The sequence below is a fragment of the Mangrovimonas sp. DI 80 genome, assembly GCF_001975575.1.
Lineage (GTDB): Bacteria > Bacteroidota > Bacteroidia > Flavobacteriales > Flavobacteriaceae > Mangrovimonas_A > Mangrovimonas_A xylaniphaga.
The window spans coordinates 1-57,671 of record NZ_MSDT01000010.1 but is presented as its reverse complement, the minus strand read 5'-3'; the positions used below and the strand labels follow the sequence as shown (position 1 = coordinate 57,671).

Genomic DNA, 57,671 nt, shown 5'->3' with positions numbered 1-57,671 from the left:
TCTCCTTGTCCTAAACGCAGGGTAGGGATGACAATATCTTTAGAGCTTCGGTTGTATACTTTAAGGTTATAGGTGCTTGAACCAATATTTGTGAAAACGGTATCAAGATATACGGTGTCTTTGGAGAATTGTAATTGTCCTGTACTTGGTTCGAAATCAAAATCGTTTCTGCAGGAACTCCAGGTCATTAAAATTGATAGCGCAAAAATAAAGTAGCCTAGTTTCTTCATAGATAAAATACTGTGGTGCTTTTGAGCGATAAAAGTATGATTTTTTGCACGAATGCATAGTATCAACGAAAGTATTTTAAAGTTGTTGTTTTTTAAGTTAAGGTTTGGTTTCCTGTAATAGTTTGGAAAAGCTGTCGCCATGTTTTAATAGGGCATCCAAAAGGAGAAAATTATTGTTGCTTTTAAGTAAGTATTTAGGAATGCTTTGAACCGATAGATATTCCAGAAACAGATATTTCTTCTCCAAGGGAATCTGTAATTCTTTCATTAGAAAGTTGTCATTGAAATAGGTGCTCGTGGAAAATAGTCTGTAGAAATCCTCATACGAAGCATATCGAATAATAGGAATGTCCTTTTTTCTTTTATTTAGCTTTCCAAATAGTTTTCCTAAAGCAATAAAATCCATAGAAGGGTTATAAGAGTTACTATATTTAAAAGGATTATTCTTTCTGTCTGTCTCTAATTGTTTTATGAAGTTAGATTGAAATTTTGTTGAGTCAAAGAGCTTTTCCCTTTCATCAATTATGATAATTTCGTCTAAGGTGTTGGTGAATTTTTTGAGTTCAATGACTATGGTTTCTTTAAAGTGATTGGGTTTTAAAACCAGTTGCTGACTTTCATGGAATAAGGAATGGAATGTTAAAGTGTCGCCTGGAGTAGCTTCTACATTGAAGTCGCCATTGTCATCGGTATAGGTAAAGTGATTTTTATTGATGTTAATGATTTTGGCTCCTTTTACGGTGGTTTCAGCATCGTATACTTTGCCTTTTAAGGTTTGGGAAGAAGCAAGATTGGAGGAAAGAATGCAAATAAGCATAAAGATTCTAAACATATTTTGATTGGTTGGTTTTCAATCAAAATAAGAGAATAGTTAAGAGGGAAAATGGCTTCTTAAGAAACTTTAACAGCGGTTTTAACCTTTGTTTAAGTAAAGAGGTTTTCAATTTCAGCAGTTATTCTGCAAGGGCGATTGGTACTTTTGGAAATCAAACACCAATTGGCTTCCGAAGTCACTAGTAGCTTGGACGTTGTATGGTTATAAATTTCGACAATTCTTGTAGAGATGACACCTTCTGATTTCGCGATATATGTTTTTAACCTGATGGATTCTCCTAAAAAGGCAGGTAATTTATATTCTATAGTGTGTTTTATCAATACCCAAAAATACTGATCTTTTATTTCTTGAGTAGCTCCCGCATCCCAATGTTGGGCGGCAACATCTTGAACCCATTGTACATACCTCACATTGTTGACATGGTTTAGTTGGTCCAGATCATCTTCTGTTACGGTAATTATGGTTTCAAAGGTTTTCATTGCTCAATTCGTTAGAGCGCAAAAGTAGCCTTTATTGCTTGCTTCTAAAAATATATAAGGGTTTATCGATGAAATGTCAAAAGCGGAACTTGCTATTATTTTTCAATGATTTCAACCTCAAATAATTTGTTCCAACGTTTTCCTGTTACAAAAAGTGTTTTGGTCTCAGGATTGTAGGCTATCCCATTTAGGACATCAAGACCTGGGTGTTGTTTCACTTTATTATGAAGAGGGGAGAAGTCAATAACGCCTTCTACAGCGCCATTTTCAGGATTGATGATGGTAACGCCGTTATATTGGTAGTTGTTGGCGTAGATTTTTCCATCAATCCATTCCAGTTCGTTAAGGTTGATAATTTTTCCTTTATCTCTATACACTTGAATGTGGTCTTTTTCCTGAAGTGTATTCGGGTCCAATATCCAGATGTTTTCGGTACCGTCACTTTTATAAATTACCTTACTATCATTACATAATCCCCAACCTTCTTTGCTCTGGCCATAGGTGAAGGTGCTTATTTTTTCAAAAGAGTCTAATTGATATACAAAACCGGTATTTTCACGCCAGGTCAATTGAAAGATTTTATCATTCATAATGGTCATGCCTTCACCGAAGTACTGTCTTTCCAAATCGGTGTTTTGCAATACTTCCCCCGTTTTATAGTCTACTTTTCGCAATTTAGATTCGTTGTATTGCCCAGTACTTTCATAAAGGTAGCCATCATGAAATTCGAGACCTTGGGTGTAGGAGGTAATATCGTGAGGATATTCGTTGATGATATTAAAGGTATATAATTTGGGTTTTTGGTTGTTCAAAATGGTGATACGGGTAGAAACTTCATCAGTACCATCTTCCGTTACGATGGAAGCCAATATTTTGTGTACACCAAGTTTTACGTCTTCCACTTTAAATTCGTTTGGGATGGTTTGGTCTCCCAATTTGTAGCTCACAGAGGTTACTTCGACGTTTTTTGGATTTTTCAACGACAGTTTTAATGTCTCTCCAAGGGTAATTATGTTCTTTTTGGCACTAGTTTCAATAGAAAAACTATTTTTTTTGGTTTCAGAATTGCTTCCGCAAGACCATAAAACAAACGCTAAAAAGGTGATTGATAAAAGTTTATATGTGGCTGTCATTTCAATATGTTTTTAAGGCAATTTATCTAATAAAATTCAGTTTAAAAAATCATTGCAGAACAATTAAAAGATTGTATCTTTGCAGCGGCAAGTCCTACACAACCAGCTCCTGCTGAACCCTCCAGGGCGGGAACGCAGCAAAGGTACGCGGTCGTAGCGGTGTGATGTAGGTAGCTTGCCTTTTTTTATGGCATAAACTGAACCTTTTTACTTAAAAAAAGGTAATCTAAATACAAGGATTTGTTACTGGTTTGTAACAAATCCTTTTTGTTTTGTGCACTTCCCAAATTCATTCTTATTTTTACGGCTTAAGTTTTTATACCATTATAATGTCTAAAGTTGTGCTCATTACCGGAGGGTCTTCCGGAATAGGGAAATCCATAGGGGAATTTTTAATGTCAAAGGGATACCAGGTGTACGGTACCAGTAGAAATCCAGATCGCTATGCCAACAGTAAGTTTCCGCTTATTGCTTTGGATGTTTCCAATTTGGAAACCATTTCAAGGGCTGTTGCCCATGTTATAGAGAAAGAAGGAAAGTTGGACGTATTGGTAAATAATGCGGGAGCTGGAATTACGGGACCTATCGAAGAAATCCCGGATACAGAAATCAAACGTAATTTTGAAACCAATTTTTTTGGACCTATTAATGTGATCAAGGCCGTGTTGCCACAGATGCGCAAACAAAATTCAGGATTGATTGTAAATGTAACCTCTATTGCGGGCTATATGGGATTGCCTTACCGAGGCATTTACAGTGCCAGTAAAGGTGCTTTGGAATTGGTGACAGAGGCTTTTAGAATGGAGCTTAAAGATTTCAATATTAAAATGACCAATGTGGCTCCAGGTGATTTTGCCACCAATATTGCCGCAGGAAGGTTTCATGCACCTGTTTTGGAAGAATCTCCATACAAGGAACCTTACGGAAATACCTTAAAATTGATGGATGCCCATGTAGATGAAGGAAAAGACCCGATGCTTATGGCTAAAGCCATCCAGAAAATCATAGAAAATCCTAATCCTAAAATCCATTATAAAGTGGGGGAGTTCATGCAGAAATTTTCTATTGTTTTAAAGCGAATTTTGCCTGATAAAGTTTACGAAAAACTACTGCTAAATCATTATAAATTGTAATTTTGCGAGAGATTTAATAATCAACTTTAAATAAACAATAAACATGAAATTTTTTATAGACACAGCTAATTTAGATCAAATTAGAGAGGCACAGGAATTAGGTATTTTAGATGGTGTAACAACCAACCCTTCATTAATGGCCAAAGAAGGTATTACAGGTGTTGACAACATTATGAAGCACTATGTGGATATCTGCAATATTGTTGATGGGGATGTAAGTGCCGAAGTAATTTCTACAGATTTTGAAGGAATGGTAAGAGAAGGTGAGGCTTTAGCTGAGTTACACGACCAAATCGTAATCAAATTGCCAATGATTAAAGACGGAATCAAGGCTTGTAAATATTTTAGCGATAAAGGAATTAAAACAAACGTAACTTTGGTGTTCTCTCCAGGGCAAGCGTTATTGGCTGCTAAAGCGGGAGCAACCTATGTGTCTCCGTTTATTGGTCGTTTGGACGATATTTCTACAGATGGTTTGAACCTTATTGCTGAAATCCGTCAGATTTTTGATAACTATGGTTTCGAAACTGAAATTTTAGCGGCTTCTGTGCGTCACACAATGCACGTGATTGACTGTGCTAAACTTGGTGCAGACGTAATGACTGGTCCATTAAGCGCTATTACAGGTTTGTTGAGCCATCCATTGACTGATATAGGTCTTGAGAAGTTTTTAGCTGACTATAAAAAAGGAAACTAAGAATACTCCATAGATAAATAAAAAAGCTCCTAAAGAAATTTAGGAGCTTTTTTTTATGCTATAATTGAACCTTTTCTCTTTTATTTTTGGGCAACTAACTTTTCAAAATTGCTCTGAAATTCTTCACTGTATAAACTGTTCTTGGATGAGATGATTTGGCCTGAGCCATCAACCAAGAAAATGGTGTATACAGAGTTTGTAATTAAAGTTTTGATTCCTTCATTTAAGTTCTCAAAACGATATTCATTTTGTGGAGTAAACTTAGTACGTTTCAAAGTATTTTTCCAGTACATATTGTTTTCATCGTTAATATTTATAGCGATAATGTTTAGGTCTGGATATTTGTCCTGTAACTTCTTGGTTCTATAATAAAGGTTTTTGTGATTTAGATCGAAGTTGGAAGACCAAAAGTAAATGATGGTAGGCTTGTCTATTAAAGATTTCAAGCTATGTGGTTCGTCATTGAAATTGATCAAAGTAAGATCTGGAATTGGCTGCCCAGGTTTCAATCGGTTCAATTTGTCTACCACAGTCTTAATATCCTTTTTATCAATGTCACTGGTGGTTTTTTGTAAATAGGAGGCTAACAACTGATTGGTTTCAGAGGGTGTGTCCGTCATATAAAGGGATTCCCTAACATTCATTTTCAATAAATAGTTTTTGATGGGATCCACGTTTACCAAACTATCGATTAGTTCCAATTTTTTCAGATTGTAGTTTAAGGATTGTCTATCAAAATACTTATGCTGATCAGTGTTTTTGTAATAGGAGCTAAGGGCTAAATTGTTAAAATGTGCCAACAGAAAACGATTGTAAGTGGCACATTCCCTTAAGTCTTTAAAATTATAGTTAATATCCTTTCTAAAATCGTAGAAGTGTTCTGGTAAATCTTTGTAATGCACCAATTTGCTGTCGCCAAAATAACCAAAAGGATAGGCTTCTTTATAGAAGTAAGTATTGTAGTTAATGTTGGCCTCTGCTATATTTTTAAAGAAATCGGAGGAGGGATGCTTTTCCAAAAACTCATTGAGGTGAGCCAATTTTTCTTCCTTTTTGGTATTTAAATAGCTTTCAAATTCTTCTGGAGGCATCTGGAAGAACTCTTTTTTGTGCATATCCTCATTTTCATCTTCCAAAAATGATTTAATAAGGTAGTTGTTCTTTTTTGAACCAATTCCTGTAAATACCAATGACTCGTCAAAATCCAAGGTGTTTAGCCTAAGCATGATGCTGTCCTGAGGTTCCAAAAGTACCAATTGATATTCACCTCCATGCAAAAAGGCATATAGACCAGATTCTACATGGTCTATTTTTTTGAAGAACCTGTTTTCTTCATCCAAATACATGGTATCTACTTGACCTTCTTCTAAGTGGAGGGTTACATAATTTTTCTTAGGATTGATAATTTCCCCTCCAAAATATGCATAGTCTTCGGGAGCCAATGTGGTATCCATACATCCCGTAAAAAACACTGATACTATAAGGGGTATTATGTAAAACTTCATAGCGGTAACTTAATGTAGGCTGGTTATGGTCATAAACAAAAATAGACTAACAATTCTATTTCTCTTGTTAAGGCGCTGTTAAAAGTTATGTAGTCCTAGGCTTTCAAAGGCTTTGTGCCGTCAAAAAAGGAATAGATGTTTCATCTTGTGGATTCATTTGTCTACTTTTGCAAAAAATTAAAACAAATTATTATGCTATCAGTTTCTAATCTTTCAGTTCAGTTTGGTAAACGAATTCTATTCGACGAGGTAAATACAACCTTCGCCCAAGGGAACTGTTACGGTATTATTGGAGCAAACGGAGCAGGAAAGTCTACGTTTTTAAGGATATTATCTGGGAAAATGGATCCAACTTCTGGACATGTGCATTTGGAACCAGGAAAACGTATGAGTGTGTTGGAACAAAACCACAACTTGTATGATGAGCATACCGTGTTGGAAACCATCATCATGGGGAACAAACCTTTATATAATTTAAAGACCCAAATTGATGCTTTGTATGCCGATTATACCGATGAGAATGCCGAGAAAATTGGAGAGCTTCAGGTGCAGTTTGAAGAAATGAATGGTTGGAATGCCGATAGTGATGCCGCTGCCATGCTTTCAAACTTAGGGATCAAGGAAGATTTGCATTATATGTTGATGAAGGATTTGGATGGTAAGCAAAAGGTACGTGTGCTTTTGGCACAGGCCCTTTTTGGAAATCCAGATGTATTGATCATGGATGAGCCTACCAACGACCTGGATTATGAAACTATTTCTTGGTTGGAAAACTTCTTGGCAGATTATAACAACTGTGTCATTGTGGTATCTCACGACCGTCACTTCTTGGATGCGGTTTGTACTCATATTTCTGATATCGATTTTGGAAAAATCACTCACTATTCAGGAAACTATACGTTCTGGTATGAGTCTTCTCAGCTAGCAGCTAGACAAAGAGCGCAACAAAACAAGAAGGCTGAGGAAAAGAAAAAGGAATTGGAAGAGTTTATCCGTCGTTTTTCTGCCAACGTTGCCAAATCCAAACAGGCAACCAGTAGAAAGAAAATGATTGACAAGTTGAATATTTCTGAAATCAAGCCTTCAAGCCGACGTTATCCTGCCATTATTTTTGAGCGTGATAGAGAAGCTGGAGATCAAATTTTGAATATTGAAAACCTATCGGCTTCCCAAGATGGCGATTTGTTGTTCCAAAATGTGGATATCAATTTGGCAAAAGGCGATAAAGTTGTGGTATATTCTAAAGATTCCAGAGCAACCACTGCGTTCTACCAAATCCTCAATGGGAAAATGGAAGCGGATTCTGGAAGCTATGCTTGGGGGGTAACCACTTCCCAGTCTTATTTGCCGTTGGATAACAGCGAATATTTTGAGAATAAATTGAGTCTTGTGGATTGGTTACGTCAATGGGCAACAACCGAAGAGGAGAGAGAAGAGGTATACATTAGAGGTTTCCTTGGAAAGATGATTTTCAGTGGGGAAGAAGCTCTGAAGACTGCAGATGTTTTATCTGGAGGAGAAAAAGTACGTTGTATGCTAAGTAGAATGATGATGATGAGAGCCAACGTATTAATGCTTGATGAGCCAACAAACCACTTGGATTTGGAAAGTATTACTGCTTTCAACAATTCACTTAAAAACTTTAAAGGAACTGTATTGTTCACTACTCATGACCACGAGTTCGCCCAAACAGTAGCAAACCGAGTGATTGAGTTGACTCCAAATGGAATTATTGATAGATACTTAACGTTTGATGAGTACATGAGCGATAAAAAAATAAAGGAGCAAAGAGAAAAAATGTATGCTATTGAAGCCTAGTTTTTCAATTTGAACACATAAAAAAAAGCCTGAGATTTTCTCAGGCTTTTTTTTATGCTTCCATTTCAGACCTAACCAATTCCACTACAGGAACTGCTTTGTCCAATTCGTCCTTATGGACGTAAAGTTCCTGGAACCCTTGTATGGAAGAACCAAAGCCCGCCAGCCTGCCTGATTCCGATTCATCCTTGATAATGGGTTCAATGCCTATTTCTTCCAACCTGGTCATCATGAGCTGTACCATAATGAAATTACCGGAGAAAATTTTTATGTAGTTGTCTTCGCTCATTGTAAGTGAATTTTATGTACTTAAGATACGAAAAATTGAGTTATTGAGAGGAGAATTTTTTAAGATTTGTAGGAAGTATAAATGCCTATAAAAAATGAAAAAGCCTTTGAAAACAAGTGTTTCAAAGGCTTTTGCTATGCTGTTTATCGACAGTGTTACTTGTCAATAGATCCTAGTACACGTTTCATAAAGCCGTTTAGGGCTTCTTTTTTAGGAGTACCTTCCTTAATCAATTTGTGGACTTCAACGGCTCCATACATATTGGAGATCAACTCGCCAATAACGTCCAATTCTTCATCCTTAAGAGAAGGAACCTCTGTAAGGGCTTCAAGGGTTTCGATGGCTTCAATTACGAAGTCCTCGTCGTTTTCCTCTATAAATTCTGTTAAATGCTTAATTACAGGTAATTTCATTGCTTATAGATTTTTTGCAAATAATGCTTTAAACGACTTCCGATACTAGGCCTTGTAAAACCTCAAACTTGTTGGTTTGCACTTGGTTTACAAACGCTCCATTTTTAAACGTTGCAAAAGTAGGTAAGTTGTCTACGTTTGCCAACTTTCTAGATTCTGGAAATTTTTCGGCATCTGCCACAACAAATGCAGTGTTTTCGTTTTCTGAAGCCAATTTCTTGAATTTTGGTTTCATGATTCGGCAGTTACCACACCACGTTGCTGAATATTGTACTACAACAGTGTCGTTTGAGTTGATGATGTCCTGTAAGTTATCTTGATTTAATTCTTGTACCATAATGAAAAGTTTATGATTGTGAGTAGGATATCAAAGCAGGCCAATGGCCTTGACCCACTTTGATTTAAATTTTGTTGTTGCTCTTATTAGTGAGAAGCCAAGTAGCTAGCAACACCATCTCTGTTGGCGTTCATAGCATCTTTACCTTCTTCCCAGTTTGCTGGACAAACTTCACCTTTTTCTTGAACGTGAGTTAAGGCATCGATTAAACGTAAGTATTCACCAACGTTTCTTCCTAATGGCATGTTGTTGATGCTCTCGTGTTGTACAGTTCCTTCTTCGTCGATAATGTATGTAGCTCTGTAGGTTACGTTGTCACCTTCAACAGTTACAACACCAGTTTCTTCGTTGTAAGTTTCGTTAGTGATGTCTAAGATTCCAAGAGTAGAAGCAAGGTTTCTGTTAGAATCAGCCAAGATTGGGTAAGTTACTCCTTCAATACCTCCGTTGTCTTTTGCAGTGTTCAACCATGCAAAGTGAACTTCTGGAGTGTCGCAAGAAGCTCCAATTACAATAGTGTTGCGCTTTTCAAATTCAGCCATAGCAGCTTGGAATGCGTGCAACTCAGTAGGGCATACAAAAGTAAAGTCTTTTGGGTACCAAAATAAAACTACTTTTTTCTTGTTGTTTACCGCTTCTTCAAGAACGTTGATTTTATAGGTATCACCCATTTCGTTCATTGCGTCTACGTTTAAATTTGGAAATTTTTTTCCTACAAATGCCATAATAGTATATTTAATTGTTAGTAATTTTCTGGATGCAAATATACTACTTCATGTAGGTTTATAGAGGTTGCATGATTTTAAATATTTATTAAATAATAGCTTTATTCAATGGGAATAATTTAGAAGTATAGTTTTTGATTATTTGTTAAAAATTGTCCTTCGAAATTTGCTTAATCTTAATTTTAAAGGCTGCGTAGAACAAGGTCATAAACGGACTTAAATAATTGAAGAAGGCATAGCCTGCATACGATAAAGTGTCTACGCCCAACACGCCACTTTGGTAGGCACCACAAGTATTCCAAGGAACCAATACCGAAGTTACTGTTCCTGAGTCCTCAAGGGTACGGCTAAGGTTTTCCGGGGCCAATCCTTTGTCTTCAAACGCTTTTTTATACATTCTTCCCGGGATTACCAAAGCCAAATATTGATCGCTGGCAAGGGCGTTCAATCCAATACAACTGATAACGGTACTTGCAAAAAGCCCAAATACGGAATCAAACAAATTTAATACTGCTTTACTGATTCTAGACAAGGCGCCAATAGCATCCATCACACCTCCAAAAACCATGGCGCATAAAATCAGCCAAATAGTGCCCAACATACCGTACATTCCTCCGGAGGAGAACAAATCATTCAGTTCGGCACTGTTAGTAGTTACCGAAGTATCTACGGTAATGGCGGTCATGATACCTTTATAGGCAGAAAGAAAGTCTAAATCGGAAGCGCCAGTTATTTGTTTTACAATTTCAGGTTGAAAAATAAGGGCAAACACACCGCCTAGTAAGGTTCCAGCCAAAAGTGCAGGTAAGGGAGGCGTCTTTTTTACAATCATAAAGATGACTAATGCAGGCACCAAAAATAGCCAAGGCGAAATATGAAAGGCACTGTCTATAGCACTTAACATTTCTGTGGTATCGGTATCTCCTTTTACATCGAGAGAAAGACTAATAATTACAAACAATACCAAAGTAATGATCAGGGTTGGAATGGTGGTGTACATCATATATTTGATGTGTGAGAATAATTCGCCTCCAGCCATAGCTGGTGCTAAATTGGTGGTGTCGCTCAAAGGTGACATTTTATCTCCAAAATAAGCACCTGAAATGACGGCTCCTGCGGTCATTCCCGGATTGATGCCCAAAGCATTTCCAATGCCTATAAGTGCAATCCCGACGGTTGCAGAGGTAGTCCAGCTACTTCCCGTAGCTACCGATATAATGGCACAAATGATGACACAGGCAGGAAGAAAAATAGTGGGGCTTAAAATTTGCAGCCCGTAGTAAACCATGGATGGAATAATACCACTAATAAGCCATGTACCCGCTAAAGAGCCAACCAGAAGCAGGATTAAAATGGCACCAGAAGTAGACTTAATGTTTTCGGCAACTTCCTCCATCATTTGATTGAAAGATACTTTATTGAAATAACCTACAATGGCCGCAACCGCCGCCCCCATTAGCAGAATGAATTGGTTACTTCCGCTAAGCGCATCGTCACCAAAAGCTTCAGCCACATTGTACCCCAGCATTAACACCAGTGCCAATACAGGGATTAGGGCTTCCCATATACTTAATTCTTTATTTTCTACAATGTGTTCGTCTTGGGGTTGTGTGGGTTTTATTTCCTGGCTTTGCATGCAATGGTTGCTTTTAATATTGGAGATGTAATGTTACGATTTTGAAAGGTATTCTGCAAATAGAAACAGTTGTGTACATTTGTCTTGAGTTGAAAAAAATATATGGATTCTGTAACCCAAATTGTATTAGGTGCTGCCTGCGGAGAATTGGCGCACGGTAAAAAAATAGGAAACAAGGCTTTGTTATTCGGAGCCATTAGTGGTACCATTCCAGATTTGGATGTGTATGTTGGCCGACTTTTCTATTCCAATGAAATTGATATCATGATGTTCCATCGTGGATTTATGCATTCATTTTTGTTTTGCCTTATTGGTACTTTTGCTTTTGGATGGCTGGTCTACAAACTTTATGACAAAGGAAAACGGAAGGATACCACTTCCTTAAAAGATTGGTTTTGGTTGTTTGGACTGTCGCTTTTTACACATCCCATGTTAGATTGTTTTACGCCTTACGGAACCCAATTATTTACGCCATTTTCAAACTACAGGGTTGCGTTTAACAATATTTCGGTGGTAGATTTAGGCTATACACTCCCGTTTTTGATATGTATGCTTGTGGTAATGTTTTACAAAAGATCTAATGTAAAACGCTTATTTTGGACCAAGTTGGGCTTGGGGCTCAGTTCTTTTTATATGGTACTGACTTTAATTAATAAGGTGTATATGAATTCCATTTTTGAAAAATCCTTCAAGGAAAGCAACATCACGTTTTCAAGGTTTAGAACCCAACCTACATTTTTTAATAATATCCTTTGGTATGGCATTGCCGAAGGAGCAAATAACTATTATGTGGGCTATTATTCTCTATTGGATTCCGAAGCAAAAGTTGATAACATCATGGAATTGCCGAAACACCATGATTTGATAGATATGCAGCATTCGGACATCAAGCAATTGTTATTGTTCAGTGATGGCTATTTTAATTTGAAGGAGATGGACAACAATGAAATAAGGTATAATGACCTGCGTTATCCTTTTTTCAATCCCAATGATAGAAATTCTTCTATTTTTAAATTTATGTTGATAGAAGAAGGAGAGCGTTGGAATATCAAATCGGTGGAGCATGAAAGTCCCAAAAGAGAAGATTTTGAAGCCTTTTTGAAGCGACTAAAAGGTGTTTAAAAAAAAAGCCTCTCAGAGAATTACTGAGAGGCTTTTTTATTGAAAGAAGTTTTATACGTTTACTTCTGCTAGCTTGTTTAAAATGCCAAGTTCTTCCATACAGGTTCTCATCATTTCGTAGGTACGCTCAATATCGGCATCCAATCCAATAGAAAAACGGATTAGGCCATCGGTAAGTCCCATTTCAGCTTGTTCATCTTCTGGAATTTCAGATGACGTAGAGCTTCCCGGCGCACTAAAAAGTGTTTTGTAGAATCCTAAGCTCACTGCCAAATACCCTAAGTTTCGCTCTTGCATAAGTTCCATTAATTCATTGGCTTTGTCTAATGAGCCAACATCAATAGTCAACATACCTCCAAAACCATATTTTTCATTCATCATGCTTTTAAACAATTCGTGGGATGGATGCGATGCCAATCCAGGATATACAGTTTTCAAACCATCAGCTTCAAATTTTTCCGCTAAATAAGTGGCGTTATGGCTGTGTTGCATCATACGAATGTGAAGCGTTCTCAAGTTTTTCAACACTGAAGACGCTCTAAGACTATCCATAGTAGGTCCTAATAGCATAGAAGCACCATCATTTACATTGCGCAGTGCGTCAATGAATTCTTGGCTACCACATACTACACCTCCAACAGTATCACTGGAACCATTGATGAATTTTGTAAGACTGTGGATTACCACATCAGCTCCCAATTTTATAGGGCTAATGGACAATGGAGAAAAGGTGTTGTCTACCACTAAAGTCAAATTATGACGTTTTGCAATTTCAGATAGCCCTTTAATATCGGCTACTTCCAAAAGTGGGTTGCTTACGGTTTCGCAGTAAAGTACTTTGGTGTTTTCGGTAATGGCCGCTTCAACGACATCTAATTTAGTAATGTCTACAAAAGACGTGGATACATTAAAACGAGGCATAAAATTCTTCAAGAAGGCATAAGTTCCTCCGTAAATGGTTCTACTGGAAACAATATGTTCTCCTGCGCCACACAATTGCATCAATACTGGGGTAATGGCACCCATTCCAGAGGCGGATACGTTTGCTGTTTCCGTACCTTCCATAGCTGCTAAAGCTTCTCCTAAATATAGGTTGGAAGGAGAGGAGTGACGTGAATAAAGGTAGCATCCATCTGCATTCCCTTCGAAGGTGTCGAACATGGTCTTTGCAGATAAAAAGGTATAAGTTGAAGAATCTGAAATGGATGGGTTGACACCTCCAAATTCTCCAAAATATTGTAAGTCTTGTATGTTGTTTGCGGGTTTAAATTCCATGGCTAAAGTTTTTGTTTACTCTTCAAAATTGAATAATTATAGAATTATTATCAATAGTATTGTAATTATTAGGAAAATAAAACTGTAATACTTGGTTTTTATGGTTAAATTTACATTGAAATAGGTGAATTCGCTTTTCCTTTAGAAATTTTTTCAACCATGACTTTGGATAAAACAGATTTAAAACTCCTCAAATTACTGCAGGCAGACAGCAAGCAGACCAATAAAGAACTTTCCAATAAATTGAACCTGTCCGTGACTGCAGTTTATGAACGCATCAAGAAATTGGAGCGGGAAGGGGTTATCCAAAAATATGTGGCGCTTTTGAATAAAGAATCGGTGGATAGAGGGTTTGTGGCCTTTTGCCATATCAAGCTCATTCAGCATTCACATGATTATGTGGTGAAGTTTGAAGAGGAAGTTGCCAATTTAAACGAAGTCGTAGAATGCTACCATATTAGTGGCGATTATGATTATTTATTGAAAGTTATGGTGCGAGATATGGAAGATTTTCGGAAATTTATGGTAAACAAACTCACTTCCATTAATCATATAGGAAGTACGCACAGTATGTTTGTAATCAATGAAGTAAAGCATACTACGGCTATTACAGTGTAACATGGAATCCAAAACTTACAGGTGGCTTGAATTTTTAATCATTTTTGTGATTTTGCCGGTAAGTTTTGCATTGAAGTACCCTCCCGTAATTAAATTGTTTTTGGGAAGTGTGGGATTTTTGTATGTAATCTACCTTTTGCTGAAAGTAGAAGACGTGAGATTTCAATTGTCCCCAACCATCAATTGGAAAACATTTTGGAAACTCACCTCTGCTAAATTTCTCATCATAGCAATTCTCACCACCTCCTTTGTGTATTTTACCGATAAGGGAAATTTGTTCTGTGTTCTACTTTCCAAACCCAAAATGTGGGTGTTGATTTTGTTTTTGTATGCGCTTTTTTCTGTTTATCCACAAGAACTTATTTATAGGACGCTGTACTTTAATAGATATCAAAATTTAATGAAAAGCAAGTGGATATCTATAATCCTAAATGCAGTGGTGTTTTCAATGGCGCATTTAATGTTTAAGAATACATTGGTACTCATCATGACCTTTTTGGGGGGCTTATTGTTTGCCCTTACTTTTTTAAAGACAAAATCTACCACTTTGGTATCAATAGAACATGCCATTTATGGGAGTTGGCTGTTTACCGTGGGCATGGGCGATATGCTTGGATTTCCATCGTAAAAGCTTTAATGTTAAATAGAAAAGAATAATTGAGAAATCTACTGGATAAGAGATTGTTTTTTCATGGTTGTGACCCAAAACATTTGTACTTTTGTAATCGTTTTAACAAAATCGAATAAACAAAACCTTATGAATTCATACGATGTAGCCGTTATTGGCTCTGGTCCTGGAGGGTATGTGGCGGCCATTCGCTGCGCCCAATTGGGAATGAAAACAGCAATCATAGAAAAATATTCTACACTTGGAGGAACTTGTCTTAACGTAGGATGTATTCCAAGTAAAGCCCTTTTAGATTCTTCTCACCACTACGAAGATGCCGTAAAGCATTTTGAAGAGCACGGAATTGAAATTCCAGGTGACATTAAAGTGAACTTGGAAAAAATGATTGCCCGTAAACAAGCCGTGGTAGACCAAACTACAGGTGGTATCGATTTCTTGATGAAGAAAAACAACATCGATGTTTACGAAGGTTTAGGGGCGTTTAAAGATGCTACTCATATAACGATTACAGGTAAGGAAACTATTGAAATTGAAGCGAAGAACACCATCATTGCTACAGGTTCCAAACCTTCAAGTTTGCCATTTATTAAAATTGACAAAGAGCGAATCATTACTTCTACTGAAGCTTTAAAATTGAAAGAAATTCCAAAGCACCTAATCGTTATTGGTGGTGGTGTAATTGGTTTAGAGCTTGGGCAAGTGTACAAGCGTTTAGGAGCTGAAGTAAGCGTTGTGGAGTATATGGACCGTATCATCCCAACTATGGATAGTGGTTTGTCTAAAGAATTGAACAAGGTATTAAAGAAGCAAAAATTCAAAATCAATACCTCTCACAAAGTAAAATCTGTTGAGCGTGCTGGTGATGAAGTAGTGGTTAAAGCTGACAATAAAAAAGGAGAAGAAGTAGAGTTTAGAGGAGATTATTGTTTGGTGTCTGTTGGACGTCGTCCTTATACCGATGGATTAAATGCAGAAGCTGCTGGTGTGAAGTTGAATGACAGAGGACAAGTTGAAGTCAATGACCATTTACAAACTTCGGCTTCCAACATTTACGCTATTGGAGATGTTGTAAAAGGAGCGATGTTGGCGCACAAAGCTGAGGAAGAAGGCGTATTTGTTGCTGAAACTTTGGCAGGCCAAAAGCCGCATATCGATTATAATTTAATTCCAGGGGTTGTGTATACATGGCCAGAGGTTGCTGCAGTAGGAAAATCCGAAGAGCAATTGAAAGAAGCTGGTGTAGCTTATAAAGTTGGACAATTCCCGATGCGTGCTTTGGGAAGAAGTAGAGCCAGTATGGATTTGGACGGATTTGTAAAAATCTTGGCAGATAAAAATACTGACGAAATTTTAGGAGTACATATGGTAGGAGCCCGTGCAGCCGATATGATTGCCGAAGCAGTGGTTGCTATGGAATATAGAGCATCTGCTGAGGATGTTTCACGTATGTCTCACGCTCACCCAACATTTACCGAAGCTATTAAAGAAGCGGCTTTGGCTGCTACAGGAGATAGAGCTTTACATGTGTAATTACACATAAAGCATATTTTAAGTGTTTACCAATTTTTATGAGCGGTGTATTGAAAAATATGCCGCTTTTTTTGTTTGTTAATTTTGCTCTGTTAAGTTGTCAGAGGTTTTAAAATGAAAAACTTCAATAGTTATACTAATTAAACTATTGAAGTTTTTTATTGGTAGAATAAGAAGTATAATTAGAATCCTTCCCTAGAAAAGGTCATTCAGCACTTTTGCTAATCGAATGCCTCCTTTTTGCAATTGAGAACGAACCGTTTCAAAATGTTCGTAGGAGTATTTGTATCTTAAATTATCGCCTTCCTTAGCCGAAGCATACACTGATTTCGCCAATTGTTGAGATTCGTGAGCCCAATCAATAATAGAGCCTTGTTGAATGGCTTTTACTTGGTCTTTGGTAAGATAATCGGCGTTTTGAGCCAATTCTGAATAGCTCATGTCGTAAGCATCAATCATTTTGCTGTCCCAAACGGTATGTAGATTGGTGTCTCTAAACTGCCATTGTACCTTAATGTCATTGCCTCCACGATCTTCGGAACGACCAACGTGAAGCGGTTGGTGTAGGTCGCCAATTAAATGAATCAACATTTTCAGATAAAAAGCCTTGTCTTCCATGGAAGCATTTTCATCCGTAATCACTTCTTTACAACGTTCAATACCTGTTATTAAATCGCCTTCTGGATTTTTGGTGGAATTTTCATAGGTTTCATCCGATGCCATGTTAACAAAATGCCACGAGTAAAATTCGTTGTAACGATCATCAGACTTAATCTCATCGGCAAAAGTAGACGTGAACGCAAGCGATTCGTGGTTTAGAATCTTTTTTAAGTTACGCTTCGTCTTGCCCGTTAAATATTGGTCTGCAATGGCTCCAATGGTCCTATGTCCAGTTTTTCCCCATTTTAAGGAGGCGTTTAAAGGTTGGACAAGAAAGGCTAAGGTAAAAATGACGAGCGTAAGTCTTGCTTTCATAATGTTATTTCCTTTTGTTGCGTTTATTGAAATTTTTATCTCCTCTGGTTTTTGGCTTTTTATATTTCTTGGCAATTTCCCGTCTGTAGGAACCACCTTGGTTTTGTTTTTTGTTTTTCTCGGACTTTTCGTGAAAAGCAGGCCCAGGAACGTCATCAAGGGAACGTTTGGTTGGGTTGTTGCGTTCCTTTATTTGCGGACGTTCTTCTTCAATAAGTTCTTCAGAAATGGCCACTCCTTCAGGAAATGGCAACAATGGAATGTCCATATCCATATACTTTTCTATTTCTGAAATATATTCCAATTCGGTTTGTGTTGAAAATACTAGGGCATGTCCCTTTTTTTCCGCTCTACCGGTTCTTCCTATACGGTGCATATAGTTTTCTGGGTAGTGAGGGGTGTCAAAATTGATAACATGGGAGACGTCGTCAATATCCAATCCACGCGCCATAACATCGGTGGCAATCAAAATTCTATTGTCACCTGCTTGGAACTGAGCAATACTACGCAATCTGTAATTTTGTGTTTTGTTGGAGTGGATCACACAACATTCGTCGTTAAATTCCTCTTCCAGCTGATCGAACAGACGATCGGCCATTTTTTTGAAGGCCACAAAAATGATGACTTTGTTATAAGTATCCTTGTCGCTCAATAACTCACGAAGCAAGTTTACTTTGGTGTAGAAGTTTTTTACCTCATAACGCTCTTGGATAATGTTTTCCAAAGGTGTTCCCGAAATGGCCACGGTAACGCGTTGAGGTGCTTTAAAAAATTGGGAGATCAATTGGTCGACATCTTCTGTCATAGTTGCCGAAAACATGATGTTTTGGCGTCGCTCAGGGAGAATGTCGAAAATATTCATCAATTGGTGTCTGAAACCAAGATCCAGCATTACATCAACTTCATCAATTACCAGTTTTTGGATGGATTTCAGCTGTAAAACCCTGCTAACTCCCAAATCGTAAAGACGTCCTGGTGTAGCAACCAAAATGTCAAGACCTTCCGCAACGGCACGTTTTTGGGTGTTGATATTGGTGCCTCCATAAACTCCCAACACACGCACATTGATGTATTTGGCTAGTTTTTCTATTTCTTCAACTACCTGTACCACCAATTCTCTAGTAGGTACCAAAACCAAAACTCTAGGATTATCTTGCGTAGAAAACTTGAGGTTTCTCAGGATAGGAAGCATGTAGGCAAACGTTTTTCCGGTTCCTGTTTGTGCAATACCAACTACATCCTTCCCGGAAGCTACTACATTAAAAGCTTGTTCCTGAATGGGAGTAGGAGTGGTAAACCCCATGTCTTCCAGGGCGTTGTAAAGCGGTGTGTTTAAATTAAGATCTTGAAATGTCACTGTTTATATTTTGATGCAAATCTACCACATTAATTCTACTTAAACTAAAAGTGAATGTTCTATGCTAATGGTATAACTAGCTTTAAAGACTTCATTTGGAGCCAATTTTAAAATGGCCTCCTTGTCTTTAAGTTGTTGATTGCTATTGCTATTGTCTGCTACGCCTAACCAAGGTTCAATACATACATAATCTGCATTAGGTTTTGCCCAAATGCCCAAATACGGGAAATCTTTATAGGAAACACTTAAAATAGCACCTTTGTTTTCACTCATTAAGGTCACTTTTTTCGATTTGAGATCCTTGAAAATCAAGGCGTCCTTTTCAAAAAGTTGATAGTGTAGCGGGAGTTTGTTGGTGTTGTTGAGAGTCAATTCGGTTTGGTTGTTCAATAAACCGGAATTGGGATCTAGCAAATGGGTTTCGCTGTGTTCTTCAGTTTCGAATTCTAAATAGTAATCGCTGTACTTTTCATCAGGAAACACAGGACATCTAAATGCTGGATGTGCTCCCAAGGAGAAATACATGTCTTTGTCATCTAGGTTTTTTACTTCATGAGACACGACAATTGTGTTTTCTGTTAATTCATAGGAAGTGTAAAACTCGAATTGAAATGGGTATTGCTCCAAAAGTGCCGCATCCGAAACCAGTTTAAATGTTAATTTATCTTCTGTTTGTTCATGAAGCTGTATTGAAGTATTTCGTCTGGCAAAGCCATGTCTGGGCAACTTGTAGCTTTTTCCCTCATGAAAGAAAGTATCGTCTTTGAGTCCGCCTACTATTGGGAATAGGACCGGAGCGATTCCATTCCATACATCGGGGTTGCCATTCCACATAAATTCAGTCTTGTGATTTACCGAAGTTATGGCCGAAAGTTCAGCTCCAACAGGGTTGACGTTTATTTTTAATAGGTTGTTTTTTAGGCTTAACATGTGTTTTGTATTAATATCCATATTCCAATAAACCTGGAATTAAATTTAGAGCTTGACTCTTCCAGTCTTTTTCCAAAGTGTCGTAGTCAGAGTATGATTTGTATTTGTTAAAAGGTGTGTCTTTTGAAATAGGGGTGATAGGTCCTACGATGCCTATATATTCGCTGTCATCTTCTTCGTCCTCGTAAGAATAAGAAATAGCATAGAAAACGGACTCTCCCTTTGTGATTTTTCCTAAAACCTCCAAGTTGCTTGGATAGTAGTCTTCTTCGCCTAGATAATTGTAAAACATCAATTCGGCAAATGCTTCTGGCTTGGTATATTTTTTAGGGATCTTATCAAACTGATTGGTTTTGTGGTAGACTTCCATCATTTCGTATCTAGAAAACAGGCTGTCCAGTTTTTGAGAGGCATGTTTGTCGTCAACCTTAAGGCCGCAATGGATTCTCGCGGTCATCGCTCTCAAGCTTAGCCAATCGTTGTCTTCTACATTCATCAAAGCCTTTGTTAGGTTGTCCGAAAGCGGAGTGTTGTATGAAATGGTATTAAACAACGACAGGTAGCTATACATTAAAGAGGTGTCTTTAAAGTTGTAATCTTCTCCTTTTTTCATGTCAAGGTAACTGTCAAGGTCGCTTTGGGCGTACTTTAAAAGCGTGTCCAAATTATCTGAAACCAAATTAAGGTGCTCAGGATGAGTTTCGGCAATGTCCTTGAAAATGCTCAAAACATTCGAACGATAAGTCTTGTAATCGTTAAGGCTTAATAGGAGCTTGTTGTTCTCGATGGCAAATTCCAACGAATCTCTATAGGGAGATGTTACTCCGTAAGTGTAATTATCAGTGTTTGTTGGAATAGCGTTGGATAGCAGGTTGTTGAATACCTCAAGTTTATCACTATTTTTTAATCCTGGAATGGTATTTAAAATGTGGGCTTTTAAGGTGTCGTTTGTACTTGGATTTATGTAAAGCGTCTTTAGGAAATCTAAGGTTGTACTGTCGTTGGTGATGGTAAGTTCTTCTAGGATTTCATGGGAAATGAGTTCTTTGTTTTCAGAAGAGGCATAGGTATCAGTGAGAGCATTGTAAAGTTTTGGCAAATCTTCAGTTTCAAAGACGTAGTAATCAAAAGCGCCCAAAGCATTATTAAACACAACGGTATCTGAAGATTTTAGGTTCTCCATAAGAAGCTCTGTTTTCGAGGAGAATAAATCAAATTCGGGTTCTTCCGAAGTTACTTTATAGGATGAAAATATAGTGTTGGTTAGTTCACTGTCCATACTTTCCTTACCCAAGTAGCCCGTCAACAAAAACAAACGCTTGTTTTCAATCCAAATTTGGTGTCTTGTGGTGACTTTGGTGTCTTGATTTTGGATGTAGAATTCCAAAGCTTCTTTGTTGTTTATGGTGATGTCTTTTTGGCTCACAATGGAATCGTTCCAGATGAGAAGAGAATTAGCATTGGTTTCAAAAAACTCCTTACGGCTTTTAATTTTGAAATAATCCTTGATGTCACTGTATCCAAATTGATACACATCTCCAGATTGCTTGTTTAGTGCAAAATAGTCGTGCGAGTTTTTTAGATACACATCTTCATATCCTAAACTGTCAATGGTTAAGGAGGTGTCTTCAAAAAACTGAATTTCGAAATTGGTGCCTCTTGGGCTCAAAGTTTCCAATTCCTGGGTTTTGGGAGTTTCAAATTTAAAGCTGCTAAAGAACAAGTCATCAGTTGAAGCTTGGTCTGTAACGTTCAGTTTTTGTTTAAGGAGAAGATAGGTTCTATTACCACGAATGTAGATTCTGCAAACGGAATGGTATTTATCCTGAATCAACAATTCATACTCTCGGCCTTCATAACCGTCTAGATAAATGGTTTTTCCTTCACCAAGCAAGGTCGCTTTTCCTTCAAAATTATCTTTGATAGACTCGAATGCCCCTATAGGATCTTCCATATAGTATCCCAAAGGTTGGTCGTTGTATCTAAACAGATAATTATTGTCATTTTTCAAATCTTGTACATTGTACATGTGCAAATAATAGGGTTCGCCGTCCTCGTCTATAGGATTGGGATGAGCTCTGGAAAGATCGGTGGGTTCTCTAGGTAGTTGTAGTGAAAACGCGCCTTCGGGACTCTTGTAGTCTAGCCAAGGAATTTCCTTTTTAGGTTTTGGAGTTGCGATGGCAATCGACTCAAAGAAATGGGACGTGTTGCTGTCATTGATTTCGTCGGCGTCATCCTCTACAGATTGGTAGTACAAAATATCGTTCTGTAAAGTGAATTGCGCGTTCATCAATTTCTTGGAATTGAGTTTTACGGTCACCTTATATCGTAAACCATCGGCATATTTCTGACGCTTTTTGTTCAGAAGTTCCCCGTTAAGGTTGTTCACAATATTAGTGATAAAGCTGTCCATGATATCGTCTGGAGAATTATCCTTATTCAGCCCTCTAAAATCCAACGAAAAGAACGAATACACGCGGTTGGAGTTAGGTCCATTGTAGCTGTACATGGTAAAGGCATTGTAGTCATCGGTATAATTGGGCGCTTCCGGCAGTTCAAGTGAAAAGCCTGTCTCCTCATCGGTATAGGTATACCAATCGGCATCGGGCGACATAGCCCATGTGAAATTTGTTGTAAAAATTAGGATGAGAGCGGTTGTGATTGTAAATAAGCGCTTTGTGAAAATAATTTTCATAAGTGTTAGTAGTAGGGTTGAATATGGCTAAGTAATGGGTGCAATATTATTGTATTTGGCAGTTTCTTAATAAATTTGCCGCATTCAAAAACGCATTGATTATATTTTGAGAACTACACAAAAGTTTCGCATCCCAAACATAGAGCAATATAAACAAAAATTATTGTTTTGGGGGCAGCAGTTTAACGAAGTAGTCTGGCTGGATTCCAACGATTATCACAATCAATATTCCAGCTATAATGCGGTTTTGGCAGTTGATGCTTTTACTTGTATCCAGACCGATTATTACAATGCGTTCGATAAGTTGAAAGAATACCAATCCGTCACAAAAGATTGGCTGTTTGGTTATTTAACTTACGACCTTAAAAATGCCGTAGAACGTTTGGAGTCCAAGAATTTTGACGGACTCCAATTCCCCGATTTGTTTTTCTTTCAACCCAAAAAAATGTTCCTGATTAAGGATGATGAAGTGGAAGTGCAGTATTTGGGAGCTGTGGATGATGAAATGGAGGAGGATTTAAGGGATATTGAAGCATTGGATGTGGCTTCTGAAACACATGCAAGTTCTCCCAATAATGTTAAGGTGAAACTTCGTATGCATAAGGATGAATATTTTGAAAAAGTGAATGCAGTTTTGGACCATATTCATCGTGGCGATATTTACGAGGCCAACTTTTGTCAGGAGTTTTATGCGGAAGACACAGAGATTCATCCATTGGAAACCTATTTGAAATTGGATGCCATTTCAAAGCCGCCTTTTGCTACTTTTTTAAGACTTAACGACAAGTATTTGATGTCGGCTTCTCCAGAACGCTATATCAAAAAGGAAGGTTTAAAGATTACTTCACAGCCTATCAAGGGAACGGCAAAACGGTCCCAAAATCCTAAGGAAGACCTATTGTTGAAAGAACAATTATCTAAGGATGAAAAGGAGCGCAGTGAAAATATCATGATTGTGGATTTGGTGCGTAACGATTTAGCACATACAGCTACTAAAGGAAGCGTGATTGTGGAAGAATTGTGTGAAGTCTATACCTATCCGCAGGTTCACCAAATGGTGTCTACTGTTACATCTCAGATTGAGGCGTCTACAAATCCGGTAGATGTCATTGCCACAACATTCCCTATGGGAAGTATGACAGGGGCTCCGAAAATTTCAGCCATGCAGATTATAGAAGCGTTGGAAGATACCAAGCGAGGTCTGTATTCTGGTGCCGTTGGCTATTTTTCCCCACAAGGTGATTTCGATTTTAATGTGGTGATAAGGAGTATTCTTTACAATGCTGAAAAGCAATATGTGTCTTATTCGGTTGGCGGGGCCATCACAGCTAAAAGCAATCCGTTGAATGAATATGAAGAGTGTTTGGTCAAGGCCAAAGCTATGCGTGAAGTTCTGGAAAACTAAAGTTTCTTGGTGTTCCTGAGGAGGAAAAACATACAACTTGGTTATATTTGAATTAAACATTCATTTTTAACCACCTTTTTATGACACTCTACACCTTTAATGCGCATATAGAACAGCAATTCCCAGGATTTTTTGAAAGTAAATTGCTTATTGCCATTTCTGGTGGGGTAGATAGTGTGGTGTTGACCCATTTGTGTCATCAATTGGGGTTGGATGTCTCCTTGGCGCATTGCAATTTCAATTTGCGAGGAACAGAGAGTGATGGTGATGCCGATTTCGTATTTCAATTGGCTAAAGATTTAAGCTTGGACCTTTTTTTGGAGAGTTTCCAAACGGAAGCTTATGCCGCGGAATATAAATTGTCCATACAATTGGCAGCAAGGCAGCTGCGCTACGATTGGTTTGACGAATTGGCCAAGCAACTCCATTTTGATTATGTCCTCACAGCCCATCATGCCGATGATAATTTGGAAACATTTTTGATCAATTTAACTAGAGGGACAGGACTCGATGGTTTAACCGGAATTCCCGAAGTGAATGGTGTGTTTGTAAGACCATTGTTGCCGTTTTCAAGAAACAGTTTGGTGGAATATGCAGAGGAACATCAGCTAACATGGCGGGAGGATAGTAGCAATGCATCTACAAAATACTTGCGAAATAAATTACGCCATGATGTCATTCCTTTATTGAAGGAAATCAACCCGCAATTGTTGCAGAATTTTGAAAAAACTATTGGGTTTTTAAAAGCATCTAAGTCAATTATTGAAGATCGAGTGGAAGAAGTTGAAGATTCGGTGATTAAGGAAATCTCCGAATACGACGTGAAATACGATATTTCCAAAATAAAAGCTCTAAGCAATCCCAAAGCCTATTTGTATGAACTCTTAAAAGCTTACAATTTCACCGAGTGGAATGATGTGGAAGATCTTTTAGATGCCCAGTCAGGGAAGCAACTCTTTTCTGAGACCCATCGTTTAATCAAAGACCGTGAGTTTCTGTTGTTGAGTGAAATTGAGGATAAACAGGAAACGCTTATTCTCGTTTCTGAATGTGATGATAAGATAAAAACACCTCTTGGGAATTTGTATTTTAGTGAGGCTGCTGAGGTGTCCAATCAAGGTCTCAATGTAATTTTTGTAGACAAGAAAAAGCTCAAATACCCATTGACGATTCGACATTGGAAAGAAGGCGATTATTTTCATCCATTGGGAATGAAAGGGAAGAAGAAATTGAGCAAATACTTTAAGGATGAAAAAATGTCCTTATTGGAAAAGGAAAATGTGTTGGTGCTTTGCTCGGGAGATTATATCATCTGGGTGATAGGAAAGCGTCCCGATGGCCGTTTTAAAGTTTGTGACCATACGCATCATATCATTAAAATAGAATTAAAATAGACCATGGTACTACAGGGGCAAATCGTAGATATTCCAAATAGAAGGATTTTTAAGGGGGAAGTCACCATAAAAAATGGAAAGATTTTTTCCGTTGAAGAAAAAGAACATGACATTGAACATTTCATTCTTCCTGGTTTTGTGGATGCCCATATCCATATTGAAAGTTCTATGTTGGTGCCAAGTGAATTTGCCCGATTAGCAGTGTGTCATGGTACCGTAGCTACAGTGTCCGACCCTCACGAAATTGCCAATGTTTTAGGAGTGGTAGGTGTGGAATTCATGATTGAAAACGGCAAACAAACACCGTTCAAGTTCAATTTTGGGGCTCCCTCCTGTGTGCCGGCGACTAATTTTGAATCGGCGGGAGCGGTCATCGATTCCGAAGGGATTAAAACGCTTTTAGAAAATCCTGAGATAAAATATCTGGCCGAAATGATGAACTATCCTGGGGTGTTGTTTCAAGATGAAGAGGTGCTGAAGAAAATTGCATGGGCCAAACATTATGACAAACCTGTCGATGGGCATGCACCCGGGTTGAGAGGAGACGATTTGTCTACTTATATAAATGCTGGAATCTCCACCGACCATGAGTGCTTCACCTATGAAGAAGGTTTGGAGAAACTGCAAAAAGGCATGAAAGTGTTGATTCGAGAAGGAAGTGCCGCCAAGAATTTTGAAGCCTTGATAGATTTGTTGCCAAACCATTATCACAACATGATGTTTTGTAGTGATGACAAACATCCAGACGATTTAATAGTTGGACACATAAACCAATTGTGTGCTAGAGCCATTGCCAAAGGACATGATGTGTTTAACGTCCTTCAAATGGCTTGTGTGAATCCTGTGAAGCATTATAGTCTTGAGGTGGGACTGCTTCAAGAGGGAGATGTAGCAGACTGCATTGTGGTTGAAGATTTGCTGAATTTTAAAACATTGCAAACCTATATTGGAGGTGAATTGGTTTTTGATGGAAAGAGCCTCATTGAACCAATTACTTTTAAAACTCCTAATAACTTCAAGGCAGAGCCTAAGCAAATTTCTGATTTCAAAATACCATCTTCAGCAAAACAAATTAGGGTTATTGAAGCCTTGGATGGTGAATTGGTTACTAACTCATTGATAGAAGAAGCTTTGGTGGTTAATGGTGAATTGGTATCTAATACTGAAAAGGATATCTTGAAAATGACCGTGGTGAATCGCTATAAAAACCAGCAGCCAGCTTTGGCATTTATAAAGAATTTTGGCTTGAAGGAAGGGGCAATTGCTAGTTCTGTAGGTCATGATTCGCATAATATTATTGCTGTGGGAGTGGATAATGCTGCACTTTGTAAGGCGGTTAACCTGATCATTGCCAATAAAGGTGGGATTTGCGTCGTTTCTGGTACGGAAGAGCAGGTGGTGCCGCTTCCTGTAGCTGGAATCATGAGTGATCAAGATGGCGTGTCTGTAGGGAAAGCTTATGCCGAGTTAAGTCAAAAAGCAAAACAATTGGGCAGTACATTGCATGCACCATTTATGACCTTGTCCTTTATGGCATTGTTGGTAATTCCGTCACTCAAACTGAGTGACAAAGGGCTTTTTGATGGCAATGCCTTCAAATTTGTGGATTTAGAACTGTAATCTGTTTTTAAATAGGTATTTCATTCTTAGTTTTGTCTCCCATAAATAATGTACTATGCCTATTCTTCATTCGGACTATAAACCACCTGTATTATTAAAAAACGGATTCGTATCTACGGTTTATTCCGGATTGATTCGTAAGGTGAAAGGCGTGGAGCAGGAACGTGAACGCATCATCTTGTCTGATGGGGATTTTTTGGATTTGGATTGGAGTTACGCCGAAACCAAAACAGATAAACTCATTATTGTTTTACATGGTCTAGAAGGTAATGCCCAACGCCCTTATATGACAGGGGTTGCTAAATTATGCAATACCAATGCTATTGATGCCGTTTGTGTGAATTTCAGAGGCTGTAGTGGGGAGGATAACTTAAAATTCTATTCCTATCATTCTGGAGCGACCAAAGATTTGGATGAGATCATTCAGCATATTTTGAAAACCAAATCCTATTCACAGATATTTTTCCATGGCGTGAGTCTTGGTGGGAACATAGTACTTAAGTATTTGGGCGAACGAGAAGAATTAGTTCCTGAGATTAAAGCGGGAGTTGCGGTGTCTGTACCTTGTTATCTTCAAGGGTCTGCAGAGGAATTACATACTTTTAAAAATATTCTTTTTCACGATCGATTCAAAAGACATTTGCTAAATAAATTAAAAGTGAAGCAGCTAAGATATTCGGAAGAGTTGAATGATGCTGTATTACAGTCCATCAAAACATTAAGTGATTTTGATGACGTTTATACTTCAAGAGCGCATGGTTTTAAGGATGCGGTGGATTATTATGAACAATGCAGTAGTTTACAATTCTTAAAAGGTATTAAAGTCCCGACTTTAATCATCAATGCGTTGAATGATTCGTTTTTGTCACCGGAATGTTATCCTGTAAAAGATGCCAAAGAAAATCCTAATATTTATTTGGAAATGCCTAAACATGGGGGGCATGTAGGCTTCTGTTTGAGAAATGGGTTTTATTATAATGAAAAACGCACTTTGGAGTTTATTCAGGGATTGGATTAAGTCTTAAGTCTTCAGGAAAACCTAAAAGGTTGATATCCCAAAGCTCAGGAAGTACAAAATATACAAACAATGTAATGATAAGTATGGATACCAAATTCATTACAAAACCTTTACTTACCATATCGGGAATTCTCAAATAACCAGATCCAAATACTACAGCATTGGGGGGTGTGGCGACGGGAAGCATAAAGGCACAGGATGCCGCTACTGCAGCGCTAACCATCAAGATGAACGGATGCATGTCTACCGTTAGTGCCATTGGGGCTAATACGGGAAGCAACATTGCGGTTGTGGCCAAATTGGAGGTAATTTCAGTTAAGAAATTAACAGCAGCAATCAGAAGTAGTATAATTAGAAAAGTTGCAATGCCTGATAGCGAGGTCATTTGATTGCCAATCCAAAGGGCGAGGCCGCTGCTTTCAAAGCCTTTTGCGAGAGCCATGCCGCCACCAAACAAAAGAATAATGCCCCAAGGGAGTTTTTGTGTGTCTTCCCAAGAAATCAATTGTTTGCCTTTGGTTTTGGAGGGGATAAAGAATAAAATCAATGCAAAAAGGATGGCAATAATGGTGTCATCTATCCCTGGCAGTAGGTTTTGAAGTAAAAAGGATCTAGTGATCCAGCAAAAGGCTGTAATCGCAAAAATAGCAGTCACCCATTTTTCTTCATAACTAATGCTTCCAAGTGATTTTAGAAGTTTTTTGATCTCTTCTTTGCCTCCCGGAAATTCCTTTTGATGAAATTTAAAAGCTACGCGGGTTAAATATTTCCAGCAGATAAAGAGCATTAAAACAGAAATGGGAAATCCAAATAAAAACCATTGTAGAAAAGTAATTTCATAATTGTAGGTGCTCTTCACAATGCCTGCTAATACCAAATTGGGAGGAGTTCCAATCAAAGTGGCGATGCCTCCAATGGAAGCACTGTAAGCAATGGCTAGCATTAAAGCTTTTCCAAATAGCTCATTTTCATTTTTAAAGGTTTTGGGATTGTCCTTTAACTGGTTGATGATGGCCATTCCAATGGGGAGCATCATGACAGAAGTAGCTGTATTGGAAATCCACATAGAGAGAAAGGCGGTTGCTACCATAAAACCCAAAATGATTTTATGAATGTTGGAGCCAATAAGATTGATGATATTTAGAGCAATGCGTTTATGGAGGTTCCATTTTTCAATGGCAATGGCAATAATAAAGCCTCCCAAGTAAAGAAAAACATATTTATGGCCGAAGGAAGCAGTCGTAGTTCCTATGTCCAAACTGCCGCAAAGCGGAAACAGAACTATCGGCAAAAGCGCGGTGGCTGCAATGGGGATGGCTTCGGTAATCCACCAAACGGCTATCCATGCGGTGGATGCCAATACACCATTGGCTTCAGGGGAAAGACCTTCAGAATGGAAAAATAAGCGAATAAGAATAAACAGAATCGGGCCGAGGAAGAAACCAATGCGTTTTGTGGTACTCATGTAATAAATGCTTTGTCATGTAATAATAGTGAATTTTCAAACAATATTATTATTTCCCAAATTTTCCTATTTTTAAGCAAAACCAATCAACGATGCTAAAAAAGGTCTATGGAAGTGCTGTGTTCGGGGTTGAGGCTACTACGGTTACTGTAGTAGCTAAGGGTAAGTAGACTTAACTGCATTTTTACTATGTTTGTATTAACATTAACCAAAACCAATACAAACAAACAATGATTGCAATCTACACAAGGCTATCAAAACAAGATGACCTATCAAACTCAATCCAAAACCAATTAAGAGAAGGTCAAGAATTCGCAAATGGAAGACCATACACACACTATAATGAAGGTGAAGGAATCAGTGGAGGTGCAAAGAAAGAAGACCGACCAGAACTAATGAGATTGCTTAATGATATCGAAAATAAGAAGATATCAATCGTATGGTTCAGAACACAAGACCGACTTGAAAGAAATATTAAAACATTCTTCGATTTCGCACAAGTTGCAATGGATTATAATGTTCAAGTATTCGTTGGAACAAACCCAACCCCAATTGACTTTGCAAATCCCAATGATGAATTTATGAGTGGAATATTCTCAATGTTCAACTCATATCTAATAAAGAAACAATCATACCTAACAAGAAAATCACTCAGAGATAATCGGTTGAAAGGTTATATCGTTGGAACACATTGTTATGGATATGATAAGAAATCACCAACTGACCAAACAATGGTAATTGATGAGAAACAAGCAGAGATTGTAAAGAAGATATTCAATTGGTCACTTCAAGGATGGGGTCACCGTAGAATAGCAAACCAACTAACAGAAGATAAGGTGCCACCACCAAAATCAAGATGGTCCGATGGAGGTGTACGTTCCATATTGAAAAACACAACTTATATGGGCATAAGAAGAACCACAAAGGACTTTGGTGAAACATATACATCACCAATCATCATTGAACCATTCCTCTTTAGGAAAGTACAAGACAACTTCAAAAAGAATATGACCAGTGGCCCAAAACTAAAAGAACACCCATATCTATTGAATGGTATTGCTGTATGTGCCAAATGTGGAAAACCTGTAACTGGTAGAGCATTACCAAACCAAAATACCCTATACAGATGTGTAACCAAAAGAAAAGGTAAAGACCATTGTGGAAATGGAACAATCCAATATGAAATGTTGAATAATGTTATTTGGAACCTATACTTCAAACAAGGCCATATAATGCGGTTTTTGGAACAGAATCAAACATCCAACAAAAAACACAACATCGAAAAACAATATCAAAACAAAATATCTAAACTAAAACAAGAAATTGAATCCATTGAGAATAAAAAGAACAATCTAGCAATGGCAATAGCAGAACGAACAATATCAAAAGATGATGCAAAGATAACAATGAATAATCTTAATGATACCCTTCTTAATGCTCAATCAACACTATATGATACACAAATTGAAATGGATAACCATATCAATCATATGACAACATTCATAACCGATTATAATGACCTAAAGAATATCAAAGACAATATATCATTCGAAGAACAAAAGGGATACATACATAAATACATTAAAGAAATCACATTCCTTAACAAATCTCCAAAGAAAGGAAAACACCAAGGAAATAGGACGTATACAAGATACCCATACCAAATTGGAATAACATTTAACTTCCTTGAATCCTTTACCGATTTATTATATCTGAACCATAAATATATCCCATACCAAGAACCATTCTCAGTGGACCAAGTTGAAAATAGATGATTACTGAAAATTTTAATTGTTATAGAACAATCCTTGATTTGTAAGCAATCTTTTTTTTTTGTGATAGTTTTTTTATGAACGCAACCATTTTACAAGTTGTACCACCAATAAAATTATTAAAGTAATCAAAGATATTATTAAGGAAATTAATAATCCTAGTGTGTTTAAATCTCCTTTATGGTCAGCTGGTTTATTTTTTCTTTCCGCATTCTTAAATGCTCTATACCAATGTTCCGCTTCTTGGTCATACCTTGCTAAAGTAGTTGAGCTATAGTCGTTTGGTCTCCATTTATAATCTTGCCTTTCTCCTTGAGTTACCATAGTCTATATATTTTGTTCCTGCATTACTCTTTTTACCCTTTGCGCCACTCCTAAGCTTACACCTGCCAAAGCAGCAGCTCTCCTCAATGATTCACCATTATTAAGCTCGTTGGCTACCTTCTTATACTTGCTTAAGAACTCTTCAGATGTCATTTTGGAACCATATAGACGGCCCTTGTATACACCTTTGGCTTTCGCTATCTCTATACCTTGGCGTTGACGCTCTAACATGTTTTCTCTCTCCATTTCTGCTACATTTCCTAAAACACTAACAATCATCTTAAATATTGGGTTTGGCTTTTCGTTGGCAATGGAATCCATGCCTATGTTTTCAACATGAAGATTTACATTATTATTAGTAAAAAATTCACAAACTGTTAAAACATCCAGTATTGACCTCCCAAGCCTATCGATTGACGATACATGTACCTCATCAATTTTGTTATTGTTAATTGCTTCAACCAGTTTCTTACCTTGTGGCCTGTCAAAGAATGGAATTGCTCCACTAATCTTATCCATATAGACCCTATCGAATTCAGATTCGTTTTTTTTTTGTCTTGCTGTGTTTTGCTCCTGAGTTGAAACTCTAATGTATTTAACTTTCATGTTTCTTCGATTATAAATCAAATATAGTGTATTAATTTAGGGTGGCAAAATAATACACTTAAAAACCAGGTATTTAGATTGAATTAGTGTATTCAATAAAGGCATGCTTGGAATGATACACTTGATGTATATACAAGCACTTTTTATTTTTAAAAAAATGGTCGTCAATTCACGCTCACATGGGACCCGTATATACAAGGGGGGGGCTTTTTTTTTGGTCAAGAGGTAAGATACGGGGGACTAAGTCCATGTCATCCTATTTTCTTGCGACACTTCACGGACCAGTTGGACCAATATGCCAAGAAACATCTAAAAACCGCAAGTATTAAAAAGTATAGACTTTAATTTAGGTGATATGCTAATGAAAGATGGTACAGATAAAAATAGTTAGTGTTTTGGTTTTTAATCACATATTTATATACAAAGAGAAATGTCATGGCAAAACTACCAACAAGTGAAAATACCGAAACCTTTATAATGAGGATTTCACCTGAATTAAAAGAGAAATTAAATCAATTGGCCAAAAAGAGTAAATATGGTGGAACCGCATCATCTGCCATAAGATACTTAATAGAGAATGCAAATAGATATTAAAGTTACTACCCTATTTTGGGTCATAGTTTCGTTGCGTGAAAATCCGCTAGGTTTTTCGTGTTAAAAAACTAAGATAGCAAAGTTGCGAGGATTTTCCGAGAGGAAAATCGTAAGCAATGAATTATACACTGTGTTGTAGATAGTTTTTATAAATTCAATAATTTTTTCTCTCTTTTTACCTTCATTAAATTCCAAAATCCATTGAGGACAAACAATAAGGTAAATATAGGAACGAAATAAAAGTGTTCTTTTAAAAGTAAAACCCAAAAGATTAAATCGAAAACAAGACCAATATAAATTTTAAAATTTATCAATTCGTATGAACTTCGAAATCCGTATTTTCTCATCCATTGAGTAATTGGATAAAGCTTAGTGTGTTTTAATCCTATGTACTTTGATTTTGAATATTCGTTGTCATTCAAAGTATTCTGAACCGCCTTTAGGTAATTTAAAAGATTTTCTTTATGCTTTTTAGTTTGTGATTGAGGATTGGCAATAACTAGAAATTCTGCAATTCGTATTAGATAATTAAGCTTAATATTAGCCTTTCTCTCCATTTCTTTTTTGTTATCAAATGCATTAACCAAAGAGTAAAACTCATTTAAGAACAGTAGATTTTCTTCAGTTAAAGGTTCTTTGGGCATAAAGTTATAATTATCTACAACGTGTTTGGCTATGGTTTCGTTGCGTGAAAATCCGCTAGGATTTTCAGGTTTAAGAAACTAAGATAGCAAAGTTGCGAGAATTTTCCGAGAGGAAAATCGGAAGCAATGAATTATACACTGTGTTGTAGCCAGTTTTTATTCATTTTCTATTCCAAAATTTGCCCAGTTCAACACATTAAATTCGGCTCTTCGAAAATTGGATAAGTCCGATTTATTAAATATCAATTCCACGCTATTTTTTTTTCGCTCATAAGTCACAATCCAAGGCGAGCAAATTCGGTCAGTCAATTCGATTGATTCCGCAACCAAGTTTTTTTTGTCCGCTATTTTTCCAATGATTTCTATTCGGTATGAGTTTTTAAATTTCTCATATTTTGAAATTTCATATCCGCTTTTACAATTCAGAGTTCCGCAAATCAGCTCCGCAAACTTATTTCCCTTTTCAAGAGATTTTTGGTTTTCAGTTACTAAAGTCAGTCGGAATTTTGTCATTTCTTAAATTGGCTACAACGGTTGGGCTATGATTTCGGCGTGGAATCGTCCGAAGGACATTCCGCATAAGAAATCAGCTTGGTTAAATTTACATATTTTCCAGAATAGGGCATAAGCCACGCTGAATTATAGCCAGTGTTAGCTAACGTTATTTTAATTTCTCTATTATAAAATATTCTAAACTAAAATGATACTCTTTATCCTTCTCAATAATGTCGTCAAGGTCGTAATACATTGCTGTGCTTGAAAACTCTCCTTCTGTGTATCCGCAAAAATCTTTAATTGATACGGTTAGAGTGAATTTCTCAACACCTTTCTCTTTCTTAATATAATCGTATTTTACTTTCCTTTTCTCTTTTTTATCAGTAACAACTCCTATAAAATAACAATCAGCTATATCTTCAGGGTTTTCGTGTTTTTGCACTCTATAAACTTTTAATTTTTCCCCAGAGTTTTTGGCTTTACTAAAAGCAATTTTTACTGTATCCCCAATTTTGAAATTATTAAAGTTTTTTTCAATCAACATTTCTTCCTTTTCATTTTCTTTTGAAATTTTATCCCAGTAGTTTTTATAGTATTCAATTTGAGTTTTTAAATCAATAGGTTTTTCGTTTAACTTTCTGTGAAAAGATGTAAGAATTATTGATGACATATCATCAGGATGAAAAATCCCTTTAGATTTAAAAAACTTTGAAATACGATTTTTACCTTTCCACAATCCCCAGCCATTTCTTATTCCTTGTCCAGTTCCAAAATGTAATTCGGTCACAGCATAGCTTTCTTCTTTGTCTTTAAATTCCGTTTTGTCAGATTCCGACCATTCACAATCCAAATATTCAATTGCGTCTTTCAGATTTTTTGGAATGTAGTTTTCCTTATATTCTTTACAATCATCTTGTGAAGAGACTGTTCCAAAAGCAAAAAGTAAAATGATTGCGATAGCGTTTTTCATAATGTTAGCTAACGGATTGTGTATAGTTTCGTTGCGTGAAAATCCGCAGGATTTTCGTGTTAAGAAACTAAGATAATAAAGTTGCGAGGATTTTCCGTGAGGAAAATCAGAAGCAATGAATTATACATAGTGTTGGGCTACGTTTTATTCAAAATTTATTTCGAGTTTGTTTTGTCTTGCAGGAATTAGTTTGTCTCCATCAATAATAAATTCCCAAAAGGCAGGTTGGTAATTGTCTAGTGAATCATTTTCATTTTTGTAATTTTTTAGATTTTCTATAATCGGAGCCTTGTAAATTGTAACCCAACCTTCATTGCATTTTGATGAAGTGTAATTAAATGTAACTAGTTTTCCATGGATGAAGGTGAATCCATTTAGTTTACTTTGATAGTTAATGTTAGTGTTGATGGAAATGTGACATTTGCCCTCATATTCGAAAAATTGTACTTCATAAACTTCGGGGTCATGTCGGTTAAATTTGGAGGTATCCAACACAAATTCTTGATATTTTTCAATAATTGTCTCGATTTTATTGAGAAGCTCGGACCTTATATAGACATTTTTTTTAGATGTACAGCATACCAATAGAGGACATAAGAGTAATAATTTTAAAAGTCGTTTGACATTCATATTTTCCATATTTAATACTCCTAACTTTTAGTAGTAATGTAGCCCAACGGTTTGTGTATGGTTTGTTGCGTTGGTTAAGTCACTAATTTAGCAAATAAAACTGGCAATAGTTTAGTGCGAGGATTTTCCGCGAGGAAAATCAGAAGCAATGAACTATACACGTTGTTGTAGCACGTTAGTCTTCTCCGATGCTTATTAGTTTTAAATCATTTTCTCCGATTACAATGAATTCCGCCCAATAGTTATACATCGAATTAAATCTATCGTTGAAGGTAAATTTTTTATTTAACCAATAAATTTTAATGCAATTTTCAAGTGCTGAATTGAATAGTCGACTTGCCTCAAAACGAAAATCTAAATCGAGTATTTGTTCGTCCAAAAACAAAGGGTCTTTTAGTGTTTCATTGAAAAGTTCCTTTGCTTTAGTATCGTCAATTATGATGTAATCCTTAATCGTTATATCCTCAATCAAATATGGTCCGTGAAGCGTAGTAATTACAGGCTTAACAGGATTGGTGGTGTCACGATTTTTGTAATAATAAAATTCTTTCGATTTTAGGCTCTCAACGAAGCCATTACCATTTATTTTCAAGTCATCGGTAATTGGAAATGACTCAACACTTACCCACTTGATACCTTGAACAACAATTGTCCTTCCGTCTTCTCTATACTGGGTGTATTTCATAATGTGCTACAACGGTTTGTATAACCGTCAGTTATCGGTTTGGTTTACTTTGTTTTTCGGTTTAGCACTGTTGTTAGCAATTCCGAGTGGATTCGGACGTAGTCGAATCCGCCGTAATTGCGGTTATACGTTGTTACCTGCTGGCTTTTTTCGTTTATACAGCAAGAAGATTCCATATCCAACAAACCCAACAGATATTAGTAGAGTCAGAATTTTGTCAGTCAGAGTGTCTTTGGTGACTTGCCAAAACCAAAAACCAATGAAAAAACCAAACAAAATTAGTCCTAAACCAATATAGGTCAGATTATTGTTTTGCCATTTAATCTCGGCTTGCAAATCTCTTTTCAAACCTTTTATAAGTTCTTTCCTCAGCTCCTTATAATTTGTATAGCTGGTTGATGAAATTTTATATCGGAAATTATCTCCGTATAAGGTCAAATCCTTCCATTTCATATATCCAACTTCATTTTTTAATTTCGCGTTCTCTTTCTCAATTTCCGTATATGATTTTAATTCAGATAAGGAAATGGTCTTTTTGGTTAGACCTGTAATTGACTTAAAAATTAATTTACCGTTAGATATTTTTAAAATATCATAATTTAAAACCCAATACAAAGAGTATAGTCCTATTGCAAAAAATGGGATTCCAATTATTAATAGTCTTTGTTTTTCAATTCCTTTAATTATCATAAATATCCCGAATATTGTTGCGAGAAATCCGCCTATTATCAATATTAGAATTGAAGATAATTTGGGTTTAGATATTATTTCTTTTTGCATTCTCAATTTTTTCAGCTTGCAGGTAACGGTGGTGGTATGAAAAGTTGCCGATTGCGGGCGATTTCCTGTCAAGTTACACTAATGTTGAAGCGGGCTACAACCCTTGAATAACCTACTGCCCCGGCAATTTATTATACCGCGTGTTATGGGCAGTAATTAATTAATCCAACATGGTGTGTCTTTTACTTCTTTATCCCCGGTAATCAAATCTATTGTTCCTATGACACATGAATTTTCCTCATTTTCATATTGGGCCGATGCTTCCAAAATTAAATCACCATTATCATCATTTATAGTTATCATGTTTAAGCATAGTTGATTTACACCTGAATATCCTATCAAATCTTGCAAGGCGTTATCCATCGTAGCAAATTTTATTTTGTCAATACTTGACATTTTTATAATGTCTGAGGAAAATGCTCTATTATCAATCGCAATCTTAACTTTTTCCTTTGTCAAGTATGTGTCTCTTGGTAAATCCAATGTTGGATAATATGTATTGTCTGCATTTATTTTAATTATGAATTGGTCACAGTTATAGGCAATTGCCCAATCAACCTTAAATTTGTAACATATCCTAAATGAAATTCCATCTGCCCATGAATTTATCTCTGAATAACAATATTCTATATGTGTATCAATAAAATCTTGGCTTAAATTATTTTTTTCTTTAATTAAATCTTTCCAGATATTAAAATACTCTATACATAAATCACTTGAACACATTGTATCTACTTTATAATTCTCAAGGTACTCATAATCGTCCGGTTGATTACAAGTCGTAGTCCGAATTTGCTTTTCTTTATCACAGGATGAAAAAACAAAAATCAACGATATAAAAATCAATATTGGGTATTTCATAATCTTTTTTCCTTTAAGATGTAATTTGTCTGGTTTGGTTGCGTTTTATTGCCCATAACGTGTTTGTATATGGTTTGTTGCGTGGTTAAGCACCTAATTTAGCAAATAAAAACCGAATAGAAAGTCCGCGAGGACTTTCGTAAGTAGGCTATAACCAGCAATAAATTATACACTTTGTTATAGGCAGTACTCATTTATTCTTTATTGAATCCAAAATTTCTATAATATTTTCATTCTTTAGAATTTGTAGACCTAATCTTTCATAAGATATTCCGTTTTCCAATTTATAATCATAAGAAGGAACTTTATCAATTAATTTTGAACCAAATGATTTGAATTGTATATTTTTTAAATGATTTATCTCTTCAGCTACCTCTGTTATATGAGTTGAAATGAAAAATGTACAATCTGGTATCTTTGAAAATGCTTTTATAATCAATAATGAGCCATCAAAAGCATCTTTTACATTTGTGCCTCTAAACAGTTCATCAAAAATCACAAAAAGATTATTTTTCTCTTTTATTTTTAGCACGGTTTCTTTTATTCTTTGAACTTCACTATAAAAATGACTGTATCCCAAGTTCACATCGTCTGATATGTTAATCGTAGTTACAATTCCATTATAAATAGTTGTTCTCATTTTTTTTGCGGGAACTGGAAATCCGATATGAGCTAGATAAACTGATAGTCCAACTGATTTTAGGAATGTTGATTTTCCAGCCATATTAGGACCAGTTAAAAAACATAGATTTGAAGAATTATTAATTTCAATGGAATAGGGAACGGCATTATTTAAAAGAGGATGATAAAATTCTTCAATAGATAGAGATTGATTTTTTAACTCTGAATAGTTTGGTAACGTGAGTTTTTGTTCTTTTGCAACTTCCGCAAGTGCTATAAATGCATCTAATTGATAGATTAACTCAATAACTTTATTTGTTTCATTTTTATATTTTTTGCGAAATAAACTATCTAATTTATTTAGTTTGGAATAGTTTATTTTTAACTTGTCATTATAAACGAATTTAAAATCAGGTTTTTCAATTAATTCTGAAATACATTTTAAGTGTAAATCAAGCTTTATGGGAATATCAATATTATTCAATAATTCCATTTTTTCCTGAAGTTGATTCATCAAATATACTAGTTGCTGAACTCCAGATTTTATGAGATAGTAATCATTTGTTGGCTTAATTTTATAAGATAGGTTTTGGAAGAAAGCATCAACAAAGTTATTTTTAAGAGGAACGATACTTAATCTCTGATAATGCTCAATATAGTCGAATTGACCCGAATTAATTTTTAAATCAAAATCTGTTTCTATAAGGAATTGAATTAATTCGGTTCTTTGTCTCAATTCTTCAATGTCAGCGATAGGATTTCTCATTAGCCGATATAAGAAATTCTTACCACCAGTTGTTTTTGTTTGATTATAAAAGTTGGAAATTGAATTCGTATATCGAATATCATCAAAAATTCCTAAGTCCTTTATCGTTTGTTTATCTAAATCAAATTTAGTCATTGAATGGTTCGTATTGCCTATAACGGTTGGGCTATAATTCCGTTGCGAGTAAAATCCGTAGGATTTTCCGAGTAGGAATTGTAGCTAGTTAAAATTAATATTTTTTTGTAGAGTAGGATGTTAGCAATGGATTATAGCCAGTGTTGGCAACCGTTTTTTATTCACAATCAATTTCAGGCGCATCATAATATCCAATGGCCTTACTTGTCGTAACCTTTTCATATTTTGTAAAATCAGAACGACATATATAATAATCCACAGCTTTTTGAGACTCATGAACTACAAAGGTAGGATTGAGATAGTCTTCCCTTACAACGTTATATTTTTTCAATACTTCTACAGTTTTTTCATTCACCTTAAATTGATTGTCTTTCCAAAAGAAAAATTTTCCATCTTGCTCAATGTATCTTGATGGAAGGTTATCTTTCTTAAATCCTAAACTATCAGAGAGCAAATAGGTGAATTCATTAGTCATAGCAGAAATATTAATGGCAATGATTCCTTGGTATGGTTCACCATTGACCCAACAAGAATTACGCTCATCAATTTTTTCCAATACTTTCCTGTAAAGAGTATCAATATATTCAACCTCAAATACTTTATGTTCTTTATACAATTTGCTGGTATGACTGAAATCAATTATTGCATTTTTTATTGCTTGGTTTTGATTTCCACTTGCAATCAGATTATTCCTAAATGAGGAACAGCTCAAAATCAAATTTGAAATCAGTATGATGAAATATAGAGATTTAAAATTGAGCATATTTTTCTTAATGGTTGCCAACAGAGGGATAAACACCATGGTGTTTATCCCCATTATATTTATTCCCTCAAATTTACATATAATTCTTACATATCCAGAGGATTTGTAATAGAATTAAACGTATTGCTAGCTACATGGGTGTAAATCTCGGTCGTTTTTGTGGAATTGTGTCACAAAAGAAGTTGAATGTATCCTAGGTCGGTTCCTGCTTTAATAAAAATGAGTTATTGGGCTATAGCTGACCATTTCTATACCATTCTGGAAGGTTAATTGTTAAGAAAAATTCTTAATATCTCTTGTCACGAGAGATTTTTTTTGGTTGTTTTGATTTAATAATTTTTCATACGTCATGTTATAAGATGACTTTTTGATTGGTTTGGACTATTTATATTGTAGGTACCACTAAAGGTCCGAACCAATAGATATGAATACAAAACCAAAAGACAACGAATGGAAGCTCAACATCCCAATGGAAAAGCTTCCTGTTAACCAAAGGAAGGACTCCCTAATACTCTTATTCTTCCTCAATCTACATGGAGAGGAAATAAGAGCTTTTACCGAGCTTAAATCAAAATGGATTGATAAGGTCTATAAGCTACCAGAAACCTCATCTGAGAGCTATAATTCGACTAAAAATGGCAGGTATAAAACCTTGAAGAGAATGAGGGAGATATATAATAAGTACATGGTGAGACCTTAACCATAAAGAAGGTCGCAAAACTTGGATATGGTGCCATATTAAAATTAGAACAGCACCATACCCATGGTCCCAGAGTTATTGGGGCAAATAATAAGTCCTATTGACAACACAAGTTGTTGGAGCAACTTCAATAGGACATTAGGAATGCTTCTCTCCTATATAAATAGTTGAAAAATAAGCAAACACTATTGTAGGTGGCATTCGATTAAAACTATTTAACAATGTTAAATTTTTTCAAAAGCGTTACTAGCTCAAGTAACGTACTTGGGGCAATCAGTCCTCAAGACTATCTGAGCAAAATCCAACATGGAGACAATAACTTAAATTACATTCTAGAAGCTAGAGAAGTATACTTCGAAGATGCGTTGAGGTACACCACTATCAAAAGGAGTCTTTTACCATGCTACACATTGAATTTCCAATTCGATAAGATTCGTAGGGATAATCATATTATTGCTAGCACTGGATTCATGTATCTGGATATTGATGGCAACACCAATATTAACTTTAATCACCCTTTGTTGCATGCATCGTGGCTTTCACTATCGGGTAAAGGAAGAGGAGCTTTGGTTAGGGTAAAAGGTCTAACTCAGGACAATTTTCAGTACAACTATAACCTCATCTCCAAAGAACTGGATATCAATAGTGATATTGGAGCTAGGAAGAATGGCCAAGTTAATGTATTGTCTTATGACCCCAACATCTTTATAAATAATGATTCCGAATATTGGACTTGTGAAACCATAAGTACAAAATACCCCCATTACAGTAGTAATATTATACACAACCCTATTATACATACTGAAATGGGGGAAAATACACTACAGGAGATAAGATATGATAATCTAAATGAGGTACTACCTAAGATAGCCTTTGATGGAGAGGCCATATATGACCTAAAAGGAAAGATTCACTATTGTAAAGTCATGATTCCTTTCACTCAGATAGCTAGTGGTAATCGCAATAACAAGCTATCCAGTATAGCCTATCAAATTAGGGCATTAAATCCACACATTGAATACAATGTACTACTGAGAATCATTCAATCACTGAATATTAAAAGATGCCATGAACCATTATCCTATAGAGAAATTGAACCTATAATTAGTTCTGTCATGAAGGTGCCCTTGGAAGGGTTGAAGCCTATCATAAATGCTTCTAGACGATTTATCTATAATGATATGTATGAATTGTCCACTCAAGAGAAAAGAAGCCTTACAATGGCTAAAATCACCTCTGATAAAGTCAAAAACAGTAAGCTGAAAATTGAAAGAGCAATTGAGGATTGGGATTTCGATTCTGATGGTAAGATTACTCAGAAGTCATTGGTTAGAAAAACCAAGATGAACAAGAAAACAATTGAGAAGTACTATCCCATGTACAAATCTGAAATTCAATTGTTGAATAAGAAATATTTAAAAAGCAAATAACATGAATATACCATATAATTTATTGAGAAGCAAAGACCTGACATCAACACAGAAGCTGATACTAGGTCTAATCTTGAATGAGCCTGAAGTGATAATGACCTTTGGTGGAGGATATCTAAAGACCTGTGGTGAAATTGGAACTGAAATAGGTCTACCCAGAGTCAAGGTCAGAAAGGAACTGGATGAACTGGTTGATAAGGGTTATGTTGTCACCGAGTATGGAACTGCTTGGAGGAAAACCAATTTAACGGATAAAATCTATAACCTCAATCTTGGAATGAAGGAATAGAAGGAGCGTAGGTTTTTAAATAGAAACTGTAATTATAATAGTGTGGTGGTTTTTTTTATATATTTAACATATGCTTGAAACTCGCATAAACATTACACTTTTGCAGAAAGTCTACATGCCCTCAACTAGAGTGGAAGTTAATGTGGACAATGGCATAGGGTATCACCTTGTGGGGTTGCCCGATAACGCAATAAAAGAAAGCAACTTCAGAATTGCAGCAGCGCTTCAGAATAACGGCTATAAAATTCCAGGGAAAAAGATCATCATCAATATGTCTCCTGCCGATTTGCGAAAGGAAGGCTCTGCCTATGATCTGACTTTAGCTATTGGCATTTTGGCGGCCTCAAGTCAGATTAAAGCGGAAGCACTGGAATCGTACTTGATAATGGGAGAATTGTCTTTGGATGGTACTTTGCAGCCTATAAAAGGGGCATTGCCTATTGCGGTAAAAGCGAGGGAGGAAGGTTTTAAGGGTTTTATTTTGCCGAGTCAGAATGCTAAGGAAGCAGCCATTGTGAATGACTTGGAAGTGTTTGGAGTGGATAACATCACCCAGGTCATTAACTTTTTTGATAAGGATGAACCTTTAGAGCAAACCATTATTAATACGCGTGAAGAGTTTTATAAAAACCTAGAGTTTCCTGAATTCGATTTTGCCGATGTCAAAGGGCAGGAAGGTATCAAACGTTGTATGGAAATTGCTGCGGCGGGAGGGCATAATATTATTTTAATTGGGCCTCCTGGAGCAGGAAAAACCATGTTGGCAAAGCGTTTGCCTAGTATTTTGCCGCCTATGACTTTGAGTGAGGCCTTGGAAACCACGAAAATACATTCGGTGGTAGGCCGAGTGAAAGAGCATACGGGGTTGATGTCGCAACGGCCGTTTAGAAGTCCTCATCACACCATCTCAAATGTTGCGCTTGTAGGCGGTGGAAGTTATCCTCAGCCTGGTGAAATTTCATTGTCCCATAACGGAGTATTATTCTTGGATGAACTTCCCGAGTTTAAAAGAGAGGTATTGGAAGTGATGCGTCAACCTTTGGAAGATCGGGAAGTGACCATTTCTAGGGCAAAGTTTACCGTGACCTATCCCAGCAGTTTTATGTTGGTGGCCAGTATGAATCCCAGTCCTAGTGGCTATTTTAACGATCCTAGTGCCCCGGTGACCTCTTCTCCGGCAGAAATGCAGCGGTATTTGAGTAGGATTTCAGGACCTTTGTTGGATAGAATCGATATCCATATTGAAGTGACGCCAGTGCCTTTTGAAAAACTCTCCGATGATAGGAAGGGCGAGGCTTCTGTAGACATTAGAAAGCGTGTAACGAAGGCTCGGGAATTGCAATCGACACGCTTTAAGGAATATGATAATGTGCATTACAATGCGCAAATGAATACCAAGCAAATCCGAAACTATTGTGTGTTGGATGAGGCTTCCAAGCAGTTGTTAAAAACGGCTATGGAACGCTTGAACTTGTCTGCGCGGGCTTATGACCGTATTTTGAAAGTGGCAAGAACAATCGCCGATTTGGAAGGCAGTGCTGAGGTTCAGGGAGCTCATATAAGTGAGGCTATTCAATACAGAAGTTTGGATAGGGAAGGTTGGTTGGGGTGATTGTCCTAAATTTTAAAATAACTATTAGTAAATGAAACAATATTATGTTGTAATGGCGCTTGCTGTGGTTTTCTCCTGCAAGAATCCGTCAAGTGAAAATGAGCAAGTAGCTAAAGAAATAACCCTAGAAAAAACAGAAAAAGCACCTGTGTTAAATCCTGAAGAAGCCAAAAGGCTATCTCAATTACCCTTACATTGTATGGATACTGAATATCCCAATAAATTAAATCAGGTGATTGGTGGTGATGAAGACCTGCGATCCCCAAAGGCATTGCATCCTGCATTTTATGGTTGTTTCGATTGGCATTCGGCGGTGCATGGGCATTGGAGTTTGGTGAGTTTGTTGAAGAATTTTCCTGAGTTGGAAGGTGCTTCAGAGATAAAAGGAAAGCTACTGGAGCATATTTCTAAGGAGAACATTGCCCAAGAAGTCGCTTATTTTTATGGAGAACATAACAAAACTTATGAGCGAACTTATGGTTGGGCCTGGTTACTGAAATTGGCAGAGGAGCTTCATACTTGGAATGATCCTGTTGCGAGAGAACTGGAAAGCAATCTGCAGCCATTGACAGATTTAATCGTGACGAAATATTTGGAGTTTCTTCCCAAATTGAATTATCCAATTAGGGTAGGAGAGCACCCAAACACCGCCTTTGGCTTATCCTTTGCCTATGATTATGCAACTACTTTAAATAATACAGAACTAAAGCAGTTGATTGAAGAGAGAGCCAAAGATTTCTATATGAACGACCAAGGGTGTCCCTTATCGTGGGAGCCCGGAGGTTTTGATTTTTTGTCCCCCTGTTTGGAAGAGGCGGCTTTAATGAAGCTAATTTTGCCAAAAGAAGACTTCAAACTATGGTTTGCTGATTTTTTACCACAACTTGTAGCGTCTAATTTTACTTTGGATGTAGGAAAGGTTTCTGATCGTTCTGATGGAAAATTGGTGCACTTGGATGGGGTGAATTTTTCAAGAGCTTGGAGTTTGATGAAAATATCCGAAGGGATTCCTGAATATCAACATTTACAGAACATCGCCTATAAACATATCAATCATTCGCTGCCCTCCATTGTTGGGGATAGTTATGAAGGTGGGCACTGGTTGGGAAGTTTTGCTATTTATGCATTGAATTCTATTCATGACTAAGTGGTTTAAGAACATTGGCCCAGGTCCTTTGGTCGCAGCTGCTTTTATTGGGCCTGGAACAGTAACCGTATGTACCATTGCGGGGGTTCAGTTTGGTCTGGATTTGTTGTGGGCTATGGTTTTTTCTATTGTGGCTACCATAGTATTACAGGAAATGGCAGCTCGTCTGGGTATTGTGACGCAAAAGGGATTGGCAGATGTGTTGCAGAGTGAGATAAAGAACAAATTGGCTAAACGATTTTTAGTGCTTTTGGTGTTATCCGCGATTGTTGTTGGCAATACGGCTTATGAGGCAGGAAATATTAGTGGTGCTGTGTTGGGATTGGAGGCTATGTTTGGAAAAATGAATCTTCAGTTTTTAGGATTTTCTATTAATCTCCATGTGATCCTCGTTGGAATTTTAGCCTTTTTGTTGTTGTTTCAAGGGAGTTATAAGTTGTTGGAGAAAGTTCTTTTGGCAATGGTCATTCTTATGAGTGTGTCGTTTTTGGCGGTTGCTGTGGTAACTCGTCCCAATATAGTGGGCATCATAAAAGGGATAATCATGCTTAAGAGACCTGAAGGAAGTTTGATGACCATTGTGGGGCTTATAGGGACCACTGTAGTGCCTTATAATTTGTTTTTGCATGCCTCATTGGCGAAAGAGAAATGGAAAGGCTCAGAGGGCTTAAAATTCGCGAGAACAGACACGGGTATTGCTGTGGTGTTGGGAGGAATGGTTTCCATGTGTGTAATTATTGCGGCGTCGGCCGTAAACGATTTGGAGGTGACTAATGCAAGCGATTTAGCAAAAAGCTTGGAACCCTTGTTTGGAGCCTTTTCAAAATATGTCATTTCCGTAGGCCTATTTGCAGCAGGAATCACCAGTGCTATTACGGCGCCTTTGGCAGCAGCTTATGTTGCCTGTGGATGTTTTGGGTGGCCTTCCAATTTAAAATCGACTCGATTTAAAGTAGTTTGGAGTGTTGTTTTGTTAGTTGGAGTTTTAGTTTCGATGGGAGGTTTTAATTTGATAGAAATCATTCGTTTTGGTCAATTTTCAAACGGATTGTTGTTGCCGTTAATCGCGGGGTTTTTACTGTGGGCTATGAATAGAGCGTCTTTGTTGGGGACTTACAAGAATTCCATGTTTCAAAATAGTTTGGGAATGATTATCTTAGTTGTGACCATCCTTTTGGGGTTGAAAAGTATATTGAAAGTTTTACAAGTGGTATAATGAGTCGTTTTGTTGTAGATATTAATGCAGATGTAGGTGAGGGGTTGGGCAACGAAGCGCAGTTGATGCCTTATATTTCGTCATGTAACATAGCCTGTGGTGGGCATGCTGGAGATGAGGAGAGTATGCGTGCTGTGGTGAAGTTGGCCAAATTGTATAAAGTAAAGGTTGGGGCACATCCTTCATATCCGGACAAAGAAAATTTTGGTCGTGAACCCATGAAGATTTCCTGTGCAGATTTATATACATCCCTTAAAAAGCAGGTAAGGAGTTTAGCGGCTGTGCTATATCAGGAAAATGTACCATTGCACCATATCAAGCCTCATGGCGCTTTGTACAATAAGGCGGCTGTTGATGTAAAAACAGCTCAGGTAATTGTTGAGGTGGTCAAGAGCATTGCGATGCCGGTTGCTCTATATGTGCCCTATAAGTCTGTAATTGCAGATTTGGCCTCAAAGGAAAATATTAAGGTGACTTATGAGGCTTTTGCCGATAGGAATTACAATGATGATTTGACCTTGGTGTCCAGAAAGGAACCTGAGGCGATTATCGAAACTACAGAGGCTGTTTTTGATCATATCTACAACATGATTTTAACGCAAAAAGTAAGAACTGTTTCTGGTTCTGAAATGGATTTAAAAGCTGATACGTTTTGTGTTCACGGCGACCATCCAAAAGCAGTACAAATACTTCAAGAATTGACTGCCAAATTAAAGGTGAATAATGTGAAAATTTTATGATGTTATGAAGGGTTTTCAGTTGAAGTTTTTACCTTTCAATGAACGTTCTATTTTAGTGGAATGGCCTTCTCGTATTGATGAAGATGTATTAAAAGATGTACTTTCTTTTAAAAATAAGATTCAGAAAATTCTTTCTAAAGTTATTGTTGAAATAATTCAATCATATAATTCATTATTAGTTATTTATAGTTTTACTATTGAAGATTTCAATAGTGAAATTTTGAGGTTGAAATCACGGTATGAATCGCAAGTTGATGACGTGACTTTGGAATCTTTGGTTTGGGAAATTCCAGTCTGCTATGATACTAAATTTGGTTTAGATTTGAACGAAATTTCAGAAGAAAAAAAGTTGACAAAACAAGAGGTAATCCAACTGCATTCCCAACCATTTTACACGGTTTATTTTATCGGGTTTTTACCCGGATTTTTATACTTGGGAGGACTGGATCACCAACTTCAGTTTCCACGAAAATCCTCACCAAGAATGAAGGTCGAAAAAGGAGCGGTGGCCATAGGTGGACATCAAACCGGAATTTACCCAAATGAAAGTCCGGGTGGGTGGAATATTATTGGGAATTCTCCCTTAGAATTTTTCAATCCGCATCAGTCGCCACCATGTTTTATAAAAGCGGGAGATCAAGTAAAGTTTGTTTCCGTGGATATTGTGGAGTATGAAAATATAAAAAGAGATGTGGATTTTGGAGTGTATCAACCTAAATTTAGAAAGCAATTATGATTAAGGTTCTAAAGGCAGGATTGTATACTTCCGTACAGGATTTGGGCAGGTTTGGGCAAGCTAGTTTTGGAGTGCCTTTTTCTGGAGTTATGGACATGCAATCTGCAAAGTTTGCGAATGTACTTTTAGGGAATCCGGAACATGCGGCTGTTTTGGAGATTACTATGGTAGGTCCTGAGTTGGAATTTACAGTAGCGACAAGCATTTGTATTGTTGGAGCAGAAATGAGCCCTAGGGTTAATGGAAAGCCTATTAAAAACAATATGGCAATTGACGTTTTTCAAGGAGATAGATTGACTTTTGGAAGATTGCAAAAGGGGATGAGGTGCTATTTATCGGTTTTGGGAGGTGTTCAAACAGAATCCGTATTGGGAAGTCGGAGTATGTATTGGCCGGTGACTTCGCAAAGTAGGGTTTTAAAGGGCGATGAGTTGAAGCTAATGGAAATGAAGAAACATTCCTTAGAAAGGCATGCGGTTGTTAGGTTTGATGACTCTTATTTTGTTTCGGAGACTTTGGAGGTTTTTGAAGGGCCAGAGTTCAATGAGCTCACCAAAGAGCAACAAACCATCTTGTTTTCAAAAACATTTACAATTTCGAACGATAACAGCCGTATGGCCTATCAGATGAGTCAAACCCTTCCTAATAATTTAAACGCCATTATAACTGCTCCTGTGCTTCCTGGGACGGTGCAATTGACACCTTCTGGGCAGTTAATAGTGTTGATGCGGGATTGTCAAACTACGGGAGGCTATCCAAGGGCGTTGCAGCTTACGGAAGCGGCCATCAATATATTGGCTCAGAAAGGAGTTGGGCAAAAGTTGAGATTTGTAAGGAAATCACATATGTAAGAAAAATATTATGAAAAATAAGATTGTTGTGCAGATTTTCAATATATTGGCATGAACAATTAACCACATAATTATGAAAAAAATTCTTTTATTAGTAGTAGGGTTTGTATTGGGAGCCCTCGCAACGTATTTGTATTGTTGCAAATCGGAAGTAGGGACAGCGGAACCTGTCATTGAAAAAATTGCTGCGCCTAAGGGAGTTATCACACCAGGCCAGGCAAAGGTTTTGGATAGAGCTTTTGATTTAAGGCACAAATTAATTAGTGATTCCTTAGTTAAGCAGGGAGATAATCGTTCTTCTTGGTATTCTTTATCTGGTTTAAGGGATTATTTGGACTACGCTGAGCAGCAGTCTGCTGGATTGGGATATTCTATGAATGGTATTAGGATTTACCTTGGTGCAGAACCAGACTCAAATGGAGAGGCTGGATTGACCACTATGTTTTTAATTCCTACAGGAATTCGGGGTACGGCAAGCTTGGAAACCTCGGAAGCAAGTATGTTCTCTTTTAATTTTGTGGAGACTACATCCGATATTGAAGATGCCGACGGGTTTGATGGAGCTAAACCAGGTGACCCCCCTACAGCTAATTATCCACAGTAAAATTTTCGTATGAAGGTGTTTATTTTCGATAATTATTCTTTAATGTCGGATATATTAATATCCCTTGCAGCTTTTATAGCGGTAATGTGTTATGGAAAATATAAAGAGACGCCTGTGCGATATTTTATCTTCTATTTGGTATTTATTGTCTTTGTTGAATTGGTGGCTAATTATCCAAAGTTTCTAATCTTTTACATAAAGGGGACACTTTTTGAGAGAAACTTTTGGTGGTATACTCTTTGTTGGAATATGGGCAGTGCTCTGTTCTTTTCATTTTATTTCAGAAAGACAATACAATCGAGAAAACTTAAAATAATTTTAAAGGCAAGTACTGTAGCGTATATAGTGTTTGCCTTTATTTCAATTATGTTAGATTACAAAACTTTTTTTACGGCCTTTATGCCTGGAATTAATATTGGGGGCATGTTGTTAATTTTAATGAGTATCTCCCTATATTTTATAGAAGTGCTCGAATCGGATAAAATCTTAACCTTTTATAAATCAATTAATTTTTATATTAGTTCTGTGCTTCTCATTTATTTCTTTGCTACCATTCCTCTTATTTTTTTTAATAGGTACAGTAATTTGGCTGATATGGACTATCTGGTCTTGAAATGGTCGGTTTTGTTCTGTGCCAATTTTATGATGTATGTTACTTTTAGTTTAGCCTTGTTATGTTGCAAACCGCAGAATCAATAATTAGTACGGAAGCCGAACGTTATCTATTGGTATATATGATTGCCGTTCTGGTGGTTATTTCATCATTAATTATTGTGTTTTTTATAGTGTTTCAAAAGCGCAAGAACAAGCTTGTTATGGATAAAATTAGACAGCAGCAGGCTTTTGAAAGAGAACTTCAAAATGCTCAAATGGAAATTCAAGAAGAAACTATGAAGCAAGTTGGAAGGGAATTACATGATAATGTGGCTCAATTGCTTACTTATGCTAATATGCAATTAAAAATGCTGTCTTCAAAAGTGTCAGGTAAAACCCTTGAAAGAGTGCAATCAACATCAGACATTGTAAAGGAGAGTTTAAATGAATTGAGATCACTTTCTAAGTCGCTCAATAATGAAGTGGTCCTTACTTTAGGATTGGAGGAGTCTCTCTCCAATGAAATGAAACGTTTAAAGCGGCTAAAATTTAAAGAGGTGACTATTAATGTAGAAGGAGAGAGGAGGTTTTTGAAGAGTGATAAACACGAAATCATTCTCTTTAGGATTTTACAAGAGTTTTTTTCCAATTCTGTCAAATATTCCAAAGCTCAAACATTGGCTGTAACGCTTAATTATACATCCGAAGAACTGGTAATTGTAGCATTGGATGATGGAAAAGGATTTGATGGGGTAACTATTACAAAAGGTTCAGGGTTGATCAATATGAAAAGTAGAGCGGCTTTAGTTAATACTTCATTTTTGCTAGAATCTAAGCTTGGTGAAGGCACTAGACTGACTCTTAAATACCCTTTTCAATTTTAACAGGCATCCCAAAGCGGATCATTAGGCAAAGGAGCAGTAATGCATATAGCTTCTTTGGAAACCGGATGCGTAAATTCCAATTTCCGGGCATGTAAATGAATGCTGCCATCTGGATTGCTTCGGTCGAAGCCATATTTTAAATCTCCCTTGATTGGGCATCCAATACTAGATAATTGAGATCTAATTTGATGGTGACGGCCTGTTTCCAATTCAATTTCCAGCAGAAAATAATTATTCAATTGCTTGAGAATAAGGTAGTGTAATACAGCTCTTTTACTTCTAGTGGTTTCCTTGTGGAAAGCTGATGATTTGTTATTCTTAGGGTTCTTTTTTAACCAGTGGATAAGCGTGTCTTCCATTTTGGGAGGTTGGTTTTTAACCAATGCCCAATAGGTTTTGGAGGCACTTTTTTCTGAAAACAATTTGTTGAGTCTTGGAAGTGCCTTGCTGGTTTTTGCGAACAGCACAATGCCTGTAGTGGGTCTGTCTAAACGATGTACTACGCCAAGGTATACGTTTCCGGGTTTGTTGTATTTGTCTTTTAAATACTCCTTAACAATATCACTAAGCGGCGAATCCCCGGTTTTGTCGCCTTGTACCAAATCGCCTGCACGTTTGTTAACCACAATAATGTGATTGTCCTCATATAAAACCTGAAGATTTTCTGGTGTGGATATGGTTTTTTTGCCCACTATACTGATATTGGGAAATTAGAACCTTAGTATTGTTCGTTGTCGTTAGGGAAATCCAGGGTCTTCACATCGTCTACGTATTGTGAGATGGCCGAGGTCATTTCTTCATAAAGATTCATGTAGCGACGCAAAAATCTTGGATTAAATTCATGGGTCATTCCCAACATGTCATGTAATACCAAAACCTGTCCGTCTACACCGTTTCCAGCGCCAATACCAATAACAGGAATGGAAACGCTTTCAGCAACCTCTTTGGCCAGTTGAGCAGGGATTTTTTCTAAAACAATGGCGAAACAACCAGCTTTTTCCAACATTAAGGCGTCTTCTTTAAGCTTTTTAGCTTCTTGCTCTTCTTTGGCTCTTACGGTATAGGTTCCGAATTTGTAAATAGATTGCGGCGTCAATCCTAAATGCCCCATAACAGGAATACCTGCATGAAGAATACGTTTGATACTCTCCTTGATTTCTTTTCCACCTTCAAGTTTCACGGCATGTCCGCCACTTTCTTTCATGATTCTAATGGCAGACCTAAGGGCTTCCTTAGGATCACTCTGATAGCTTCCAAAAGGTAAATCCACTACAACCAAAGCACGTTGAACCGCCCTTATTACAGAAGAGGCATGATAGATCATTTGGTCTAAAGTGATGGGAAGTGTTGTTTCGTGACCAGCCATAACATTACTGGCAGAATCTCCAACAAGAATAACATCTATTCCAGCTTCATCAACAATTTTCGCCATAGTATAGTCGTAGGCAGTAAGCATAGAGATTTTCTCTCCGTTTTGCTTCATTTCTACCAAGGACTTAACCGTAATTCGTTTGTATTCTTTTTTAGCTACAGACATAGTGTTTTACATTTAGGAGATGCAAAAATAATGAGTTTAAATAAGAAATTATGCTATTAAAGCTATTATTCCTTTGTGTTGAAACGCTAAAACTTTGTTAACAGTCGGTTAGGTTAACTCCTACGGCCAAACCTCCTTCTGAAGTTTCTTTGTACTTGGAATTCATGTCCTTTGCAGTTTCCCACATGGTGTTGACTACTTTATCCAATGGCACTTTTACATTGTTGGGGTCTGTGTCCAAGGCTAGTTCAGCAGCATTAATGGCTTTAATGGCTCCCATAGAGTTACGCTCGATACAAGGCACCTGTACCAATCCGCCGATTGGGTCGCAAGTAAGTCCCAAATGGTGTTCCATGGCAATTTCTGCAGCTACCAGCACCTGTTCAGGTGTACCTCCCAAAAGCTCGCAAAGTGCACCAGCGGCCATGGCAGAGGATACGCCTATTTCGGCTTGGCATCCACCCATTGCAGCAGAGATCGTGGCACCTTTTTTAAAGATACTACCAATTTCTCCTGCCACCAAAAGGAAACGTTTTACATGTTCAAAATTAGCTTTGTGATTTTCAATTACCATATAGTACATCAATACGGCCGGAATTACCCCGGCACTACCATTGGTAGGGGCTGTAACGACACGTCCCAAGGATGCGTTTACTTCATTTACTGCTAAAGCAAAACAGCTCACCCATTTAAAAATCTGTCTGAATTTCACTTCTGTAAGCCGAATGGTCTCTAACCATTCCTGAGGTCTATTGTATGGAAGTTCTCCTTTTAGTTTTTGATGGGTATCGTAGGCACGTCTTCTTACATTTAGGCCACCTGGCAGGTTTCCTTCGGTGTGGCAACCTAGGTACATGCATTCCAACATGGTATCCCAAACGCGCTTCAATTCAAAATCGATGGCAGCTTCCTCTCGTATGGATTTTTCGTTTTCCAAAACCACTCCTGAAATTGGCAATTCCAATTGATTGCAGAAATCCAACAGTTGGGTGCCCGTTTCAATAGGGTAAGGGAAGGTGCAATAAAAGATAATTTTATTGGCCTTGGCTACCTTGCGTTCTTCCTGAACCACAAATCCACCGCCAATAGAGTAGTAGGTAGATTTGTAATTTCTGCCATTAATGCTTGCCGTAAAGGTTAGGGCATTGGCATGGAATGGCAGAAACTTTCGATTGAATTTAATTTCTTCATTAAAATCAAAGGGAATCATTTTTTCGTTATTGAAACAAAGTGTTTGTGAGTTTTTGATGTTGGCAATGATCACATCAATGTCTTCTGTAGGAATGCGTTCTGGGTCTGCACCACTTAATCCTAAAAGCACGGCATAATCCGTGGCATGTCCTTTTCCTGTTAGGGAAAGCGAACCAAAAAGGTCAACTTTTACTTTTTCAACCTTGTCAAATTTGTTATTTGCTTTTAGTTCGGCAATCCAACGTTCTGCAGCCCTCCAAGGGCCAAGTGTATGGGAACTAGACGGTCCCACACCAATTTTTAACATGTCAAAAACACTAATACACTCCATTTACGAAAACGATATAATTGAGCGCAAATATACAGTTTGTAGAAGAAGATAAGGGGTATAAAAGTGCAAAATAAACGTTAATGCTGAAGTTGCATTAACGTTTGTTTTAAGTGGTTTGATTTTAGTGGTTTACTTAAGTATGAAGTTACTTTTGTTCAAAAGCAGAAATGCCTCCAGCTTCCATAACGGCATCTAAATTACTAAGGTCTACACCATCAACATTGTCGGCTGGAACTACTACAACTCTGAAATATTGGTCTTGGGTCCATTCGGAGCCAAGAATGCCAAAATTTATAGTTCCATCCAAAAATAATCTTACATCGTCTTGAGTAAAGTCGAAATTGTAAACTAAAGTGCCTTCTGCAAATTCGGCCGTTTGTGGCAGAGGGCGCCAAATATCTTGACCGTCATATTCCCAGGAAATATAAACCAACACAACATCCGAAGGGTAAACAGTGAATCCATAAGGCTCGATGATTTCGTAACCGTTGGCAGATGTAAAGTCGACTTCTATTTCAAAAGCGCTGGCAACAAAAATGGAACCAGGTTCACCAGGAGGGCCCGGAGGACCTTGGTCTCCTTCACATGCTGTAAATAGCAGTGACGTAAACATTAAAAGTGCAAAAAGTTTTTTCATAATATTTTTTTTTGTTGAAATAATGATGTTATAATCGTTAAAGTTACTGAATTTAAAAGAAGGGTGGACTATTACAGTTAAAAATAAAAGGAGTTTTGATGACGGACATTCTTGCTTTTCTTTGGTTTTTGGCACAGGAAAAATGGAAATATGACATCGTGTCATATTTTTTTCAATGGCATAATCATTGACATATACCTCCTGAATTTAAAATTGAACATTCAACGCAACAAATAAAGAAATTAGTATTATGAGTAAAATTATTGGAATCGATTTAGGTACAACAAACTCCTGTGTTTCTGTAATGGAAGGTAGCGAGCCTGTTGTAATCCCAAACGCAGAAGGTAAGCGTACTACACCATCGGTTATTGCTTTTGTTGAAGGAGGCGAGATTAAAGTTGGTGACCCAGCCAAAAGACAAGCAGTGACCAACCCAACTAAAACGGTTTATTCTATCAAACGTTTTATGGGGAATAAATATTCTGAATCTAAAAAAGAAGCAGAACGCGTACCATATAAAGTAGTAAAAGGAGATAACGATACCCCGCGTGTGGATATCGACGGACGTTTGTACACACCTCAAGAGCTTTCGGCCATGATTCTTCAAAAAATGAAGAAAACTGCTGAAGATTACTTAGGACAAGATGTAACTCGTGCCGTAATTACAGTACCTGCCTATTTTAACGACTCTCAACGTCAAGCTACCAAAGAAGCTGGTGAGATTGCAGGTTTAAAAGTAGAAAGAATTATTAACGAGCCTACGGCAGCTGCCTTGGCTTATGGATTGGACAAAAAAGGTCACGATCAAAAAATCGTCGTATTCGACTTTGGTGGAGGTACGCATGACGTTTCTATCTTGGAATTGGGAGACGGTGTATTTGAAGTATTGTCTACCGATGGAGATACGCACTTAGGAGGTGACGACGTAGATGAGAAAATCATCAACTGGTTGGCAGACGAGTTTAATGCTGAAGAAAACATGGACCTTCGCAAAGATCCTATGGCATTACAACGTTTAAAAGAAGCTGCAGAAAAAGCTAAGATTGAGTTGTCATCTTCTGCACAAACAGAAATCAACTTACCATATATTACCGCAACTGCTAGTGGACCAAAGCACTTGGTACGCACATTGACAAAATCGAAGTTTGAGCAATTAATCGACGATTTGGTAAAACGTACCATCGCTCCATGTGAGTCGGCAATGAAAGCTGCTGGGTTGTCTAAGAGTGATATCGACGAAATTATCTTGGTAGGGGGATCTACTCGTATTCCTGCGGTTCAAGAGGCTGTTGAGAAATTCTTCGGTAAAAAGCCAAGTAAAGGTGTAAACCCAGATGAGGTAGTAGCTGTTGGTGCCGCTATTCAAGGTGGTGTATTAACAGGAGATGTTAAGGATGTGTTGTTATTGGATGTTACGCCATTGTCTTTAGGTATTGAAACTATGGGTAATGTAATGACCAAGCTTATCGAGGCCAATACAACCATTCCTACCAAAAAGTCACAGGTGTTCTCTACGGCAGCGGATAACCAACCATCGGTTGAAATCCACGTGTTGCAAGGAGAGCGTCCAATGGCAGCAGACAACAAAACAATTGGTCGTTTCCACTTAGATGGTATTCCACCAGCAAAAAGAGGAACGCCACAAATTGAAGTAACGTTTGATATTGATGCCAACGGTATCATTAAAGTATCAGCAACAGATAAAGCAACCAATAAAACGCAGGATATCCGTATTGAAGCTTCTTCAGGATTGACAGAAGAAGAAATCCAAAAGATGAAGCAAGAAGCTGAAGCAAATGCTGAGGCTGATGCTAAAGCCAAGGAAACTGCTGATAAATTGAATAGTGCCGATGCCATGATTTTCCAAACTGAAAGTCAGTTGAAGGAGTTTGGTGATAAATTGTCTGATGATAAGAAAAAGCCAATCGAAGATGCTTTGGAAGAATTGAAGAAAGCTTACGAAACTAAGGATATCGTGGTAATTGATCCTGCTTTGGAGAAAATTAACGAAGCTTGGAAAGTAGCTAGCGAAGAAATGTACAAAGCACAAGCGGAAGCACAACAAAACGGAGCTGGAGCACAACCTGAAGGAAACGCAGGTAGCGATGCAGGCGAAAGCAATGATGTTGAAGACGTAGACTTCGAAGAAGTGAAATAGCAAATTCCTTCGAAAGAAGGAATCTCAATAAAAACGCAACCAGAAATGGTTGCGTTTTTTTATGGGTAGAAATGACGCTTTAGGGTTAAAATGGAGTGATAAATATAAAGACCATTTAATTATTTGCGGTTGAGTTAATTGTAGGTTAAATCTTAAAAATAATTTAGGGATACTAAGTTTTTAGCTGGATTTTCTCTTTTTTTACACAAAATAAATCAACTAAGTTTTTATTAAAACCCATGAAGCAAACCTACTTATTTTTAATGATCATGTTATGGGCAACGCTCGCAGTTGCGCAAGCACCATTTATTACTACGTATGAAGTAGAGGAAGGTGATTTGGATATTACCATTGGTACAAATTCTTCAGTTAGTGGGTACAGTTATACTGTTGATTTTGGGGACGGAACGGTATTTACTGACCAGTGGACAGATAGGTCTCATGTCTACGCTGAGGCGGGAGTTTATACTGTAAGTATTTCTGGTAACTATCCTAAGGCTCAACAAAAGTCGAATAGTGCAAAAAAGCTTAAAAGTATAGAGCAATGGGGGGATATAGAGTGGAAGTCTATGTATTTAGCATTTTATGGCTGCTCTAATTTAGTGGTAAATGCCACAGATGCACCAGACTTAAGTCAAGTAAATTCATTGAGGAGCATGTTTTACGGTTGTTCTTCAATAACCACATTACCAGGGTTGGAAACTTGGGATACCTCTAAGGTTATTACATTGCAGAGCATGTTTTCTGGTTGTACTTCAATAACCACATTGCCAGGTATAGAAACTTGGGATGTGTCTAATGTTATAAATATGGAGAAAATGTTTTCAGGCGCCACCAATTTTAACCAATCGTTAAATGATTGGGATGTTTCTAGTGTAACTTCTGTTAATGAGATGTTTTCAGGTGCTACTAATTTTAATCAACCTTTGAATTCCTGGGATTTTTCTGGTCTTACTTCTTCAAGGAGGATGTTTAAGGATGCAATCAGTTTTAACCAACCGTTGAATAAATGGGATGTGTCCAATATATCTACTATGGATGAAATATTTTACGGAGCAACTAGTTTTAATCAGCCTTTGAATGCTTGGGATGTGTCCAATGTA

The 57,671-nt window shown here is 37.1% G+C and carries 57 protein-coding genes, 1 other RNA gene and 1 pseudogene (1 of these 59 running past the window's edge); 27 read left to right on the top strand and 32 right to left on the bottom strand.

Annotated features, from left to right (window positions below; genetic code table 11):
- From BKM32_RS15790 to BKM32_RS15775, 4 genes are all read right to left on the bottom strand, one after another.
- A protein-coding gene (locus BKM32_RS15790; protein WP_076665160.1) for a hypothetical protein crosses the window boundary here: on the bottom strand, nt 1-230 show its beginning. It extends 1,336 nt beyond the left edge of the window; only the first 230 of its 1,566 coding nucleotides appear in the window; it begins with the start codon at nt 228-230; the stop codon falls past the left edge of the window.
- 97 nt (nt 231-327) lie between these two features.
- Complete coding sequence (locus tag BKM32_RS15785; RefSeq protein ID WP_076665157.1) at nt 328-1,062, bottom strand: carboxypeptidase-like regulatory domain-containing protein; 735 nt, start codon at nt 1,060-1,062, stop codon at nt 328-330.
- Nucleotides 1,063-1,154: 92 nt separating this feature from the next.
- Entirely contained in the window at nt 1,155-1,544 is a 390-nt protein-coding gene (locus tag BKM32_RS15780; RefSeq protein ID WP_076665155.1) for a thioesterase family protein, read from the bottom strand.
- A gap of 95 nt (nt 1,545-1,639) precedes the next feature.
- Nucleotides 1,640-2,677 (bottom strand): glutaminyl-peptide cyclotransferase, encoded by a 1,038-nt coding sequence (locus tag BKM32_RS15775; RefSeq protein WP_076665153.1) that lies wholly within the window; start codon nt 2,675-2,677, stop codon nt 1,640-1,642.
- Nucleotides 2,678-2,762: 85 nt separating this feature from the next.
- On the opposite strand from BKM32_RS15775, the gene ffs reads away from it, so the two are divergent.
- The 3 genes from ffs (at nt 2,763) to fsa (ending at nt 4,507) form a co-directional block, all read left to right on the top strand.
- An RNA gene (gene ffs, locus BKM32_RS15770) (signal recognition particle sRNA small type) lies at nt 2,763-2,861 on the top strand.
- Between the two features lie 145 nt (nt 2,862-3,006).
- A complete protein-coding gene (locus tag BKM32_RS15765) occupies nt 3,007-3,810 on the top strand; it encodes an SDR family oxidoreductase (RefSeq protein WP_076665150.1) in 804 nt (267 codons plus the stop codon).
- A gap of 43 nt (nt 3,811-3,853) precedes the next feature.
- Complete coding sequence (fsa, locus tag BKM32_RS15760; RefSeq protein ID WP_053977618.1) at nt 3,854-4,507, top strand: fructose-6-phosphate aldolase; 654 nt, start codon at nt 3,854-3,856, stop codon at nt 4,505-4,507.
- 80 nt (nt 4,508-4,587) lie between these two features.
- On the opposite strand, the gene BKM32_RS15755 is transcribed toward fsa, so the two are convergent.
- Nucleotides 4,588-6,012 (bottom strand): hypothetical protein, encoded by a 1,425-nt coding sequence (locus tag BKM32_RS15755; protein WP_123812150.1) that lies wholly within the window; start codon nt 6,010-6,012, stop codon nt 4,588-4,590.
- Nucleotides 6,013-6,204: 192 nt separating this feature from the next.
- Between BKM32_RS15755 and BKM32_RS15750 the strand changes: the two genes are divergently transcribed.
- Nucleotides 6,205-7,830, top strand: a complete 1,626-nt coding sequence (locus tag BKM32_RS15750; RefSeq protein ID WP_053978069.1) for an ABC-F family ATP-binding cassette domain-containing protein — start codon at nt 6,205-6,207, stop codon at nt 7,828-7,830.
- A 52-nt stretch (nt 7,831-7,882) separates the two neighbouring features.
- Here BKM32_RS15750 and BKM32_RS15745 read toward each other — a convergent pair whose 3' ends face one another.
- The 5 genes from BKM32_RS15745 to nhaC form a co-directional block, all read right to left on the bottom strand.
- Nucleotides 7,883-8,119: a putative signal transducing protein gene (locus BKM32_RS15745; protein WP_053977620.1), complete on the bottom strand. Its 237-nt coding sequence runs from the start codon at nt 8,117-8,119 to the stop codon at nt 7,883-7,885.
- 155 nt (nt 8,120-8,274) lie between these two features.
- A complete protein-coding gene (locus BKM32_RS15740) occupies nt 8,275-8,532 on the bottom strand; it encodes a hypothetical protein (RefSeq protein WP_053977621.1) in 258 nt (85 codons plus the stop codon).
- Between the two features lie 28 nt (nt 8,533-8,560).
- The gene (locus BKM32_RS15735; RefSeq protein ID WP_053977622.1) at nt 8,561-8,869 is read right to left on the bottom strand and encodes a co-chaperone YbbN; all 309 of its coding nucleotides are present in this window, start codon (nt 8,867-8,869) and stop codon (nt 8,561-8,563) included.
- 86 nt (nt 8,870-8,955) lie between these two features.
- Entirely contained in the window at nt 8,956-9,594 is a 639-nt protein-coding gene (locus BKM32_RS15730) for a peroxiredoxin (protein ID WP_053977623.1), read from the bottom strand.
- 145 nt (nt 9,595-9,739) lie between these two features.
- Nucleotides 9,740-11,230 (bottom strand): Na+/H+ antiporter NhaC, encoded by a 1,491-nt coding sequence (gene nhaC, locus BKM32_RS15725; RefSeq protein WP_076665145.1) that lies wholly within the window; start codon nt 11,228-11,230, stop codon nt 9,740-9,742.
- Between the two features lie 102 nt (nt 11,231-11,332).
- On the opposite strand from nhaC, the gene BKM32_RS15720 reads away from it, so the two are divergent.
- Entirely contained in the window at nt 11,333-12,352 is a 1,020-nt protein-coding gene (locus BKM32_RS15720) for a metal-dependent hydrolase (protein WP_076665142.1), read from the top strand.
- Nucleotides 12,353-12,403: 51 nt separating this feature from the next.
- Here the strand turns inward: BKM32_RS15720 and BKM32_RS15715 are convergent, their stop codons facing one another.
- Complete coding sequence (locus tag BKM32_RS15715; RefSeq protein ID WP_076665139.1) at nt 12,404-13,627, bottom strand: aminotransferase class I/II-fold pyridoxal phosphate-dependent enzyme; 1,224 nt, start codon at nt 13,625-13,627, stop codon at nt 12,404-12,406.
- A 159-nt stretch (nt 13,628-13,786) separates the two neighbouring features.
- Between BKM32_RS15715 and BKM32_RS15710 the strand changes: the two genes are divergently transcribed.
- The 3 genes from BKM32_RS15710 (at nt 13,787) to lpdA (ending at nt 16,403) form a co-directional block, all read left to right on the top strand.
- Nucleotides 13,787-14,245 carry an Lrp/AsnC family transcriptional regulator gene (locus tag BKM32_RS15710; RefSeq protein WP_053977627.1) on the top strand — a complete coding sequence of 153 codons (459 nt, stop codon included), beginning with the start codon at nt 13,787-13,789 and terminating at the stop codon, nt 14,243-14,245.
- A 1-nt stretch (nt 14,246) separates the two neighbouring features.
- Nucleotides 14,247-14,873, top strand: a complete 627-nt coding sequence (locus tag BKM32_RS15705) for a CPBP family intramembrane glutamic endopeptidase (RefSeq protein ID WP_076665136.1) — start codon at nt 14,247-14,249, stop codon at nt 14,871-14,873.
- A gap of 129 nt (nt 14,874-15,002) precedes the next feature.
- Entirely contained in the window at nt 15,003-16,403 is a 1,401-nt protein-coding gene (gene lpdA / locus BKM32_RS15700; RefSeq protein WP_076665311.1) for a dihydrolipoyl dehydrogenase, read from the top strand.
- A gap of 195 nt (nt 16,404-16,598) precedes the next feature.
- On the opposite strand, the gene BKM32_RS15695 is transcribed toward lpdA, so the two are convergent.
- From BKM32_RS15695 to BKM32_RS15680, 4 genes are read right to left on the bottom strand one after another with little or no spacing between them, the layout of a single operon-like run.
- The gene (locus BKM32_RS15695; RefSeq protein ID WP_076665134.1) at nt 16,599-17,378 is read right to left on the bottom strand and encodes a S1/P1 nuclease; all 780 of its coding nucleotides are present in this window, start codon (nt 17,376-17,378) and stop codon (nt 16,599-16,601) included.
- Nucleotides 17,379-17,382: 4 nt separating this feature from the next.
- Nucleotides 17,383-18,735 carry a DEAD/DEAH box helicase gene (locus tag BKM32_RS15690; RefSeq protein WP_076665131.1) on the bottom strand — a complete coding sequence of 451 codons (1,353 nt, stop codon included), beginning with the start codon at nt 18,733-18,735 and terminating at the stop codon, nt 17,383-17,385.
- A gap of 39 nt (nt 18,736-18,774) precedes the next feature.
- On the bottom strand, nt 18,775-19,665 hold the full coding sequence (locus tag BKM32_RS15685) for an aldose 1-epimerase family protein (protein WP_076665309.1): 891 nt from the start codon (nt 19,663-19,665) through the stop codon (nt 18,775-18,777).
- Nucleotides 19,666-19,675: 10 nt separating this feature from the next.
- Nucleotides 19,676-22,363 carry a hypothetical protein gene (locus BKM32_RS15680; protein ID WP_123812149.1) on the bottom strand — a complete coding sequence of 896 codons (2,688 nt, stop codon included), beginning with the start codon at nt 22,361-22,363 and terminating at the stop codon, nt 19,676-19,678.
- A 106-nt stretch (nt 22,364-22,469) separates the two neighbouring features.
- Here BKM32_RS15680 and pabB point away from each other — a divergent pair, with 106 nt between their 5' ends.
- The 4 genes from pabB to BKM32_RS15660 all read left to right on the top strand — a co-directional run bounded on the left by pabB (nt 22,470) and on the right by BKM32_RS15660 (nt 27,800).
- Nucleotides 22,470-23,768 carry an aminodeoxychorismate synthase component I gene (gene pabB / locus BKM32_RS15675; RefSeq protein WP_083702219.1) on the top strand — a complete coding sequence of 433 codons (1,299 nt, stop codon included), beginning with the start codon at nt 22,470-22,472 and terminating at the stop codon, nt 23,766-23,768.
- An 80-nt stretch (nt 23,769-23,848) separates the two neighbouring features.
- A complete protein-coding gene (gene tilS, locus BKM32_RS15670; protein ID WP_076665123.1) occupies nt 23,849-25,162 on the top strand; it encodes a tRNA lysidine(34) synthetase TilS in 1,314 nt (437 codons plus the stop codon).
- Between the two features lie 3 nt (nt 25,163-25,165).
- Nucleotides 25,166-26,782: an adenine deaminase gene (gene ade / locus BKM32_RS15665; RefSeq protein WP_076665121.1), complete on the top strand. Its 1,617-nt coding sequence runs from the start codon at nt 25,166-25,168 to the stop codon at nt 26,780-26,782.
- A 55-nt stretch (nt 26,783-26,837) separates the two neighbouring features.
- The gene (locus tag BKM32_RS15660) at nt 26,838-27,800 is read left to right on the top strand and encodes a YheT family hydrolase (RefSeq protein WP_076665118.1); all 963 of its coding nucleotides are present in this window, start codon (nt 26,838-26,840) and stop codon (nt 27,798-27,800) included.
- Here BKM32_RS15660 and BKM32_RS15655 read toward each other — a convergent pair.
- Nucleotides 27,781-29,265, bottom strand: coding sequence for a DASS family sodium-coupled anion symporter (locus BKM32_RS15655; RefSeq protein WP_076665116.1), 1,485 nt, complete (start codon nt 29,263-29,265; stop codon nt 27,781-27,783). The two genes, BKM32_RS15660 and BKM32_RS15655, sit on opposite strands and share 20 nt — an antisense overlap.
- Nucleotides 29,266-29,495: 230 nt before the next feature.
- Between BKM32_RS15655 and BKM32_RS15650 the strand changes: the two genes are divergently transcribed.
- A complete protein-coding gene (locus BKM32_RS15650) occupies nt 29,496-31,040 on the top strand; it encodes a recombinase family protein (RefSeq protein WP_076665114.1) in 1,545 nt (514 codons plus the stop codon).
- 72 nt (nt 31,041-31,112) lie between these two features.
- On the opposite strand, the gene BKM32_RS15645 is transcribed toward BKM32_RS15650, so the two are convergent.
- Together BKM32_RS15645 and BKM32_RS15640 are read right to left on the bottom strand one after the other, a co-directional pair.
- Nucleotides 31,113-31,361: a hypothetical protein gene (locus tag BKM32_RS15645; protein WP_076665113.1), complete on the bottom strand. Its 249-nt coding sequence runs from the start codon at nt 31,359-31,361 to the stop codon at nt 31,113-31,115.
- A gap of 3 nt (nt 31,362-31,364) precedes the next feature.
- Nucleotides 31,365-31,967, bottom strand: coding sequence for a recombinase family protein (locus BKM32_RS15640; protein ID WP_076665111.1), 603 nt, complete (start codon nt 31,965-31,967; stop codon nt 31,365-31,367).
- Nucleotides 31,968-32,402: 435 nt separating this feature from the next.
- Here BKM32_RS15640 and BKM32_RS16530 point away from each other — a divergent pair, with 435 nt between their 5' ends.
- Nucleotides 32,403-32,561 (top strand): hypothetical protein, encoded by a 159-nt coding sequence (locus tag BKM32_RS16530; RefSeq protein WP_171971887.1) that lies wholly within the window; start codon nt 32,403-32,405, stop codon nt 32,559-32,561.
- Between the two features lie 146 nt (nt 32,562-32,707).
- Here BKM32_RS16530 and BKM32_RS15635 read toward each other — a convergent pair whose 3' ends face one another.
- The 10 genes and pseudogenes from BKM32_RS15635 to BKM32_RS16615 all read right to left on the bottom strand — a co-directional run.
- A complete protein-coding gene (locus tag BKM32_RS15635) occupies nt 32,708-33,205 on the bottom strand; it encodes a hypothetical protein (protein WP_076665109.1) in 498 nt (165 codons plus the stop codon).
- A gap of 156 nt (nt 33,206-33,361) precedes the next feature.
- Nucleotides 33,362-33,718: a hypothetical protein gene (locus BKM32_RS15630; RefSeq protein WP_076665107.1), complete on the bottom strand. Its 357-nt coding sequence runs from the start codon at nt 33,716-33,718 to the stop codon at nt 33,362-33,364.
- 148 nt (nt 33,719-33,866) lie between these two features.
- Nucleotides 33,867-34,670, bottom strand: a complete 804-nt coding sequence (locus tag BKM32_RS15625; RefSeq protein WP_076665105.1) for a DUF6794 domain-containing protein — start codon at nt 34,668-34,670, stop codon at nt 33,867-33,869.
- A 144-nt stretch (nt 34,671-34,814) separates the two neighbouring features.
- Nucleotides 34,815-35,300, bottom strand: a complete 486-nt coding sequence (locus BKM32_RS15620) for a hypothetical protein (protein ID WP_123812148.1) — start codon at nt 35,298-35,300, stop codon at nt 34,815-34,817.
- A gap of 175 nt (nt 35,301-35,475) precedes the next feature.
- Nucleotides 35,476-35,985 (bottom strand): hypothetical protein, encoded by a 510-nt coding sequence (locus BKM32_RS15615; protein ID WP_076665101.1) that lies wholly within the window; start codon nt 35,983-35,985, stop codon nt 35,476-35,478.
- Nucleotides 35,986-36,108: 123 nt separating this feature from the next.
- On the bottom strand, nt 36,109-36,765 hold the full coding sequence (locus BKM32_RS15610) for a hypothetical protein (RefSeq protein ID WP_076665099.1): 657 nt from the start codon (nt 36,763-36,765) through the stop codon (nt 36,109-36,111).
- A 156-nt stretch (nt 36,766-36,921) separates the two neighbouring features.
- Nucleotides 36,922-37,626, bottom strand: coding sequence for a hypothetical protein (locus tag BKM32_RS15605; protein ID WP_076665097.1), 705 nt, complete (start codon nt 37,624-37,626; stop codon nt 36,922-36,924).
- Nucleotides 37,627-37,816: 190 nt separating this feature from the next.
- Nucleotides 37,817-39,148 (bottom strand): hypothetical protein, encoded by a 1,332-nt coding sequence (locus BKM32_RS15600; protein ID WP_076665095.1) that lies wholly within the window; start codon nt 39,146-39,148, stop codon nt 37,817-37,819.
- 157 nt (nt 39,149-39,305) lie between these two features.
- Entirely contained in the window at nt 39,306-39,965 is a 660-nt protein-coding gene (locus BKM32_RS15595; protein WP_076665093.1) for a hypothetical protein, read from the bottom strand.
- Between the two features lie 32 nt (nt 39,966-39,997).
- Nucleotides 39,998-40,126 (bottom strand): annotated as a pseudogene (locus tag BKM32_RS16615) (recombinase); the annotation flags it as partial.
- 209 nt (nt 40,127-40,335) lie between these two features.
- On the opposite strand from BKM32_RS16615, the gene BKM32_RS15590 reads away from it, so the two are divergent.
- From BKM32_RS15590 to BKM32_RS15535, 11 genes are all read left to right on the top strand, one after another.
- Nucleotides 40,336-40,611: a hypothetical protein gene (locus BKM32_RS15590; protein WP_076665091.1), complete on the top strand. Its 276-nt coding sequence runs from the start codon at nt 40,336-40,338 to the stop codon at nt 40,609-40,611.
- 221 nt (nt 40,612-40,832) lie between these two features.
- Nucleotides 40,833-42,041, top strand: a complete 1,209-nt coding sequence (locus tag BKM32_RS15585) for a primase alpha helix C-terminal domain-containing protein (RefSeq protein ID WP_076665088.1) — start codon at nt 40,833-40,835, stop codon at nt 42,039-42,041.
- Nucleotide 42,042: 1 nt separating this feature from the next.
- A complete protein-coding gene (locus BKM32_RS15580) occupies nt 42,043-42,330 on the top strand; it encodes a helix-turn-helix domain-containing protein (protein WP_076665086.1) in 288 nt (95 codons plus the stop codon).
- 115 nt (nt 42,331-42,445) lie between these two features.
- On the top strand, nt 42,446-43,942 hold the full coding sequence (locus BKM32_RS15575; RefSeq protein ID WP_076665084.1) for a YifB family Mg chelatase-like AAA ATPase: 1,497 nt from the start codon (nt 42,446-42,448) through the stop codon (nt 43,940-43,942).
- Nucleotides 43,943-43,973: 31 nt separating this feature from the next.
- The gene (locus BKM32_RS15570; protein ID WP_076665082.1) at nt 43,974-45,089 is read left to right on the top strand and encodes a DUF2891 domain-containing protein; all 1,116 of its coding nucleotides are present in this window, start codon (nt 43,974-43,976) and stop codon (nt 45,087-45,089) included.
- Nucleotides 45,082-46,305 carry an Nramp family divalent metal transporter gene (locus BKM32_RS15565; RefSeq protein WP_076665079.1) on the top strand — a complete coding sequence of 408 codons (1,224 nt, stop codon included), beginning with the start codon at nt 45,082-45,084 and terminating at the stop codon, nt 46,303-46,305. Before BKM32_RS15570 ends, BKM32_RS15565 begins: the two co-directional genes overlap by 8 nt.
- On the top strand, nt 46,305-47,045 hold the full coding sequence (gene pxpA, locus BKM32_RS15560) for a 5-oxoprolinase subunit PxpA (RefSeq protein ID WP_076665077.1): 741 nt from the start codon (nt 46,305-46,307) through the stop codon (nt 47,043-47,045). Before BKM32_RS15565 ends, pxpA begins: the two co-directional genes overlap by 1 nt.
- A 4-nt stretch (nt 47,046-47,049) precedes the next feature.
- Complete coding sequence (gene pxpB / locus BKM32_RS15555) at nt 47,050-47,781, top strand: 5-oxoprolinase subunit PxpB (protein WP_076665074.1); 732 nt, start codon at nt 47,050-47,052, stop codon at nt 47,779-47,781.
- A complete protein-coding gene (locus BKM32_RS15550; RefSeq protein ID WP_076665071.1) occupies nt 47,778-48,632 on the top strand; it encodes a biotin-dependent carboxyltransferase family protein in 855 nt (284 codons plus the stop codon). Before pxpB ends, BKM32_RS15550 begins: the two co-directional genes overlap by 4 nt.
- Nucleotides 48,633-48,705: 73 nt before the next feature.
- Nucleotides 48,706-49,236 carry a hypothetical protein gene (locus BKM32_RS15545; RefSeq protein ID WP_076665069.1) on the top strand — a complete coding sequence of 177 codons (531 nt, stop codon included), beginning with the start codon at nt 48,706-48,708 and terminating at the stop codon, nt 49,234-49,236.
- Nucleotides 49,237-49,910: 674 nt separating this feature from the next.
- Entirely contained in the window at nt 49,911-50,714 is an 804-nt protein-coding gene (locus BKM32_RS15535) for a sensor histidine kinase (protein ID WP_076665063.1), read from the top strand.
- On the opposite strand, the gene BKM32_RS15530 is transcribed toward BKM32_RS15535, so the two are convergent.
- The 4 genes from BKM32_RS15530 to BKM32_RS15515 all read right to left on the bottom strand — a co-directional run bounded on the left by BKM32_RS15530 (nt 50,711) and on the right by BKM32_RS15515 (nt 54,410).
- Nucleotides 50,711-51,406, bottom strand: coding sequence for an RluA family pseudouridine synthase (locus BKM32_RS15530; protein WP_076665060.1), 696 nt, complete (start codon nt 51,404-51,406; stop codon nt 50,711-50,713). The genes BKM32_RS15535 and BKM32_RS15530 overlap by 4 nt on opposite strands.
- A 26-nt stretch (nt 51,407-51,432) precedes the next feature.
- Nucleotides 51,433-52,251: a 3-methyl-2-oxobutanoate hydroxymethyltransferase gene (gene panB, locus BKM32_RS15525; protein ID WP_053977647.1), complete on the bottom strand. Its 819-nt coding sequence runs from the start codon at nt 52,249-52,251 to the stop codon at nt 51,433-51,435.
- Between the two features lie 97 nt (nt 52,252-52,348).
- A complete protein-coding gene (locus BKM32_RS15520; RefSeq protein ID WP_076665058.1) occupies nt 52,349-53,773 on the bottom strand; it encodes an L-serine ammonia-lyase in 1,425 nt (474 codons plus the stop codon).
- Between the two features lie 145 nt (nt 53,774-53,918).
- The gene (locus tag BKM32_RS15515; RefSeq protein WP_076665306.1) at nt 53,919-54,410 is read right to left on the bottom strand and encodes a hypothetical protein; all 492 of its coding nucleotides are present in this window, start codon (nt 54,408-54,410) and stop codon (nt 53,919-53,921) included.
- A 250-nt stretch (nt 54,411-54,660) separates the two neighbouring features.
- Here BKM32_RS15515 and dnaK point away from each other — a divergent pair, with 250 nt between their 5' ends.
- Together dnaK and BKM32_RS15505 are read left to right on the top strand one after the other, a co-directional pair.
- Nucleotides 54,661-56,568 carry a molecular chaperone DnaK gene (dnaK, locus tag BKM32_RS15510; RefSeq protein WP_076665056.1) on the top strand — a complete coding sequence of 636 codons (1,908 nt, stop codon included), beginning with the start codon at nt 54,661-54,663 and terminating at the stop codon, nt 56,566-56,568.
- Between the two features lie 239 nt (nt 56,569-56,807).
- A partial coding sequence (locus tag BKM32_RS15505; RefSeq protein WP_123812147.1) for a BspA family leucine-rich repeat surface protein occupies nt 56,808-57,671 on the top strand: 864 nt, incomplete at its 3' end.

Excerpts from the sequence above, each read along its gene's own strand:
- panB (WP_053977647.1), bottom strand. The coding sequence starts at position 52,251 with ATGTCTGTAGCTAAAAAAGAATACAAACGAATTACGGTTAAGTCCTTG.
- BKM32_RS15595 (WP_076665093.1), bottom strand. The coding sequence starts at position 39,965 with ATGGGGATAAACACCATGGTGTTTATCCCTCTGTTGGCAACCATTAAG.
- BKM32_RS15580 (WP_076665086.1), top strand. The coding sequence starts at position 42,043 with ATGAATATACCATATAATTTATTGAGAAGCAAAGACCTGACATCAACA.
- BKM32_RS15780 (WP_076665155.1), bottom strand. The coding sequence starts at position 1,544 with ATGAAAACCTTTGAAACCATAATTACCGTAACAGAAGATGATCTGGAC.
- BKM32_RS15590 (WP_076665091.1), top strand. The coding sequence starts at position 40,336 with ATGAATACAAAACCAAAAGACAACGAATGGAAGCTCAACATCCCAATG.
- BKM32_RS15615 (WP_076665101.1), bottom strand. The coding sequence starts at position 35,985 with ATGAAATACACCCAGTATAGAGAAGACGGAAGGACAATTGTTGTTCAA.
- BKM32_RS15655 (WP_076665116.1), bottom strand. The coding sequence starts at position 29,265 with ATGAGTACCACAAAACGCATTGGTTTCTTCCTCGGCCCGATTCTGTTT.
- pxpA (WP_076665077.1), top strand. The coding sequence starts at position 46,305 with ATGAGTCGTTTTGTTGTAGATATTAATGCAGATGTAGGTGAGGGGTTG.
- BKM32_RS15600 (WP_076665095.1), bottom strand. The coding sequence starts at position 39,148 with ATGACTAAATTTGATTTAGATAAACAAACGATAAAGGACTTAGGAATT.
- BKM32_RS15535 (WP_076665063.1), top strand. The coding sequence starts at position 49,911 with ATGTTGCAAACCGCAGAATCAATAATTAGTACGGAAGCCGAACGTTAT.
- BKM32_RS15630 (WP_076665107.1), bottom strand. The coding sequence starts at position 33,718 with ATGACAAAATTCCGACTGACTTTAGTAACTGAAAACCAAAAATCTCTT.
- dnaK (WP_076665056.1), top strand. The coding sequence starts at position 54,661 with ATGAGTAAAATTATTGGAATCGATTTAGGTACAACAAACTCCTGTGTT.
- BKM32_RS15750 (WP_053978069.1), top strand. The coding sequence starts at position 6,205 with ATGCTATCAGTTTCTAATCTTTCAGTTCAGTTTGGTAAACGAATTCTA.
- BKM32_RS15605 (WP_076665097.1), bottom strand. The coding sequence starts at position 37,626 with ATGAAATACCCAATATTGATTTTTATATCGTTGATTTTTGTTTTTTCA.
- BKM32_RS15765 (WP_076665150.1), top strand. The coding sequence starts at position 3,007 with ATGTCTAAAGTTGTGCTCATTACCGGAGGGTCTTCCGGAATAGGGAAA.
- pxpB (WP_076665074.1), top strand. The coding sequence starts at position 47,050 with ATGAAGGGTTTTCAGTTGAAGTTTTTACCTTTCAATGAACGTTCTATT.
- BKM32_RS15520 (WP_076665058.1), bottom strand. The coding sequence starts at position 53,773 with ATGGAGTGTATTAGTGTTTTTGACATGTTAAAAATTGGTGTGGGACCG.
- BKM32_RS15730 (WP_053977623.1), bottom strand. The coding sequence starts at position 9,594 with ATGGCATTTGTAGGAAAAAAATTTCCAAATTTAAACGTAGACGCAATG.
- BKM32_RS15515 (WP_076665306.1), bottom strand. The coding sequence starts at position 54,410 with ATGAAAAAACTTTTTGCACTTTTAATGTTTACGTCACTGCTATTTACA.
- BKM32_RS15645 (WP_076665113.1), bottom strand. The coding sequence starts at position 31,361 with ATGGTAACTCAAGGAGAAAGGCAAGATTATAAATGGAGACCAAACGAC.
- BKM32_RS15695 (WP_076665134.1), bottom strand. The coding sequence starts at position 17,378 with ATGAAAGCAAGACTTACGCTCGTCATTTTTACCTTAGCCTTTCTTGTC.
- BKM32_RS15740 (WP_053977621.1), bottom strand. The coding sequence starts at position 8,532 with ATGAAATTACCTGTAATTAAGCATTTAACAGAATTTATAGAGGAAAAC.
- BKM32_RS15635 (WP_076665109.1), bottom strand. The coding sequence starts at position 33,205 with ATGCCCAAAGAACCTTTAACTGAAGAAAATCTACTGTTCTTAAATGAG.
- BKM32_RS15650 (WP_076665114.1), top strand. The coding sequence starts at position 29,496 with ATGATTGCAATCTACACAAGGCTATCAAAACAAGATGACCTATCAAAC.
- BKM32_RS16530 (WP_171971887.1), top strand. The coding sequence starts at position 32,403 with ATGGCAAAACTACCAACAAGTGAAAATACCGAAACCTTTATAATGAGG.
- BKM32_RS15680 (WP_123812149.1), bottom strand. The coding sequence starts at position 22,363 with ATGAAAATTATTTTCACAAAGCGCTTATTTACAATCACAACCGCTCTC.
- BKM32_RS15620 (WP_123812148.1), bottom strand. The coding sequence starts at position 35,300 with ATGAATGTCAAACGACTTTTAAAATTATTACTCTTATGTCCTCTATTG.
- BKM32_RS15640 (WP_076665111.1), bottom strand. The coding sequence starts at position 31,967 with ATGAAAGTTAAATACATTAGAGTTTCAACTCAGGAGCAAAACACAGCA.
- BKM32_RS15715 (WP_076665139.1), bottom strand. The coding sequence starts at position 13,627 with ATGGAATTTAAACCCGCAAACAACATACAAGACTTACAATATTTTGGA.
- BKM32_RS15745 (WP_053977620.1), bottom strand. The coding sequence starts at position 8,119 with ATGAGCGAAGACAACTACATAAAAATTTTCTCCGGTAATTTCATTATG.
- BKM32_RS15705 (WP_076665136.1), top strand. The coding sequence starts at position 14,247 with ATGGAATCCAAAACTTACAGGTGGCTTGAATTTTTAATCATTTTTGTG.
- BKM32_RS15565 (WP_076665079.1), top strand. The coding sequence starts at position 45,082 with ATGACTAAGTGGTTTAAGAACATTGGCCCAGGTCCTTTGGTCGCAGCT.
- BKM32_RS15625 (WP_076665105.1), bottom strand. The coding sequence starts at position 34,670 with ATGAAAAACGCTATCGCAATCATTTTACTTTTTGCTTTTGGAACAGTC.
- lpdA (WP_076665311.1), top strand. The coding sequence starts at position 15,003 with ATGAATTCATACGATGTAGCCGTTATTGGCTCTGGTCCTGGAGGGTAT.
- nhaC (WP_076665145.1), bottom strand. The coding sequence starts at position 11,230 with ATGCAAAGCCAGGAAATAAAACCCACACAACCCCAAGACGAACACATT.
- BKM32_RS15710 (WP_053977627.1), top strand. The coding sequence starts at position 13,787 with ATGACTTTGGATAAAACAGATTTAAAACTCCTCAAATTACTGCAGGCA.
- BKM32_RS15755 (WP_123812150.1), bottom strand. The coding sequence starts at position 6,012 with ATGAAGTTTTACATAATACCCCTTATAGTATCAGTGTTTTTTACGGGA.
- BKM32_RS15785 (WP_076665157.1), bottom strand. The coding sequence starts at position 1,062 with ATGTTTAGAATCTTTATGCTTATTTGCATTCTTTCCTCCAATCTTGCT.
- BKM32_RS15585 (WP_076665088.1), top strand. The coding sequence starts at position 40,833 with ATGTTAAATTTTTTCAAAAGCGTTACTAGCTCAAGTAACGTACTTGGG.
- BKM32_RS15575 (WP_076665084.1), top strand. The coding sequence starts at position 42,446 with ATGCCCTCAACTAGAGTGGAAGTTAATGTGGACAATGGCATAGGGTAT.
- BKM32_RS15550 (WP_076665071.1), top strand. The coding sequence starts at position 47,778 with ATGATTAAGGTTCTAAAGGCAGGATTGTATACTTCCGTACAGGATTTG.
- ade (WP_076665121.1), top strand. The coding sequence starts at position 25,166 with ATGGTACTACAGGGGCAAATCGTAGATATTCCAAATAGAAGGATTTTT.
- BKM32_RS15720 (WP_076665142.1), top strand. The coding sequence starts at position 11,333 with ATGGATTCTGTAACCCAAATTGTATTAGGTGCTGCCTGCGGAGAATTG.
- fsa (WP_053977618.1), top strand. The coding sequence starts at position 3,854 with ATGAAATTTTTTATAGACACAGCTAATTTAGATCAAATTAGAGAGGCA.
- BKM32_RS15570 (WP_076665082.1), top strand. The coding sequence starts at position 43,974 with ATGAAACAATATTATGTTGTAATGGCGCTTGCTGTGGTTTTCTCCTGC.
- BKM32_RS15775 (WP_076665153.1), bottom strand. The coding sequence starts at position 2,677 with ATGACAGCCACATATAAACTTTTATCAATCACCTTTTTAGCGTTTGTT.
- tilS (WP_076665123.1), top strand. The coding sequence starts at position 23,849 with ATGACACTCTACACCTTTAATGCGCATATAGAACAGCAATTCCCAGGA.
- BKM32_RS15735 (WP_053977622.1), bottom strand. The coding sequence starts at position 8,869 with ATGGTACAAGAATTAAATCAAGATAACTTACAGGACATCATCAACTCA.
- BKM32_RS15685 (WP_076665309.1), bottom strand. The coding sequence starts at position 19,665 with ATGTTAAGCCTAAAAAACAACCTATTAAAAATAAACGTCAACCCTGTT.
- BKM32_RS15610 (WP_076665099.1), bottom strand. The coding sequence starts at position 36,765 with ATGCAAAAAGAAATAATATCTAAACCCAAATTATCTTCAATTCTAATA.
- BKM32_RS15660 (WP_076665118.1), top strand. The coding sequence starts at position 26,838 with ATGCCTATTCTTCATTCGGACTATAAACCACCTGTATTATTAAAAAAC.
- BKM32_RS15545 (WP_076665069.1), top strand. The coding sequence starts at position 48,706 with ATGAAAAAAATTCTTTTATTAGTAGTAGGGTTTGTATTGGGAGCCCTC.